This window comes from Amycolatopsis sp. MtRt-6, from assembly GCF_017308975.1.
Lineage (GTDB): Bacteria > Actinomycetota > Actinomycetes > Mycobacteriales > Pseudonocardiaceae > Amycolatopsis.
Genome location: NZ_JADWPD010000013.1, coordinates 172,436 through 227,244 on the forward strand (window position 1 = coordinate 172,436; position 54,809 = coordinate 227,244).

At 72.6% G+C, this 54,809-nt stretch carries 59 protein-coding genes and 1 pseudogene (2 of these 60 running past the window's edge); 26 read left to right on the top strand and 34 right to left on the bottom strand.

Annotated features, from left to right (window positions below; all coding sequences use genetic code 11):
- The 5 genes in view from I4Q55_RS22970 to I4Q55_RS22990 are tightly spaced (at most 14 nt apart) and all read left to right on the top strand, a layout consistent with a single transcriptional unit that may run on beyond the window.
- Window positions 1-1,219: the 3' portion of an amino acid adenylation domain-containing protein gene (locus tag I4Q55_RS22970; protein WP_242546570.1), read on the top strand. It extends 308 nt beyond the left edge of the window; 1,219 of the gene's 1,527 nt are visible here — the last part of the coding sequence; its start codon lies off the left edge, out of view; it ends in the stop codon at window positions 1,217-1,219.
- A complete protein-coding gene (locus I4Q55_RS22975) occupies window positions 1,216-2,463 on the top strand; it encodes a hypothetical protein (protein ID WP_206790417.1) in 1,248 nt (415 codons plus the stop codon). Before I4Q55_RS22970 ends, I4Q55_RS22975 begins: the two co-directional genes overlap by 4 nt.
- An 11-nt stretch (window positions 2,464-2,474) precedes the next feature.
- Entirely contained in the window at window positions 2,475-3,266 is a 792-nt protein-coding gene (locus I4Q55_RS22980; RefSeq protein ID WP_206790418.1) for an enoyl-CoA hydratase/isomerase family protein, read from the top strand.
- Between the two features lie 14 nt (window positions 3,267-3,280).
- Entirely contained in the window at window positions 3,281-3,790 is a 510-nt protein-coding gene (locus I4Q55_RS22985; RefSeq protein WP_307793286.1) for a sigma-70 family RNA polymerase sigma factor, read from the top strand.
- Entirely contained in the window at window positions 3,787-4,224 is a 438-nt protein-coding gene (locus I4Q55_RS22990) for a zf-HC2 domain-containing protein (protein WP_206790419.1), read from the top strand. Before I4Q55_RS22985 ends, I4Q55_RS22990 begins: the two co-directional genes overlap by 4 nt.
- 107 nt (window positions 4,225-4,331) lie before the next feature.
- Here the strand turns inward: I4Q55_RS22990 and I4Q55_RS22995 are convergent, their stop codons facing one another.
- Window positions 4,332-5,546, bottom strand: coding sequence for a winged helix-turn-helix domain-containing protein (locus I4Q55_RS22995; protein ID WP_206790420.1), 1,215 nt, complete (start codon window positions 5,544-5,546; stop codon window positions 4,332-4,334).
- A gap of 61 nt (window positions 5,547-5,607) precedes the next feature.
- Here I4Q55_RS22995 and I4Q55_RS23000 point away from each other — a divergent pair, with 61 nt between their 5' ends.
- Complete coding sequence (locus I4Q55_RS23000; protein ID WP_206790422.1) at window positions 5,608-6,165, top strand: GNAT family N-acetyltransferase; 558 nt, start codon at window positions 5,608-5,610, stop codon at window positions 6,163-6,165.
- 66 nt (window positions 6,166-6,231) lie between these two features.
- Here I4Q55_RS23000 and I4Q55_RS50605 read toward each other — a convergent pair.
- A pseudogene (locus I4Q55_RS50605) lies at window positions 6,232-6,693 on the bottom strand (GtrA family protein); the annotation flags it as partial.
- 92 nt (window positions 6,694-6,785) lie between these two features.
- Here I4Q55_RS50605 and I4Q55_RS23010 point away from each other — a divergent pair.
- Window positions 6,786-7,304, top strand: coding sequence for a hypothetical protein (locus I4Q55_RS23010; RefSeq protein ID WP_206790424.1), 519 nt, complete (start codon window positions 6,786-6,788; stop codon window positions 7,302-7,304).
- A 103-nt stretch (window positions 7,305-7,407) separates the two neighbouring features.
- Here I4Q55_RS23010 and I4Q55_RS23015 read toward each other — a convergent pair whose 3' ends face one another.
- The 9 genes from I4Q55_RS23015 to truB form a co-directional block, all read right to left on the bottom strand.
- On the bottom strand, window positions 7,408-7,854 hold the full coding sequence (locus tag I4Q55_RS23015) for a tetratricopeptide repeat protein (protein WP_206790426.1): 447 nt from the start codon (window positions 7,852-7,854) through the stop codon (window positions 7,408-7,410).
- Entirely contained in the window at window positions 7,851-8,591 is a 741-nt protein-coding gene (dapB, locus tag I4Q55_RS23020) for a 4-hydroxy-tetrahydrodipicolinate reductase (protein WP_206790428.1), read from the bottom strand. The genes I4Q55_RS23015 and dapB overlap by 4 nt, the downstream gene beginning before the upstream one ends.
- Complete coding sequence (locus I4Q55_RS23025) at window positions 8,588-9,952, bottom strand: pitrilysin family protein (protein WP_206790429.1); 1,365 nt, start codon at window positions 9,950-9,952, stop codon at window positions 8,588-8,590. Before I4Q55_RS23025 ends, dapB begins: the two co-directional genes overlap by 4 nt.
- A gap of 80 nt (window positions 9,953-10,032) precedes the next feature.
- Window positions 10,033-12,288, bottom strand: a complete 2,256-nt coding sequence (locus tag I4Q55_RS23030; protein ID WP_206790430.1) for a polyribonucleotide nucleotidyltransferase — start codon at window positions 12,286-12,288, stop codon at window positions 10,033-10,035.
- Between the two features lie 222 nt (window positions 12,289-12,510).
- A complete protein-coding gene (rpsO, locus tag I4Q55_RS23035; RefSeq protein WP_003084034.1) occupies window positions 12,511-12,780 on the bottom strand; it encodes a 30S ribosomal protein S15 in 270 nt (89 codons plus the stop codon).
- 131 nt (window positions 12,781-12,911) lie between these two features.
- Window positions 12,912-13,412 (bottom strand): RNA 2',3'-cyclic phosphodiesterase, encoded by a 501-nt coding sequence (gene thpR / locus I4Q55_RS23040; protein ID WP_206790431.1) that lies wholly within the window; start codon window positions 13,410-13,412, stop codon window positions 12,912-12,914.
- On the bottom strand, window positions 13,412-13,885 hold the full coding sequence (locus I4Q55_RS23045; RefSeq protein ID WP_091315600.1) for a helix-turn-helix transcriptional regulator: 474 nt from the start codon (window positions 13,883-13,885) through the stop codon (window positions 13,412-13,414). The genes thpR and I4Q55_RS23045 overlap by 1 nt, the downstream gene beginning before the upstream one ends.
- A gap of 84 nt (window positions 13,886-13,969) precedes the next feature.
- Window positions 13,970-14,935: a bifunctional riboflavin kinase/FAD synthetase gene (locus I4Q55_RS23050; RefSeq protein WP_206790432.1), complete on the bottom strand. Its 966-nt coding sequence runs from the start codon at window positions 14,933-14,935 to the stop codon at window positions 13,970-13,972.
- A 27-nt stretch (window positions 14,936-14,962) separates the two neighbouring features.
- Complete coding sequence (truB, locus tag I4Q55_RS23055) at window positions 14,963-15,868, bottom strand: tRNA pseudouridine(55) synthase TruB (protein ID WP_206790433.1); 906 nt, start codon at window positions 15,866-15,868, stop codon at window positions 14,963-14,965.
- 66 nt (window positions 15,869-15,934) lie between these two features.
- On the opposite strand from truB, the gene I4Q55_RS23060 reads away from it, so the two are divergent.
- On the top strand, window positions 15,935-16,444 hold the full coding sequence (locus I4Q55_RS23060) for a GNAT family N-acetyltransferase (RefSeq protein ID WP_206790435.1): 510 nt from the start codon (window positions 15,935-15,937) through the stop codon (window positions 16,442-16,444).
- On the opposite strand, the gene I4Q55_RS23065 is transcribed toward I4Q55_RS23060, so the two are convergent.
- The 3 genes from I4Q55_RS23065 to I4Q55_RS23075 all read right to left on the bottom strand — a co-directional run bounded on the left by I4Q55_RS23065 (window position 16,389) and on the right by I4Q55_RS23075 (window position 20,390).
- Entirely contained in the window at window positions 16,389-17,711 is a 1,323-nt protein-coding gene (locus I4Q55_RS23065) for a nitrate/nitrite transporter (protein ID WP_206790437.1), read from the bottom strand. The genes I4Q55_RS23060 and I4Q55_RS23065 overlap by 56 nt on opposite strands.
- A 279-nt stretch (window positions 17,712-17,990) precedes the next feature.
- The gene (locus I4Q55_RS23070) at window positions 17,991-19,310 is read right to left on the bottom strand and encodes an MATE family efflux transporter (protein WP_206790538.1); all 1,320 of its coding nucleotides are present in this window, start codon (window positions 19,308-19,310) and stop codon (window positions 17,991-17,993) included.
- 84 nt (window positions 19,311-19,394) lie between these two features.
- The gene (locus I4Q55_RS23075; protein ID WP_374194483.1) at window positions 19,395-20,390 is read right to left on the bottom strand and encodes a bifunctional oligoribonuclease/PAP phosphatase NrnA; all 996 of its coding nucleotides are present in this window, start codon (window positions 20,388-20,390) and stop codon (window positions 19,395-19,397) included.
- Between the two features lie 25 nt (window positions 20,391-20,415).
- Between I4Q55_RS23075 and I4Q55_RS23080 the strand changes: the two genes are divergently transcribed.
- The 4 genes from I4Q55_RS23080 to I4Q55_RS23095 are packed head-to-tail and all read left to right on the top strand — an operon-like array spanning window position 20,416 to window position 23,747.
- Window positions 20,416-21,447, top strand: coding sequence for a TRM11 family methyltransferase (locus tag I4Q55_RS23080; protein ID WP_206790439.1), 1,032 nt, complete (start codon window positions 20,416-20,418; stop codon window positions 21,445-21,447).
- Window positions 21,448-21,472: 25 nt separating this feature from the next.
- Entirely contained in the window at window positions 21,473-22,015 is a 543-nt protein-coding gene (locus tag I4Q55_RS23085) for a TetR/AcrR family transcriptional regulator (protein WP_206790442.1), read from the top strand.
- Window positions 22,012-22,641, top strand: a complete 630-nt coding sequence (locus I4Q55_RS23090; RefSeq protein ID WP_206790444.1) for a class I SAM-dependent methyltransferase — start codon at window positions 22,012-22,014, stop codon at window positions 22,639-22,641. Before I4Q55_RS23085 ends, I4Q55_RS23090 begins: the two co-directional genes overlap by 4 nt.
- A gap of 14 nt (window positions 22,642-22,655) precedes the next feature.
- Window positions 22,656-23,747, top strand: coding sequence for a hypothetical protein (locus I4Q55_RS23095; RefSeq protein WP_206790447.1), 1,092 nt, complete (start codon window positions 22,656-22,658; stop codon window positions 23,745-23,747).
- A 21-nt stretch (window positions 23,748-23,768) separates the two neighbouring features.
- Here I4Q55_RS23095 and I4Q55_RS23100 read toward each other — a convergent pair whose 3' ends face one another.
- The gene (locus I4Q55_RS23100; RefSeq protein WP_206790449.1) at window positions 23,769-24,359 is read right to left on the bottom strand and encodes a helix-turn-helix domain-containing protein; all 591 of its coding nucleotides are present in this window, start codon (window positions 24,357-24,359) and stop codon (window positions 23,769-23,771) included.
- Window positions 24,360-24,467: 108 nt separating this feature from the next.
- Here I4Q55_RS23100 and I4Q55_RS23105 point away from each other — a divergent pair, with 108 nt between their 5' ends.
- Window positions 24,468-26,033: a DHA2 family efflux MFS transporter permease subunit gene (locus I4Q55_RS23105; RefSeq protein WP_206790451.1), complete on the top strand. Its 1,566-nt coding sequence runs from the start codon at window positions 24,468-24,470 to the stop codon at window positions 26,031-26,033.
- On the opposite strand, the gene I4Q55_RS23110 is transcribed toward I4Q55_RS23105, so the two are convergent.
- The 8 genes from I4Q55_RS23110 to rimP form a co-directional block, all read right to left on the bottom strand.
- A complete protein-coding gene (locus tag I4Q55_RS23110; protein ID WP_206790453.1) occupies window positions 25,996-26,475 on the bottom strand; it encodes a hypothetical protein in 480 nt (159 codons plus the stop codon). The genes I4Q55_RS23105 and I4Q55_RS23110 overlap by 38 nt on opposite strands.
- The gene (locus I4Q55_RS23115; protein WP_206790455.1) at window positions 26,472-27,293 is read right to left on the bottom strand and encodes an alpha/beta hydrolase family protein; all 822 of its coding nucleotides are present in this window, start codon (window positions 27,291-27,293) and stop codon (window positions 26,472-26,474) included. Before I4Q55_RS23115 ends, I4Q55_RS23110 begins: the two co-directional genes overlap by 4 nt.
- A gap of 3 nt (window positions 27,294-27,296) precedes the next feature.
- Window positions 27,297-27,776, bottom strand: coding sequence for a 30S ribosome-binding factor RbfA (gene rbfA, locus I4Q55_RS23120; RefSeq protein ID WP_206790457.1), 480 nt, complete (start codon window positions 27,774-27,776; stop codon window positions 27,297-27,299).
- Between the two features lie 21 nt (window positions 27,777-27,797).
- Complete coding sequence (locus tag I4Q55_RS23125; RefSeq protein ID WP_091315631.1) at window positions 27,798-28,091, bottom strand: DUF503 domain-containing protein; 294 nt, start codon at window positions 28,089-28,091, stop codon at window positions 27,798-27,800.
- A gap of 76 nt (window positions 28,092-28,167) precedes the next feature.
- Entirely contained in the window at window positions 28,168-31,158 is a 2,991-nt protein-coding gene (gene infB / locus I4Q55_RS23130; RefSeq protein WP_206790458.1) for a translation initiation factor IF-2, read from the bottom strand.
- A 78-nt stretch (window positions 31,159-31,236) separates the two neighbouring features.
- A complete protein-coding gene (locus I4Q55_RS23135) occupies window positions 31,237-31,554 on the bottom strand; it encodes a YlxR family protein (RefSeq protein ID WP_206790459.1) in 318 nt (105 codons plus the stop codon).
- A 77-nt stretch (window positions 31,555-31,631) separates the two neighbouring features.
- Window positions 31,632-32,678, bottom strand: a complete 1,047-nt coding sequence (nusA, locus tag I4Q55_RS23140; protein WP_043785288.1) for a transcription termination factor NusA — start codon at window positions 32,676-32,678, stop codon at window positions 31,632-31,634.
- The gene (gene rimP / locus I4Q55_RS23145; RefSeq protein ID WP_206790460.1) at window positions 32,675-33,208 is read right to left on the bottom strand and encodes a ribosome maturation factor RimP; all 534 of its coding nucleotides are present in this window, start codon (window positions 33,206-33,208) and stop codon (window positions 32,675-32,677) included. The genes nusA and rimP overlap by 4 nt, the downstream gene beginning before the upstream one ends.
- Window positions 33,209-33,329: 121 nt before the next feature.
- Here rimP and I4Q55_RS23150 point away from each other — a divergent pair, with 121 nt between their 5' ends.
- Window positions 33,330-34,265, top strand: a complete 936-nt coding sequence (locus I4Q55_RS23150; protein ID WP_206790461.1) for a ferritin-like domain-containing protein — start codon at window positions 33,330-33,332, stop codon at window positions 34,263-34,265.
- A 106-nt stretch (window positions 34,266-34,371) separates the two neighbouring features.
- On the opposite strand, the gene I4Q55_RS23155 is transcribed toward I4Q55_RS23150, so the two are convergent.
- The 5 genes from I4Q55_RS23155 to I4Q55_RS23175 form a co-directional block, all read right to left on the bottom strand.
- Window positions 34,372-34,968 (bottom strand): hypothetical protein, encoded by a 597-nt coding sequence (locus tag I4Q55_RS23155; protein ID WP_206790540.1) that lies wholly within the window; start codon window positions 34,966-34,968, stop codon window positions 34,372-34,374.
- A gap of 112 nt (window positions 34,969-35,080) precedes the next feature.
- Entirely contained in the window at window positions 35,081-36,094 is a 1,014-nt protein-coding gene (locus tag I4Q55_RS23160; protein ID WP_206790462.1) for an aminotransferase class V-fold PLP-dependent enzyme, read from the bottom strand.
- 51 nt (window positions 36,095-36,145) lie between these two features.
- The gene (locus I4Q55_RS23165; RefSeq protein ID WP_206790463.1) at window positions 36,146-36,910 is read right to left on the bottom strand and encodes an isocitrate lyase/phosphoenolpyruvate mutase family protein; all 765 of its coding nucleotides are present in this window, start codon (window positions 36,908-36,910) and stop codon (window positions 36,146-36,148) included.
- Window positions 36,911-36,920: 10 nt separating this feature from the next.
- Window positions 36,921-38,324, bottom strand: a complete 1,404-nt coding sequence (locus I4Q55_RS23170; protein WP_242546525.1) for a PH domain-containing protein — start codon at window positions 38,322-38,324, stop codon at window positions 36,921-36,923.
- A gap of 161 nt (window positions 38,325-38,485) precedes the next feature.
- Complete coding sequence (locus I4Q55_RS23175) at window positions 38,486-38,983, bottom strand: PH domain-containing protein (protein WP_206790468.1); 498 nt, start codon at window positions 38,981-38,983, stop codon at window positions 38,486-38,488.
- Window positions 38,984-39,076: 93 nt separating this feature from the next.
- Here I4Q55_RS23175 and I4Q55_RS23180 point away from each other — a divergent pair, with 93 nt between their 5' ends.
- Window positions 39,077-39,673 carry a TetR/AcrR family transcriptional regulator gene (locus I4Q55_RS23180; RefSeq protein WP_307793285.1) on the top strand — a complete coding sequence of 199 codons (597 nt, stop codon included), beginning with the start codon at window positions 39,077-39,079 and terminating at the stop codon, window positions 39,671-39,673.
- A 2-nt stretch (window positions 39,674-39,675) separates the two neighbouring features.
- On the opposite strand, the gene I4Q55_RS23185 is transcribed toward I4Q55_RS23180, so the two are convergent.
- Window positions 39,676-40,326, bottom strand: coding sequence for a GPP34 family phosphoprotein (locus I4Q55_RS23185; RefSeq protein ID WP_206790472.1), 651 nt, complete (start codon window positions 40,324-40,326; stop codon window positions 39,676-39,678).
- 135 nt (window positions 40,327-40,461) lie between these two features.
- On the opposite strand from I4Q55_RS23185, the gene I4Q55_RS23190 reads away from it, so the two are divergent.
- Both I4Q55_RS23190 and I4Q55_RS23195 read left to right on the top strand, forming a co-directional pair.
- Window positions 40,462-41,697, top strand: coding sequence for a sensor histidine kinase (locus I4Q55_RS23190; RefSeq protein WP_206790473.1), 1,236 nt, complete (start codon window positions 40,462-40,464; stop codon window positions 41,695-41,697).
- Window positions 41,672-42,322, top strand: a complete 651-nt coding sequence (locus I4Q55_RS23195; protein ID WP_206790474.1) for a response regulator transcription factor — start codon at window positions 41,672-41,674, stop codon at window positions 42,320-42,322. The genes I4Q55_RS23190 and I4Q55_RS23195 overlap by 26 nt, the downstream gene beginning before the upstream one ends.
- On the opposite strand, the gene I4Q55_RS23200 is transcribed toward I4Q55_RS23195, so the two are convergent.
- The 4 genes from I4Q55_RS23200 to I4Q55_RS23215 form a co-directional block, all read right to left on the bottom strand.
- Window positions 42,319-43,026 carry a M50 family metallopeptidase gene (locus I4Q55_RS23200; protein WP_206790475.1) on the bottom strand — a complete coding sequence of 236 codons (708 nt, stop codon included), beginning with the start codon at window positions 43,024-43,026 and terminating at the stop codon, window positions 42,319-42,321. The two genes, I4Q55_RS23195 and I4Q55_RS23200, sit on opposite strands and share 4 nt — an antisense overlap.
- A gap of 64 nt (window positions 43,027-43,090) precedes the next feature.
- Window positions 43,091-46,315, bottom strand: a complete 3,225-nt coding sequence (locus I4Q55_RS50610; RefSeq protein ID WP_206790476.1) for a tetratricopeptide repeat protein — start codon at window positions 46,313-46,315, stop codon at window positions 43,091-43,093.
- A gap of 99 nt (window positions 46,316-46,414) precedes the next feature.
- A complete protein-coding gene (locus tag I4Q55_RS23210) occupies window positions 46,415-46,786 on the bottom strand; it encodes a helix-turn-helix domain-containing protein (RefSeq protein WP_206790477.1) in 372 nt (123 codons plus the stop codon).
- 40 nt (window positions 46,787-46,826) lie between these two features.
- Window positions 46,827-47,252, bottom strand: a complete 426-nt coding sequence (locus I4Q55_RS23215; protein WP_206790478.1) for an SRPBCC family protein — start codon at window positions 47,250-47,252, stop codon at window positions 46,827-46,829.
- Between the two features lie 23 nt (window positions 47,253-47,275).
- Between I4Q55_RS23215 and I4Q55_RS23220 the strand changes: the two genes are divergently transcribed.
- The 6 genes from I4Q55_RS23220 to I4Q55_RS23245 all read left to right on the top strand — a co-directional run bounded on the left by I4Q55_RS23220 (window position 47,276) and on the right by I4Q55_RS23245 (window position 52,311).
- Window positions 47,276-47,806: a TetR/AcrR family transcriptional regulator gene (locus I4Q55_RS23220; RefSeq protein ID WP_206790479.1), complete on the top strand. Its 531-nt coding sequence runs from the start codon at window positions 47,276-47,278 to the stop codon at window positions 47,804-47,806.
- A 12-nt stretch (window positions 47,807-47,818) separates the two neighbouring features.
- On the top strand, window positions 47,819-49,579 hold the full coding sequence (locus I4Q55_RS23225; protein ID WP_206790481.1) for a CocE/NonD family hydrolase: 1,761 nt from the start codon (window positions 47,819-47,821) through the stop codon (window positions 49,577-49,579).
- Between the two features lie 67 nt (window positions 49,580-49,646).
- On the top strand, window positions 49,647-50,033 hold the full coding sequence (locus I4Q55_RS23230) for a hypothetical protein (protein ID WP_206790483.1): 387 nt from the start codon (window positions 49,647-49,649) through the stop codon (window positions 50,031-50,033).
- Window positions 50,030-50,212, top strand: a complete 183-nt coding sequence (locus I4Q55_RS23235; RefSeq protein ID WP_206790544.1) for a hypothetical protein — start codon at window positions 50,030-50,032, stop codon at window positions 50,210-50,212. Before I4Q55_RS23230 ends, I4Q55_RS23235 begins: the two co-directional genes overlap by 4 nt.
- A gap of 45 nt (window positions 50,213-50,257) precedes the next feature.
- Entirely contained in the window at window positions 50,258-50,944 is a 687-nt protein-coding gene (locus I4Q55_RS23240) for a response regulator transcription factor (RefSeq protein ID WP_206790484.1), read from the top strand.
- A complete protein-coding gene (locus I4Q55_RS23245; RefSeq protein ID WP_206790485.1) occupies window positions 50,941-52,311 on the top strand; it encodes a HAMP domain-containing sensor histidine kinase in 1,371 nt (456 codons plus the stop codon). The genes I4Q55_RS23240 and I4Q55_RS23245 overlap by 4 nt, the downstream gene beginning before the upstream one ends.
- Here I4Q55_RS23245 and I4Q55_RS23250 read toward each other — a convergent pair.
- Window positions 52,271-52,627: a nuclear transport factor 2 family protein gene (locus tag I4Q55_RS23250; RefSeq protein WP_206790486.1), complete on the bottom strand. Its 357-nt coding sequence runs from the start codon at window positions 52,625-52,627 to the stop codon at window positions 52,271-52,273. The two genes, I4Q55_RS23245 and I4Q55_RS23250, sit on opposite strands and share 41 nt — an antisense overlap.
- A gap of 83 nt (window positions 52,628-52,710) precedes the next feature.
- Between I4Q55_RS23250 and I4Q55_RS50205 the strand changes: the two genes are divergently transcribed.
- The 3 genes from I4Q55_RS50205 to I4Q55_RS23265 form a co-directional block, all read left to right on the top strand.
- Complete coding sequence (locus tag I4Q55_RS50205; protein WP_206790487.1) at window positions 52,711-53,253, top strand: TetR/AcrR family transcriptional regulator; 543 nt, start codon at window positions 52,711-52,713, stop codon at window positions 53,251-53,253.
- Window positions 53,254-53,477: 224 nt separating this feature from the next.
- On the top strand, window positions 53,478-54,383 hold the full coding sequence (locus I4Q55_RS23260) for a LysR family transcriptional regulator (RefSeq protein WP_206790488.1): 906 nt from the start codon (window positions 53,478-53,480) through the stop codon (window positions 54,381-54,383).
- Window positions 54,384-54,499: 116 nt separating this feature from the next.
- A protein-coding gene (locus I4Q55_RS23265) for a CaiB/BaiF CoA-transferase family protein (protein ID WP_206790489.1) crosses the window boundary here: on the top strand, window positions 54,500-54,809 show its start. Its footprint extends 827 nt past the window's final position; only the first 310 of its 1,137 coding nucleotides appear in the window; it begins with the start codon at window positions 54,500-54,502; its stop codon lies beyond the right edge, outside the window.

Here is a 54,809-nt window from a genome sequence, read left to right on the forward strand (position 1 = left end):
CCGCGCGGGTGCGGCGTACGTGCCGCAGGACGTCCGGATCGCCCCCGCGTCACAGCTGCGGCACATCGTGGCGACCGCGGGCATCGACATCGTCCTGACCACGCGGGAACACGCCGCCGCGCTGCCCGCGGGCCTCGGCCGGGTCGTCGCCGTCGACGGCGGGCACCCGGACCACGAAGCTCCCTTCGTGACCGGCGGCGGTACCGCGATGGTGATCTTCACGTCCGGGACGACCGGACGGCCCAACGGCGTGCAGGTCACCCACGCGAACCTCGCCAACGTCCTGCTGACCGCGCCGGGCTCGCTCGGCATCCGGCCCGGCGACCGCGTGGCGCAGCTGCTGAACATCGCCTTCGACATGGCTGCCTGGGAAATCCTCGGCACGCTCGCCCACGGCGGCTGCCTGCTGATCCGCGGCCGGGACATCGAAGAGACCGCCCGCGAGGCCGACGTCGTCATCGCCACCCCGGGCGTACTGTCCACAATAGACCCGGGCGCCTGCCCGCGGGTGCGGACCGTCGCCGTGGCGGGCGAACGGTGCCCGGTCGCGCTGGCCGACGCCTGGTCGCGGCGGGCGCGCTTCCACAACGCCTGCGGCCCCACCGAAGTGACCATCGTCAACACCGTGCAGTGCTACGACCCCCGGCTCGGCAAGCTGACCATCGGCCGCCCGGTGCCGAACACCACGGTGTACGTGCTCGACGACGAGCTGAGACCGTGCCCGATCGGCCACGTCGGGGAGATGTGGGCGGGCGGCGCGTGCGTCACCGCGGGGTACGCCGGCAACGACGTCCTCACCGCCGAGCGCTACCGGCCGGACCCCTTTCTCGGCGGCGCGCACCGGATGTTCCGCACCCGGGACCTCGTCCGGTGGACCGCCGACGGCCAGCTGGAGCACCACGGGCGGACCGACGACCAGGTCAAGGTGCGCGGCTTCCGCGTCGAGCTGGACGCGGTCACCGCGACGCTGGAGCGGGCGCCGGGCTGCGAACGGGCCACCACCCTGCTGTACGAAGGCGGGCTCGTCGGCTTCGTGACGCCCTCGACGGCCGAGCCGGAGCTTATCCGCCGTTCGGCGGAAGCCGCGCTGCCGTACTACAGCGTGCCTGCGATGATCGTGCCGGTGGATCACCTGCCGCTCACCGAGCGGGGCAAGGTCGACCGGCGTGCCCTGCTGTCGCGTTTGGACAGTCGCGAGCCCGCGGAGACGGTGGCATGACCGCGACGCTGCCCGCCACCGCGGAGTCCGTGCGGGCCCGGCTGAAGAAGCGGCCGTGGACCCACCACAACCGGCTGGCCGCCGCCGTGGTCGCCGGCAACGCCGTCGCCGCCACGGCCGGCCCGCTCGACCCCGGCGTCCTGACGTGGCTCGTGCTCGGAAACCTGACCCTGGCCGTGCTGATCCGCCAGCAGCTGGTGATCAACCTGCTGTTCCGGCTGGCCACCGCCGCGCCGCTGCGGCGTTCGCTGCGGCTGCGCTGGACGCTGGGCAAGGTCTACCACTTCGGCGGGCTGCACGTCGGCGGCACGCTCTGCGCCACCGTCTGGTTCTTCGTGCTCACCGGCGTGCTCACCGCCCGCGGCGCGCCGGCGCCGCTGCTGCTGACCACCTGGGCGATCGCGGTGGTCCTCACCGTCGTGATCGTGCTCGCGCTGCCGCCGCTGCGGGCCCGGCGGCACGACCTGTTCGAGCGCTCGCACCGGTTCGGCGGCTGGTCGCTGCTGGTGCTGTTCACCGTCCACTCGGTCCTGCTGGCCGGGCCGGGCTTCGTGGGCTCCGGTCCGTTCTGGGTGCTGCTGGTCGTCGTCACGAGCGTGGCGCTGCCGTGGCTGCGGCTGCGGCGGGTGCCGGTGCGGATCACCCGGCCGTCGCCGCACGTGGCGCTCCTGTCGTTCGACTACGGCGTCACGCCGTTCGCTGGTTCGTCGACGGCGCTGAGCCGGAACCCGTTGCTGGAGTGGCATTCCTTCGCGAACGTGCCCGCGCCCGGGCGCACCGGGTTCCGGCTGACGGTGTCCCGGGCCGGCGACTGGACCGGTGCCCTGATCGACGACCTGCCGTCGCACCTGTGGGTGAAGGGCATCCCGACCGCCGGGGTGGGCAACATCGACAAGCTGTTCCGCCGGGTGGTCTGGGTGGCGACCGGCAGCGGGATCGGCCCGTGCCTGCCGCACCTGCTGTCCGGGGAGACCCCCGCGCGGCTCGTGTGGTCGACCCGCCACCCCCGCCGCACCTACGGCGACGAGCTCGTCGACGAAATCCTCGCCGTCCAGCCGGACGCCGTCGTGTGGGACACCGACAGCGCCGGCAAACCCGATCTGGTCGAACTGGCCCTGAGCGCGCACCGGGACTTCGACGCGGAAGCAGTGATCTGCATTTCGAACAAGAAGACAACGTGGCACGTCGTCGAGGCGCTGGAAGCCCGCGGGATTCCGGCCTTCGGCGCGATCTGGGACTCGTGAGGGAGACAGGCATGGACCGGACCGTCGTAGTCGACCTGCAGGCGCCCGTGGCGACCGTGACCGTGGACCGGCCGCGGGCGCGCAACGCGCTGTCGTCCCAGGTGCTCACCGAGCTGCTCGACGCGTGCTCGTCGCTGGGCGGGAACCCGGCGGTCGCAGGCGTCGTCCTCACCGGCGCGCCGGGGCCGGCGTTCGTCGCGGGGGCCGACATCCGCGAGATGGCGGCGCTGGATCCCGAGGAGGGAGCGCGCTTCGGGGCGCTCGGCCAGGAGGTCACCCGGGCGCTGGAACGGCTGCCGGTGCCGGTGATCGCCTGCGTGGACGGCTACGCGCTCGGCGGCGGCTGCGAACTCGCGCTGGCGTGCGACTTCGTCTACGCGACACCCAAGGCGGTGTTCGGCCAGCCGGAGGTCCTGCTCGGCCTGATCCCTGGGTTCGGGGGCTGCGTCCGGCTGCGCCGCCAGGTGGGTCCCGGCCGGGCCCGCGAGCTGATCTTCACCGGCCGGCACGTGGACGCGGCGGAGGCGCAGCGGATCGGGCTGGTGTCCGAGCTGTTCGACAGCCGCGAAGCCATGCTCGCCGGGGCCCGCGCGACGATCACGGCGGTGTCGCGGAATTCGCGCGACGCGGTGGCGCTGGCCAAGCAGGCGGTGAACGCGAGCCGCGGCCGCACCGTGGACGACGGCCTGGAGCTGGAGCTGTCGGCGTTCCGGTCGGCGTTCACGAGTCCCGACATGCGCGAAGGCACCAGCGCGTTCCTCGGCAAACGAGAACCGGTGTTCGGCAGCAGGACCGCCCGCTGATCGGGTGGTGCGCCATCAACGAGACGCACACGGCGCTGCTCCAGGCGCTGCACGACGAGCACGCACCCGCGCTGTGGCGGTACGCCCTGCGCCTGACCGGCGACGACCAGCTCGCCCAGGACGTCGTCCAGGAATCGTTGCTGCGGCTGTGGAACAGCCCGGAGATCCTGGAGCAGGGCGAGCCGGCGTCGCGCGCGTGGCTGTTCACGGTGGCGCGCAACGTGGTGATCGACGAGCGCCGGAGCGCGCGTTCGCGCCGGGAGGTGCGGTCGCCGGACCTGCCGGACGTGTCGCGTTCGGACCCGATCGATTCGGCGCTGGACGCGTGGGTGATCACGGACGTGCTGACGCAACTGACGGAAGACCACCGGACGGTGATCGTCCGCGCGTACTACATGGGCCAGTCGGTGGCGGAGCTGGCGGTGGAGCTGGAGGTGCCGGAGGGAACGGTGCGCTCCCGGTTGTTCTACGGCCTGCGGGCGTTGCGGCTGGCGTTGCAGGAGAGGGGGTTGACGAGGCGTTGAGGGATCCGTACGGCGAGTGGGACGCGGCGTACGTGCTCGGTGCGTTGTCGCCCGGGGAGCGCCGGGAGTACGAGCAGCACCTGGTGTGCTGCGGGACGTGCGCGGCGGCGGTGGCGTCGTTCGCGGGGATGCCGGGGATCCTTTCGGTGGTGCCGCGCGAGACGACGGTGGAGCTGCTGGGACCGGTCGTGCCGCGGGGTTCGCTGCTGCCAGGGCTGGTCCGGGCGGTGCGGGCGTCACGACGGCGCGGAAGGGCGCGAGTGGCGGCGGCCCTGGCGGGGGCGGCGCTGGCCGGGGCGGTGGCGGGGTCGCGGTTGTTCGCGCCGGGGTGTTCGTCGGATCCCCGGATCGACCGGACCACGCTCGCCCCGGCGTCGACGCCGAGCACCGACCTCGCCCCGGTGGCCGCTCCGTCCGGCCGCGAGAGGCCATGAATGCACCCAAGGTGGCCTTCGGTGCGTCCAACGCACCCAAGGTGGCCTTCGGTGCGTTGAACGCAACCAAGGCCACATTGGGGCGCTTGGGACCGGACCCTCGGATGTCAGCGAACCAGCTTGGCCAGCGGTGCCGCCAGGTCGCCACGGGAACCCACCGCCACGCCCGGCAGCCCCAGCCACTCGGCCATGTGCCGCAGCTCCGCCGCCAGCTCCGGTAGCACCCGGGCCACGTCCGCCCCCTCCTCCGCGAACGCGCCCTGCACCCGCAACACCCCCGCCGCGCGGTCGGACTTCAGGTCCACCCGCGCCACCAGCGACCCGTCCAGCAGGAACGGGAACACGTAATAGCCGTACACCCGCTTCGGCTCCGGGACGTAGATCTCGATCCGGTAGTGGAACCCGAACAACCGCTCCGTCCGGGCCCGCTCCCAGATCAACGGGTCGAACGGGCACAGCAGCGCCCGGCCCGGCACCGACCGCGGCGTCCGGGCCGCCCTGTGCCGATAAGCCACCTGCTTCCACCCTTGGACCGCGACCGGCTCCAGCTCGCCCGACTCCACCAGCTCCGCCACCGCCTGGCGGGCCGGCGCCGGGCCGAGGCGGTAGTAGTCGCGCAGGTCCGTCTCCGTCGCCACCCCCAGTGCCCGGGCCGAGCGCGAGATCAAGCCTCGCGCGCCCTCCTCCGCCGACACCGACGTGGCCAGGATCTCCGCGGGGACCACCCGCTCGGTGAGGTCGTAGAGCCGCTCGAAGGAGCGCCGCGTGCCCGTGGTCAGCTGGCCGGCGCCGAACAGGTACTCGCAGACGCGCTTGACCTCCGACCGCTCCCACCACGAGCCCGGCCCGCGGCGCTGGGCGTCCGCCGCCACGGCCCGCTCGATGCCGCCCGCGCCGATCGGGCCCAGCTCCTTCACCACCGACAGGATCTCGTCGACCAGGCCCGGGGACTTCTCGACCAACGCCCCGTAGTGCCGCCACCAGCCGTCGCGCTTGGCCCCCGACCGGATCAAGGGCCAGTCTTCGATCGGGAGCAGGCTCGCCTCGTGGGCCCACGTCTCCACCAGGAGGCGCGGCCGGCGCGCGGAGTGCGCCCACGCCGCTTCGTCGAGCAACGCCGGGTCGTACGCGCCCAGCCGGGAGAACACCGGCATGTAGTGCGCGCGGACCGCGACGTTCACCGAGTCGAGCTGCAGCAGCTGGACCCGGGACAGTACCCGTTTCAGGTGCTGCCGCGAAGGCACGCCGGACGGACGCTGGTCGGTGAAGCCCTGTGCGGCCAGGAACGTCTTCCGGGCCGTCGAGACGCTGATCGTTTGCATGGTGAGCTCATGGTGCCACCCACCACCGACAAAAACCGGGCCCCCGATATCTTCACCAGTTATGAGCGACGCCGCCGTCCGTCCCGCCGATCTGTCCGACGCCGCGGAGATCGCCCGCATCCAGCGCGAAACCTGGCACGCCGCCTACGAAGACCTGCTCGGCAAGCAGGCCCTCGCGCAGCTGGACGCCACCGACCTCGCCGGCACCTGGACCGAGACCATCGACTACCCCGGCAGCCTCGTCTACGTCGCCACCGAGGGCGAGTTCACCGTCGGCTTCTGCGTGGCCGGCCGCGCGCCCGGAGACGAGGTCGCCCAGGCTGACGGGAGCCTGCCCGAGGACGCCGAGACGACCGGGCTGATCGCCACCCTGCTCGTCGAGCCGCGCTGGGGCCGCCGGGGCCACGCCGGACGGCTACTCGCGACGGCCGCCGCGGGCCTGCGGGCCGACGGGGCGTCCCGCGGCATCGCCTGGGTCGCCCAGGGCGACCACGCCACCCTCGGCTTCTACCGCCGGGCCGGCTGGAACCCCGACGGCACCGTCCGCACCCTCGACACCGGCGAGCGCACCCTCCGCGAGGTCCGGCTCACCGGCACGCTCGACCTCACCCTGACCTGAGTCCCGGAAGATCACCCACCGCATCACGGCGTACATGAACACGCCTTCGCACGCGCCCGCGAGCAGCCGTGCGACGTGGTATTCGACGCCCAGCGCCGTCAGCCCCGCGCCCACACCCAGCAGAAACGCCGCGTAATTGACGGCAATCGCAACTATGTAAAGCGCCAGTTGGATTCCGACGGCCGCGTGGGAATGGAAGTTGAACGTCCGGTTCAGCGCGAAGCTCAGCCCGAACGCGCAGCCGTACGCCAGCGTGATCGCCAGCCACACCGGCCAGCCGAGCAGCCCGTGGAAGGCGGTCAGCAGCGCGAGATCGACACCGAACGTGAACCCGTTGATGAGGCAGAACCCGAGGAACGTCGGCGCCACGATCCGCGACAGCCCCAGTGGCAGCACGCGCACGACGGCCTGGCACAGGGCACCGAATCGGTCAACGGGCGTACGGGGTTGCTCGGCGGCCACTCCGCCAGTGTCCCGGCGGCGGGTGACGGGAAGCCGTCGAGCAGGTGATCTTCTGGTGCGGACCACCCGCCGAAAAGGGGGGTTAACCCCAGTGCGCGCAGATTTCCAGCTGATAACTTGGAAGAACGCGAGCGATTTTCGGGCGAGGGGGTGACACGATGAGCTGGATCCTGCTGACGCTGGGCGTCGCGTTCGGTTCGGCCATCGTGCCGCTGGTCAGCGCCGAAGTGTTCTTGATCGGGTTGTGCGCCAGCCAGCCGGGACTGCACTGGCTGTGGCTCGGGGCGGCGGTGGCCGTCGGGCAGGTCGCCGGGAAGTCGCTGTATTACCTGGCGGCTCGCGGCACGATCAAGCTGCCGAAGCCGCTGCACGACCGGCTGCACCGCGAGCGCCCGATGACGCCCCGGCGGGCGCGCTGGCAGCTGCGGACGAAGCGGCTGCGCGGGTGGCTCGACCGGCTGCGCGAGCGGTGCCACCGGCACCCGCACTGGATGGCCGGCACGTACGGGGTGAGCTCCCTGGTCGGCCTGCCCCCGTTCATGGCGACGAGCGTGCTGGCCGGCGTGGTGCGGATGCGGCCGGTGATGTTCGTGACGACCGGGCTCGCCGGCAGGTGGATCCGCTTCAGCTTGATCGCGGCGTCACCCGCGGTGTTTGCGGGCTGGCTGCACCACTGAGCAGTTGCCACCCCACGGTCCCGACGGCCTGCTCTCCGCTCCACCTCGCCGCCCCCAAACCACCCCAATGTGGCGTTGGGTGCGTTAGTGCCGCGGTCAGCGGTCAGCGGTCGGCGGCTTCCAGCTCCACGGCTTTCTTCATCGTCTCGCGCGCCCGGCGGCGGTCGCCCGCGATGTCGTAGGCGTACGCGAGCCGGTACCAGACCCGCCAGTTGTCCTGGTCGGCCTCGACCTCCGCGCGGCGCTCCTCGAACCACGCGTCGGCCGCCTCGCGGTCCACCCGGCCCGAGGGGCGGCGCGGGAGGTCCGAGACGTCCGGGAGCGCGCCCTCGGCGTCCAGCCGGCGGGACAGGCGCTGGATCTGCAGGCCGTTGCGCCAGGTCACGACGACCACCCAGACACCCAGGACCGGCAGCAGGAGCACGCCCGCGCCGAGCGCGATGCCCACGCCCGTCCCCGTCCTGAACAGGGCGAACGCCCGGTCCGCCAGCAGGAACAGGTAGACGACCAGCGCCGCCGTCAGCAGCAGCGCCACATTGCGCGCCTTCACAGGTCGAGGACGTTTTCCAGGCCGACCGTCAGGCCGGGGCGCTTCAGCACCTCACGCACGCCGAGCAGCACGCCCGGCATGAACGACGTCCGGTCGAGGGAGTCGTGGCGGATGGTCAGGGTCTCCCCCTCGCCGCCGAACAGGATCTCCTCGTGCGCGACCAGGCCCGGCAGCCGGACCGAGTGCACGCGGACTTCCTCGACCAACGCGCCGCGGGCGCCGTCCAGCTCGGCCGTCGTCGCGTCCGGGCCCGGGGTCACGCCCGCTTCGGCGCGCGCGGAAGCGATCATCCGCGCGGTGTGCGCGGCGGTGCCCGAAGGCGCGTCGGCCTTGCGGTTGTGGTGCAGCTCGATGATCTCGGCCGACGCGTAGAACTTCGCCGCCTGGGCCGCGAACCGCATCGCGAGAACCGCGCCGAGCGCGAAGTTCGGCGCGATCAGCACGCCCAGCGACGGCTTCGGCGCCAGCAGCGCGCGCAACGACGCCAGGCGCGAATCGCTGAAGCCCGTGGTGCCGACGACCGCGTGGATGTCGTGCGCGACCAGGTACTCCAGGTTGCCCATGACGGCGTCGGGGTGGGTGAAGTCGACGACCACCTGGGCGTCGGCCAGCGCCGCGAAGTCGTCGCCCGCGTCCAGCGCCGCGACGAGCTTCATGTCCGAAGCGCCTTCGACGGCGTTCACCACCGTCGCACCCATGCGGCCGCGCGCGCCGAGCACACCGACGTTGATGGTCATGAAGCGATCACCTCGTGCAGGTCGTCAGGAAGGTCGTCGGCGTGAGCGTACGGCCCGACGACCGCCGCCGCCGAGACGCCACCGGGCCGCGCGAACAAAGTGCGAGCGAGCGCACACACGTCCTCGGTGGTCACCGCGTCGATGCGCGCGATCGTGTCGTCGACGCCCAGGTAGCGCCCGTAGTTGAGCTCGTTCTTGCCGATCCGCGACATCCGCGACGACGTGTCCTCCAGGCCCAGCACGAGCCCGCCGCGCAGCTGGCCCTTGGCGCGGGCCACCTCGGCTTCGGTCAGGCCGTCGACGCCGACCTTGTCGAGCACCTCGCGGATGACGCCGGCGACGTCGCCGAGCTTCTCCGGCTGGCAGCCCGCGTACACGGCCAGGTGCCCGGTGTCGGCGTAGCTCGCCACCGACGAGTACACCTGGTAGGCCAGCCCGCGCTGCTCGCGGATCTCCTGGAACAGCCGCGACGACATGCCGCCGCCGAGCGCCGCGTTGAGCACCGACAGCGCGAAGCGCCGGTCGTCGTGGCGCGACAGCGAACGCAGGCCGAGCATGACGTGCGCCTGCTCGGTGTCGTCGGTGTGCAGGGCCAGCTTCGGCAGGGTCCTGATCCGGGCGCGGCCTTCGCGCGGCGCGATCGGCGTCGCGGTGCCGGTCAGCCGCTCGCCGAGCGCCTTGCGGACCAGCCGCAGCACCTGGTTGTGGTCGATGTTCCCGGCCACCGAGAGGACCATCCGCGGCAGCGTGTACCGGCGCTTGTAGAAGTTCCGCAGGGCGGCCGGTGACATCTCCACGATCGACTTCTCGGTGCCGAGCACCGGGCGGCCGAGCGGGTGGTCGCCGAGGATGGCCGTCACGAACGTCTCGTGCAGCAGGTCCTCGGGGTCGTCGTCGCGCATCGAAATCTCTTCGAGGACGACGCTGCGCTCCATGTCCATGTCGCGGTCGGTGCACAGGGCGTCGAACACGACGTCGGTGACCAGGTCCATCGCGAGCGGGAGGTCGGCGTCGAGGACCTGCGCGTAGTAGCAGGTGTGTTCCTTCGCCGTGAAGGCGTTGAACTCGCCGCCGACGGCGTCGATCTCTTCGGCGATCTGCGTGGCGTCGCGGTGCTTCGTGCCCTTGAACAGCAGGTGTTCGAGGTAGTGCGCGGCGCCGGCGACGGCGGCCGGCTCGTCGCGGGAGCCGATCCCGACCCACAGCCCGACCGTGGCCGAGCGCGACGCGGGGACGTGCTCGGTGATCACGCGCAGGCCGCCGGGCAGAACACTGCGCTTGACGACCGCACCGTCCGGAGTGGACTCGAGCGTGCGGGTGGTGCCGACGGGCTGCTCGTGCCCGGAAACCTGCCGTGCCATGGGTTCCTTACTCACCTTGCCGTGAAGGCCACCTCGGGACATCCCCGAGGTGGCCTTCACGAACCAGAAACGAGCTGTGCTTACTTGGCGTCGGCCTTGTCGGCGTCGGCCTTCTTCTCGTCACCCTCGGCGGGCTTGGCGGCCTCGTCTTCCTTGACGACGATCAGGCTGATCTTGCCGCGGTTGTCGATGTCGGCGATCTCGACGCGGAGCTTGTCGCCCACGTTGACCACGTCCTCGACCTTGGCGATCCGCTTGCCGTTGCCCAGCTTCGAGATGTGCACCAGGCCGTCCTTGCCCGGCAGCAGCGAGACGAACGCGCCGAACGCGGCCGTCTTCACCACGGTGCCGAGGAAGCGCTCGCCGACCTTGGGCAGCTGCGGGTTGGCGATGGCGTTGATCTTGTCGATCGCCGCCTCCGCCGACGGGCCGTCGGCCGCGCCCACGTAGATCGTGCCGTCGTCCTCGATGGAGATGTCGGCGCCGGTCTCCTCGGTGATCGAGTTGATCATCTTGCCCTTCGGGCCGATGACCTCGCCGATCTTGTCGACCGGGATCTTCACGGAGGTGACGCGCGGCGCGAACGGGCTCATCTCGTCCGGGCCGTCGATCGCCTCGGCGATGACCTCGAGGATGGTGTTGCGGGCGTCCTTCGCCTGCTTCAGCGCGGCCGCGAGGACCTCCGACGGGATGCCGTCGAGCTTCGTGTCGAGCTGCAGCGCGGTGATGATGTCCTTGGTGCCGGCGACCTTGAAGTCCATGTCGCCGAGGGCGTCCTCGGCACCGAGGATGTCGGTCAGCGCGACGTAGCGGGTCTCGCCGTCGACCTCGTCGGAAACCAGGCCCATCGCGATGCCCGCGACCGGCGCCTTCAGCGGCACGCCGGCGTTGTACAGCGCCATGGTGGACGCGCAGACCGAGCCCATCGACGTCGAGCCGTTGGAGCCCAGCGCCTCGGAGACCTGGCGGATCGCGTACGGGAACTCGTCGCGCTTCGGCAGCACCGGCACGAGGGCGCGCTCGGCGAGCATGCCGTGGCCGATCTCGCGGCGCTTCGGCGAACCGACGCGGCCGGTCTCCCCGGTGGAGAAGGGCGGGAAGTTGTAGTGGTGCAGGTAGCGCTTCGTCGTCTCCGGGGAGAGCGAGTCGATCTGCTGCTCCATGCGCAGCATGTTCAGCGTGGTGACGCCCAGGATCTGGGTTTCGCCGCGCTCGAACAGCGCCGAGCCGTGCGCCCGCGGGATCACGGCGACCTCGGCCGCGAGCGACCGGATGTCGGTGAGGCCACGGCCGTCCATCCGGATCTTCTCCGTGAGGACGCGCTGGCGCATGATCTTCTTGGTCAGGGCCTTGAACGCCCCGCCGATCTCCTTGTCGCGGCCCTCGAAGGCCTCGCCCTCGCCCAGGCCGACCTTCTCCAGGACGGCGGCCTTGACCTCGTCGGTCGCGGCGTCGCGGTCCTGCTTGCCGGCGATCTGCAGCGCGCGGGCCAGGTCGTCGGTCGCGATGGCGGCGACGGCGTCGTAGACGTCCGGCTGGTAGGCCGGGTAGACCGGGAACTCGCCGGTCGGCTTGGCGGCGTCGGCGGCCAGGCGCTGCTGCGCCTCGCACAGCACCTTGATGAACGGCTTGGCGGCCTCGAGGCCCTCGGCGACCGAGGTCTCGTCGGGCGCCTTGCCGCCGGCGGCGATCAGGTCGAGCGTGTGCTCGGTGCCCTCGGCCTCGACCATCATGATCGCGACGTCGTCACCGACGATGCGGCCCGCGACGACCATGTTGAAGGTCGCCTTCTCGAGCTGGGTCCAGGTCGGGAACGCGACCCACTGGTCTTCGATCAGGGCGACGCGCACGCCGCCGACCGGGCCCGAGAACGGCAGGCCGGCGATCTGGGTCGACGCCGACGCGGCGTTGATCGCCAGCACGTCGTACGGGTCGTCCGGGTTGAGGCTCTGGACGGTGATGACGACCTGGATCTCGTTGCGGAGACCGTCGGCGAACGACGGGCGCAGCGGCCGGTCGATCAGGCGGGCGGTGAGGATCGCGTCGGTCGACGGGCGGCCCTCGCGGCGGAAGAACGCGCCCGGGATGCGGCCCGCGGCGTACATGCGCTCTTCGACGTCGACGGTCAGCGGGAAGAAGTCGAAGTGCTCCTTCGGGTGCTTCGACGCGGTCGTCGCCGAGAGCAGCATGGTCTCTTCGTCGAGGTACGCGACGACGGCGCCGGCGGCCTGCCGGGCCAGCCGGCCCGTCTCGAAGCGGACGGTGCGGGTGCCGAACCGGCCGTTGTCGATGACGGCTTCGGTCTCGTGCACGGTGACTCCGGTGGAGTCGGTCATAGATGCTTCTCCTCTTTGGTTCCTTCTACTGGCGCGAGTCTCCCACCCTGGGACCCGTTTCGCCTGAGGACGCTCGAGGAATGAGGCCGGTCTTCGATCGAAGCCCCCGGGACGCTTCCCGGAAGCCACTACCGAGGACCGGCGGACGGACCCTCGTGCGCGCTCGCGCCGTGTTCTGTGGCGAGGGGGAGCGACCGCGTGGTCACTCCCCCTCGGGTAAAGCTATCGGCGCAGGCCGAGGCGCTGGATCAGCGCACGGTAACGCTCGATGTCCACCTTCATCACGTAGTTCAGCAGCCGGCGGCGACGGCCGACCAGCAGCAGGAGCCCGCGACGCGAGTGGTGGTCGTGCTTGTGAGCCTTGAGGTGCTCGGTGAGGCCGACGATGCGCTTGGTGAGCAGCGCCACCTGGGCCTCGGGGGATCCGGTGTCCGAGTCGTGCACGCCGTACTCGGCCAGGATCGACTTCTTCTCTTCGGTGGACAGCGCCACTTGTGTTGCTCCTCGAAATAATCAGTGCCGTGCGGCCCCGGACGTGGATACACGCCGGGAAGACGGTCACGGCCGCCACGGACTGCAGCCGGACCCGGTCGTTGAGGTTACCAGCCCGCTGAACAGGCTGTTCAGGCGCGGTCCAGCTCGAAGGCGCGGGCCACCCGGTAGCGGGGACCACCCGGCTCGCGCTCACTGGTCATCAGCGCCACTTCCGTCGCGCGCCAGCGCCGGCTCGTGAAACCGGCGAGCTTCTTGGTCCAACGCGCGGCGAGCCCCGGTTCTTCCCGGGGGAACCGCGCGAGCGTCAGGTGGGCCCGGTAGGGCCTCGGTTCGGCGCCGGCGCCCGCGGCCCGCGCGAGCGGCGTCAGCTCCGGTCCGGCGACAGTCAACCACAGCACCCCGGGGAACGTCGCCGCCTTTTCCAGCCGGACGTCGACGCCCCCGCGCCCGGCCAGCCGCTCCCCCAGCCAGGCGGCGCGGGTTTCGACGTCGTCCGGCCCGTAGTAGGCGAGGGTGACGTGCCAGCGCTCGGGTGGTTCCCAGCGGAGGCTGTCTGTCTCACCGAGGGCCTCGGTGACCGACTGGACGACGTCGTCCGGTGGGAGGAGCGCGCTGAACAGGACCGGCATCAGGCGCCGTTGCCCGCCCGGCGGAGCAGGTCGGCGATGGCCGGGAACTCGTCGTCGAGGCGCTTGGCGGCCTCGCCGAGGTCCTCGTCCTCGGCCAGGTCGCGCAGGTAGGCGAGGACCTTCTGGTCTTCGTTGACCACCGGGATGTTGTCGCGGCCGACGGTGGGGCGGGAGTCGCGGACGTCCTCCATCGCGGCCAGCATCGCTTCGCGGTTGCCGGCGGCGACCTCGGGCACCAGGATCTTGCGTTCGAGCATGATCATCCTGGCCAGCACGACCGGGTTGCCGATCTTCGCCCGCCGCCCGCTCATCACCTGGCTGAGCATGGGGGCGCTGATCCCGAGGACCTCGGCCAGGAAAGCCTGCGAAACGTCGAACGCGACGACGAGCCGGCGCACGCGGTCGCCGAGCGGCTCCCCGTACCACTCGCGCTGCAACGCGATGTTCCGCTGGACGATCTTGTGGTCCTCCACCAGTCCCGCTCCCCTAACCCCGCTTCGCGCACACCGTCCGTGAGCATCTTGCCATCGCTGTCACGGGGATGGACGCGGAATCCCCTATTCGTCCCCGTCGGGGAGTGCCTTGCGGGTGGCGACGACGTCCTCGTCGATCTGCGCGACCAGCCCGGCGGAGTCGGCGAACCGCACCTGGTCGCGCAGCCGCGCCACGAAGTCGATGGCCACGTGCTGGCCGTAGAAGTCCTCGTCGACGTCGAGGACGAAGGCCTCGACGGTCCGCTCGCGCCCGGAGAACGTCGGGTTGGTACCCACCGAGACCGCGGCACGCAGCCGGCGCGTCGGGTCAGCCGAACGGGTGAACCACGCGCTGTAGACGCCGTCGGCCGGGACGGCGGCGAAGCGCGGGGTCGACAGGTTCGCCGTCGGGTAGCCGAGCTCGTGGCCCCGGCCGTCGCCGCGGACGACGATGCCCTCCAGGCGGTGCGGGCGGCCGAGCGCCTCGGCGGCGGCGACCACGTCACCGGCGTCGATGCACGACCGGACGTAGGTGCTGGAGAAGGTGATGGCCGACTGGTCCTCTTCGGACAGTTCCTTGCCCTGCAGCTCGGCGCCGAACGCGGCGAAGCCGAACCGGCGGCCGAGGGTGCGCAGCAGCTCGACGTCGCCGGCCGCCTTGGCGCCGAAGGTGAAGTTGTCGCCGACGATCACCGCGGCCGCGTGCAGCCGGTCGACCAGCACCTCGTGCACGAACTCCTCCGGCAGCAGCCGGGACAGCTCGAGGGTGAACGGCAGCACGCAGAAGACGTCGATGCCGAGGCTCTCGACGATTTCCGCCTTGCGCCGCAACGTCGTCAGCTGTGCCGGGTGGCTGCCCGGGCGCAGCACCTCCGACGGGTGCGGGTCGAACGTCAGCATGACGCTCGGCAGGCCGCGCTCGGCCGCCGCCGCCACCGTCCGGCTGATCAGCTCCTGGTGTCCGCGGTGGACACCGTCGAACACGCCGATGGTGACCACGCACCGGCCCCAGCTGCCGGGAAGATCCCCCAGCCCACGCCACCGAAGCACGTCAGACTCCCGTCTCTCGAGCCCACCCTAGGCGGGCAGCAACACGACAACCGCGCGGGACACGCCCTGTTCGTCGGCGGCCAGGGCGAGCACCCGGCCGTCGGGGCCGAAGAGCCCGTAGGTGCCCTCGACGCCGGCCGCCGGGATGCGCTGGCCGTGGCGGACCGCCTTCGCCGTGGCGGCGTCGAGGTCGCGGCGCGGGAACGCGGCAGCGACGGCGGCGTCGAGGTCGAGGCTCAATTCGGGCTGTTCTTCCAGCTGGTCGAGGGTCCGGGCCCTGGCCAGGGTGAAGGGGCCGACGGTGGTGCGCCGGAGGGCCTTCAGGTGGCCGCCGACGCCGAGGTCCGCGCCCAGGTCGCGGGCCAGCGCGCGAACGTAGGTGCCGGAGGAGCACTCGACGACGGCGTCGACCTCGACGTGGTCCTCTTCGTGCCGGACGGCGAGGACGTCGAAGCGGTAGACGGTGACCGGGCGGGCCGGGATGACGACGTCCTCGCCGGCGCGGACGCGGGCGTAGGCGCGCTTGCCGTCGATCTTGACGGCGCTGACCGCGCTGGGCACCTGCTGGATGTCGCCGGTGAGCTTCTCGACGCCGCTCGCGATGTCCGCGTCCGTGGTCCGGCTCGTGTCCGCCGTGGTGAGGACTTCGCCTTCGGCGTCGTCGGTGGTGGTGCTGCTGCCGAGGCTGAGGGTGGCCAGGTAGGTCTTGCGGTCCAGGGCCAGGTGGCCGAGCAGCTTGGTGGCGCGCTCGATGCCGAGCACGAGCACGCCGGTCGCCATCGGGTCGAGCGTGCCGGCGTGCCCGACCTTGCGGGTGCCCATGATCCGGCGGGCGCGGGCGACGACGTCGTGCGACGTCATGCCGGCGGGCTTGTCGACGATGAGGAGGCCGGGAGGCGGGGCGGGACGGCGGGGCGGTTTCGAGCTCGACACGCGGCAAACCCTAGCGGCCGCTTGTCGTGGATCGATCAGGCCGCCGCGCCGGGCCACGATGGAGGCGTGACGGAGATCGAAGTCCGGGCCGCCCGGCCCGCCGAGCTGGAAGAGGTCGCCGAGCTCCGGTGGCGCTGGGTGGCCGAGCGGGACGGCCTGGCCGACGCGGGCCGCGCGGTGTTCGTGCGGGAGTTCGCCGCCTGGGCACGGGAGAACGCGGCCGGCCACCGCTGCCTCGTCCTGGTGCGCGACGGCCGGGTGCTCGGGATGGCGTTCCTGGCGATCACCCCGCGCGTGCCGACGCCCGCGGCGCCGTCGCGAGCCGCCGGGGACCTGCAGAGCGTGTACGTCGTGCCGGAAGCGCGGGACGGCGGCCTCGGCGGGCGGCTGATCGACGGCGTCCTGCGGCTCGCCGCGGAGCTGGGGCTGGAGCGGGTCACCGTGCACTCGTCGCCGCGGGCCGTGCCCGCCTACGAGCGGCGTGGGTTCGCGGTGGCGCCGGAGCTGCTGCAGGCGCCGGTCAGGCGGCGACGATCGGCGTCTCCGGGAGAGCCGCGTCCCAGCGGCGGCGGGTGATGCGGACCGGCAGCTCCTCGCCGCGGGCTTCGGCGAGGAACAGGTGGGTCCGGGTCCGGCGCCACCACACGAGCATCCGGACCGTGCCGAAGGCCAGCACCGCGACCAGCGCCAGCAGCGACAGCCGGAAGTTCCCGCCGGTCTGCTGCAGGAGGACGCCGACCGCGAGCGCGGCGATCGTCGTCGCCACGAAGCCGCCGACGTTGACCACGCCGGTCGCCGTGCCGACGCGGCTGAGCGGGTTGTAGTCGCGGGCGAGGGCGAAGCCGATCATCGACGCCGGGCCGCCGAGGGCGAGGAAGGCGAACGCGGGCACCAGCACCGGCACGGGCACCTGGCCCGGCCAGCCCAGCAGCACCGCCCAGACCAGCGCGGCCCCGCCGATGTAGCCCCCGACCAGCGGCATCCGCAGCGACGGGCGGCGGCCGATCAGGCCACCGAGGAACGGGCCGCCCGCCATCGAGCCGAAGACGAAGACGGTGAGCAGCGCGCTCGCCGTCGCCTTCGCCTGGCCTTGGCCCTGGACCAGCCAGGGGACGCCCCACAGCAGCGTCAGGGCGTTCGGGGCGAACATCGTGCTGAAGTGGACCCAGAAGCCCAGGCGCGTCCCCGGCGTCCGCCAGGCTTCGGCGACCTGGTGGCCCAGCTCGCGGGGGCGGACCCGCTCGCGGACGGGCGGCTGTTCGCCGGCCGGGACGTCGCGGACCCGCAGGGCCACGACGACGGTGTAGAGGACGGTGACGGCGCCGACCGCGAGGAAGGTGGGCGTCCAGCCGGCGCCGTCGAGGACCAGGGCGAGCGGGACGGTGGCGGCGAGGTTGCCGATGTAGCCGACGGCCGCGGTGAACGACGTCAAAAGCGCGTACTGGCGGCCCGGGAAGTGGGCCGCGACCAGGCGCAGGACGCTGACGAAGGTGAGGGCGTCGCCGAGGCCGAGCACACCGCGCGCGAGCAGGCCGACGCCGTAGGAGCCGGCGACGCCGAGCAGGAGCTGACCGGCGCCGAGGACCAGCACGGCGACGGTGAGGACGCGGCGGGGGCCGTAGCGGTCGACCAGGACGCCGGTCGGGATCTGCATCGCGGCGTACACGCCGACCTGCAGGACGGTGAAGGTGCCGAGCGCGGCCGCGCCGACGCCGAAGCGTTCGGCGGCCTGCAGCCCGGCGACGCCGAAGGACGTCCGGTGGAAGACGGCGAGCAGGTAGACGGTGACGGCGGCGAGCCAGATCAGCCAGGACCGGGCGGTGGCACGGCCGGTGGCGGGCACGAGTTCCTCCAGGGTTGGGCGAGTTCGGGGCACAGGACGCCCACGCTGCCGTCCCTGGTACTTGTATCGCCTAAGCAACCACAAACCATAGCCACGACCCGGGTGGTTTTCCCCACAGGTAACCCCCATCACCCGTGCTCAGCGGGGCTTCACCCGTGATTGAAGGGGCATCAAGCGTGATTGAGCGGGCATCACGCGTGATGGGAGGGGCATCGGGGTGATGCCCGCCGGATCACGGGTGATGCCCCTCCAGACACGCGTGATGCCTTTCGGCGCACGTCAGGCGGGGCGGGTGGCGCCGGTTATCGCCCAGTTTCCGGAGCGCCAGCGGACCAGGACCGCGGCCAGGCGGAGGACCATGAACAGGGAAAGGCCGGTCCAGATGCCCGTGAGACCCCAGCCGAAGCCGAGGGACGCCCAGATCAGCGGGAGGAAGCCGAGGGCCGCGCTGCCGAGGGTCGCGTTGCGGAGGAAGGCCGCGTCGCCCGCGCCCAGCAGGACGCCGTCGAGGGCGAAGACCACGCCGGCGATCGGCTGCAGGGCCACGAAGAACCACCACGCGTGCGGGATCTCCGCCAGCACGCCCGGGTCGGACGTGAACGCGTGCGGCAGCACCCACGACAGCGCCGCGAACAGCACCCCCAGGAAGCAGCCCATCAGCAGCCCGTACCCGGTGATCTGCGACGCGACGCCGCGCGCCTGCCGGGCCGAGTTCGCCCCCAGCGCCGCCCCCACCAGCGACTGGGCCGCGATCGCCACCGAGTCCAGCACCAGCGCGAGGAACGTCCACAGCTGCAGCACCACCTGGTGCGCGCCGACCGCCTCGGTGGACGTCCGGGCCGCGACGGCCGCCGCCGAGATGAAGCACGCCTGGAACGCCAGGCTGCGCAGCACCAGGTCGCGGCCGAGGCCGAGCTGGGCGCGCATCACCTTGAAGTCCGGCCGCAGCCCGACCTTCTCGCGCGCCAGCGCCGCGAAGAACAGCCCCGCCGAGATCACCTGCGCGGCGACGTTCGCGATCGCCGAACCCTCCAGCCCCAGCCCCGCCCAATAGACGAGGACCGGGCACAGCACGGCCGAGATCCCGTTGCCTGCCAGCACGTACCGCAACGGCTTCGCGGCGTCCTGCACCCCGCGCATCCAGCCGTTGCCGGCCATGGTGACCAGGATCAGCGGCGCCCCGAACAACGCGATCCGCAGCCACGAGACAGCGGCCGAAGCGATCTCGTCGCTGCCCGACAGCACCCGCGCGATCGGCCAGGCCAGCAGCTGCCCCGCGGCCAGCACGACGAGCCCGACGAACACCGCCAGCCACGTCGCCTGCACGCCTTCGCGGACGGCGTCGGCCCGGCGGCCGGCGCCGTGCAGCCGCGCGGTGCGGGACGTCGTGCCGTAGGACAGGAACGTCAGCTGGCTCGACACCTGGGCCAGCACGACGCCGCCGAGCGCGAGCCCGGCCAGCGACAGCGCGTCGAGGTGGCCGACCACAGCGGTGTCGACCAGCACGTACAGCGGCTCGGCGGCCAGCACCCCCAGCGCGGGCACGGCCAGGCCCAGCACGCGTTTCGCCGGAACCCGCTCGGTTTCCTCCACGTTCACCACGAACCGGACTCTAACCGCCCCCACCGACAGTTCTGACCGGCGGGAACCGGGGAACTTTCCGGCCCCGCGATCCGACGCCGCTCACAGCAGCGGTGCCCGCTCCAAGGCCTCGCGCAGCCCCGCGACGACGTCCGGAGCGGACCCGGCGATGGTGCACCCCGCCGCCTGCCGGTGCCCACCGCCGCCGAATTCGGCCGCCACTGCCGAGACGTCGATTCCGGTGCTGCGCAACGAGATCTGCCACTGCCCGGGCTGCGTCGGATCCTGTTTGAGCACCGCCGCGACCGCCGCCTCGCGAACCGAGCGGACGACGTCGATGACCGACTCGACCTCCTCGCCCCGCACCGTGCGCGCCGCCTCCAGGCCGACCACCGCGTGCACGAAGCCGCGGCCCTGGGCCGCTTCCGGCTCCAGCCGGGCCTCGCGGAGCACCGCCGAGAGCATCGGGAGCCAGGCGAACGGGCGCTCGTCGACGATCCGGCGGACGATCGCCTCCGGGTCGGCGCCTGCTTCCAGCAGCCGGGCCGCCATCCGGTGCGTTTCCGGGCTCGCGCGGCGGAAGCCGCTCGTGTCGGTGACGATGCCCGCGTACAACCCGCGCGCGATCGGCTCGTCCAGCTCCGCGCCCAGCGCCTCGAGGACGCGGAACACGAGGACCGCGCTGGCCTCGGCGCTCTCGTCGACGACGTGGCAGGTGCCGTAGAACGTGTTCGTCGCGTGGTGGTCGATCACCAGCACCGCGCCGGCCAGTTCGACGCGCCCGGCGAGCCGGCCGAGCCGCTTCGGCGTGGGCGTGTCGACGCAGACGAGCAGCTCCTCGGCGTCCGGCAGCGCGTCCGGGTGGGTGAGCAGGCCGTCCTCGTCGAGCCACCGCAGCGTCTCCGGGGCCTCGTCGGGCTCGCCGAAGGAGACGCGCACGCGGGCGCCGCGCTGCCGCAGCGCCCGCCCGAGGGCCAGCGCGCTGCCCAGCGCGTCCGCGTCCGGCCGCACGTGGCCGAGGATCGTCACGTCCGTGGCCGGCGCGAGCAGTGCCGCCGCGTCCCGGATGTCCTGCACCGAAGCCGAAGTAGAGGTCACAGTGCGTCACGCTACGCTCTGCGGGATGCCTGAGTACGCGATGCTGGTCTACCCCTCGGCCAACCGGGTCTACGCCGCCTCCTCCCCCGCGCTGCTGCGCGCCGAGCTGGCGGTGTTCGGCGCGGGCCTGGCGGCGGAGCTGTCCGCGATCGAGGACGTCGAGCTCGGCGGCGTCGGCTACGTGCGCTTCACCAGCTCGGCGCCCCTGGGCGAGCGCGACCTCGCACTCCTGTCGAACCTGTCGTCGCTGTATGCGCTGTTCGAGCTGGGTGACGGCGTCCTCCGCCCGGTGCCGGTGACGCCGCTGGCGAAGGCCGACTCGGACCTGCTGACCATCCAGAAGTACGCGGGCAAGACGAACGAGCTGTTCACCAAGCTGCTGGTGAACGTGACGCTGATGGCGACCGCCGACCCGTTCTCGGACCGGCCGAAGTACCTGCTCGACCCGCTGTGCGGCCGCGGCACCACGCTGAACCAGGCGATGATGTACGGCCTGCACGCGACCGGCCTGGACGTCGACGCCAAGGACTTCGAGGCCTACGAGGCGTTCATCAAGACGTGGCTGCGGAACAAGCGCGTCAAGCACACCGCGGAGTCGGGCCACCTGCGGCGCAACAAGGTCCGGCTCGGCCGCCGGCTCGACATCGAGTACGCGCTGGACAAGGAAGCGTACAAAGCGGGCGACACGCGCAAGCTGACCTACTTCAACGCCGACACGCTGACCACCGACGAGGTGCTGCGGGCGAGCTCCTGCGACGTGATCGTCACCGACGCGCCCTACGGCGTCCAGCACGGCAGCCACCGCGAGGCGGGCCTGCAGCGCAGCCCGCGCGACCTGCTCGCGGCGGCCGTTCCGGTGTGGACGCGGGTGCTGAAGCCCGGCGGCGCGCTCGGGATCTCGTGGAACACCACCGTGCTGCCGCGCGAAGAGCTGGTCGAGGTGCTCCGGAAGGCCGGGCTCGACGTCCGCGAGGGCGGGCCGTGGGAGGAGTTCGCCCACCGGGTCGACCAGGCCATCCTGCGCGACCTGGTCGTCGCGGCGAAACCGGCTTCCTGAGCGGCCGTCGCTATACTCGCGAACCGTGACCGTCGAGCAACGTCCCCTGCGCGCGGACGCCCGGCGCAACCGGGAAGCACTCGTCGCCGCCGCGCGGGAAGTGTTCGGCGCCAAGGGGGTCGACGCCCCGCTCGACGAGATCGCGCGGCGCGCCGAGGTCGCGATCGGCACCCTCTACAACCGGTTCCCGACGCGGGCGGACCTCGTCGAAGCCGCGTTCCTGCCGGTGCTCGAGGAAGCGCGGGCGGTCACCGAGGAAGCCCTCGCGTGCGAGGACCCGTGGGCGGGATTCGTGCTGTTCGTCGAGCGGTCGGTCCGGATGCAGGTGACCGACCGCGGGTTCACGCAGGTGTGCATGCGGGCGTTCGACCCGGCGTCGGGGCTGGAGAAAGCCAAGCAGGCCAACGCGTCCCGGATCGAGCGGATCATCGCGCGCGCCCAGGAGGCGGGTGCGCTGCGGCCGGACTTCCGCAACGAGGACCTCGCGGTGGTGTTCGCCGGGGCGTCCGCGGCGCCGGACTGGCAGCGCGGGCTCGCCCTGGTGCTCGAGGGGGTGCGGCCGCGATGACCTGGCTCGCGGACACCGCCACCTCGTACGACACGGTGGCCGAAAGCTACGCGGAGTTCGTCTCGGACGCGCTCGAGAAACAGCCGTACCTCAAGGCGGCGCTGACGCTGTTCGCCGCGCAGGTCGACGGGCCGGCGCTGGACGTCGGCTGCGGCCCGGGGCACTTCACGGCGTACCTGGCTTCGCTGGGGGTCGACGCGGCCGGCATCGACCTCTCGCCGGGGATGATCGACCTGGCCCGCCGGTCGCACCCGGAACTGCGGTTCGACGTGGGGTCGATGACGGACCTCGCGCAGCCCGGCGCGTCGGTCGCGGGCGTGCTGGCGTTCTGGTCGCTGATCCACATCCCGGACGAGGCGGTGCCGGTGGCGCTGGGCCACTTCCACCGCGTGCTGCGGCCGGTCGGCCTGCTGGTGATCGGCTACCACGTCGGCGTCGGCACCCGGCTGAAGACCCAGGGCTACGGCGGGCACCCGATGCGGGTCAACGTCCACCTCCGGCAGCCGTGGTGGCTGGCCCGGCGGGTGCGGGAAGCCGGGTTCACCGTGGACGCGGAATGGCTGCTGAGCCCCGGGGCCGAGGTTTCCCAGGGGATTCTCTTCGCTTCGAAACAGCGAAGTTCATGAGTTACGCTCCCGTCATGAAGACGGGGGTTTTCCGCCGGATCGGCGTGTTCGTGACAGTTTTCCTTTCGGCGCTCGCGTCGACGGTGCTGCTCGGCGCGTCCGCCGCGCACGCCGCGACGCCCCTGGGCAAGCAGAACTGGGTGGTCAGCGTCGCCGGGTTCACCGACGCGTCCGGCAGCAACTACCTGCGGCTGGGCTACCTCGTGTTCGACCCGTCGAGCAACGCCGTCCAGCACAACTTCTGGACCTGGAGCCAGCGCGACTACCCCGTTCCGGTGAACAGCGGGGACGTCTACTACTGCGGTGAGTTCCAGCCGGGCACCAACCCGCGGAACAACTGCGCGATCAAGACGGCGCCGGGCTTCACCGGTGACCCGAACGGTCACTTCACCGGCACCTACGTCTACAACTCGACGTCCGGTCAGGTGACGATCACCTGGACGAGCAGCACGATCAACGGCTCGACGACCGCGGTGAACCTCGGCGAGACCTGGGCGGTCTCCGAGCTGCGCCCGGGCCTGGGCCGGATGCAGCTGGCGAGCGACACGTACTCGATCACCGGCGGCTACGCGTACGGCAGCAACGCCTCGCTGGCCCAGACGAGCAAGGCGTCGATGAGCACCGTCCGCGCCACGCAGCGCTCGTACGTGTACGAGGCGCACAGCTGGAACAACAAGAAGATCACCACCGTGGCGCGGGGTTCGGCCGGCAGCTTCACGGTGGGACCGGCCTGGAACGCCTGCACGGACGGTTCGTGCCTCGGCTACGTGCAGAAGAACGCGGGCTGCGACGCGGCGTCCTGCTGCGGGACGACGGCCACCCCCGGGTACGCCGCCTGCGTGCAGAAGCTCGCCGACAGCGGCGACCGCCGGTTCTACTACCTGACCGGCGACTTCGGCGGCCGGCGCAACAGCTACGAGTTCTGGTGCGAGTGCCTGTCGTACGACGGCTGCTACCTGCTCAACAGCCACGTGCGGCCGATGTTGCAGGTGATCGACGACTCGGGGACGTTCGAAGGCTGGGTGGGCGCGGAAGTCAGCCCCGACCGCAGCGGCACCCGCACGATGGACGGCGAGTACTACGGCGCCTTCGCGATGGTGGCCTAGGCGTTCGCGCGGCCCGCGCGATCATCCGGGAGCACCCTGGGCGTCGTCGCCGTTGTCGCTCTGGTGACCACGACGGGCGTCCCGGTCGAAGAGGCCCAGGATCTCGCAGGGGCCGCCCTCGGCGCCGATCGCGTGCGGCAGCATCGTGGGGAACTCGGCGGCCTGGTTGGTCTCGAGGCGGAAGCGGCGGTGGCCGAGCATCAGCGTCGCCGTGCCGGACAGGACGACGAGCCATTCGCGGCCCGGGTGGGCGCGCATGCGGGCCGGGTTCTCGGGCGGTGGTTCGGTCATGCGCTGGCGCACCACGCTCAGCCCCGGGTCGGCCTTGACGGTCCAGCGCATCCGGCCGTGGGTGCCGTCGATCATCGGGCTGGTGACGACGTCGTCGGTGGCGGTCTCCACGAGCTGGTCCAGGGTGGTGTCCAGGGCGCGCGCGAGGGTGACCAGCTGGTCCAGCGCGAGCCGGCGCTGACCGTTCTCGATGCGGCTCAGCGAGGACTGGCTGAGGTGGGCGCGGGAGGCCAGTTCCTCCAGTGACCAGCCCTGCGCCACCCGCAGGGCGCGGATGCGTTTGCGTACGAGGCTGTCCAGGTCGCCATCTTCTTGCGTCATGAGCAAGATCGTATGCCTTCTCGGCAAGACGCGCTTAGCGTCGGCGTGGCCCCAGCCCCTTCACCCGGCGGCGGGGCCTGACTCGGCCTGCCCTTTCGAGAGGAATCCATGAGTACGAACCAGCCCGCCCCCGACGCGCGTCAGCTGCGCTCGATCCTGATCGCCGTCTCGATCGCCCTGATGGCGGTGATCGCCTCGGCGACCGGGCTGAACGTCGCGCAGACCCACCTGGCCGTGGAGTTCGGCGCTTCCCAGAGCACGGTCCTGTGGATCATCAACAGCTACACCCTCGCCCTGGCCGCGCTGCTGCTGCCGCTCGGCGCCCTGGGTGACCGGCTGGGCCGCAAGCCCGTGCTCGTCGCCGGGCTCGGCGTGTTCGGCGTCGCCACCGTGGTCGCCGCCCTGGCTCCGGCAGCGGAAGTGGTTCTCGCCGCGCGCGTGGCCGGCGGTGTCGGCGCCGCGATGATCATGCCGATCACGCTGGCCGTCATCACCTCCACCTTCCCCGAAGAACAGCGCGGCAAGGCGATCGGCGTGTGGACCGGCGTCGCCGGCGGCGGCGGAATCCTGGGGATGTTCCTCGCCGCGCTCCTCGTCGACATCGCCGACTGGCGGTGGCTGTTCACCCTGCCGGTGGTCCTGATCCTCGTGGCCTTGGCCATGACGCTGAAGTCGGTGCCCAACTCCCGCGAGACCTCGGCCCACCGGTTCGACACCGTCGGGGCCCTCGTCTCCGTGATCGCCGTGACCGGCCTCATCTTCGTCCTGCAGGAAGGTCCCGAACGCGGCTGGACCGCGCCCGCGACACTGGTCAGCCTGACCGTCGGCCTCGTCGCCGCCCTCGGCTTCGTGGCCTGGGAGCTGCGCCGCCGCGACGCCGCGCTGCTGGACGTGCGCCTGTTCCGGGAGCGCGGACTGTCGGGTGGCTCGCTCACGCTGCTGGTGGTCTTCGGTGTCCAGGCGGGTATCGGCGTGGTCCTCTTCCCGTTCTTCCAGGCCGTGCTCGGCTGGTCGGGCCTGCTGTCCACGGTCGCGATGATGCCCATGGCCCTCGCGATGATGCTGGCCTCCGGCCTGGCCCCCAAGGTGGCCGCCGGTGTCGGCGCACGCTCGGCCATGGTCGTGGGCATCGCGCTGGCCGGCGCCGGCATGGCGCTCATGGCACTGTTCGTCTCGGTCGGCGGCGGCTACCTCTCCGTCCTGCCCGGCCTGCTCGCCATGGGTGTCGGCATGGGTCTGTCGATGACCCCGTCCACGGAGGCCATCACCGCCTCCCTGCCGCGCGAGCAGCAGGGTGTCGCTTCCGCCCTCAACGACGTCACCCGCGAGTTCGGCACCGCACTCGGCGTCGCCCTGCTCGGCGCGCTCGTGTCCGCCGGCTACCGCGGCGCCATCGACGACCGGCTGGACGGCATCCCCCGGGCAGCCGCGGACACCGCCCGTGAAGGCGTCGCCAACGCCGTCGAGGTGGCGGGCAGCGCCGGCCCGCACGCACCGGACCTGCTCCGCGCGGCCCAACAGTCCTTCGTCGACGGCTGGCAGCAGGCGATGTGGGCGGGCGCCGCCATCATGGGCGCCCTGCTCGCCTCCATCGCCCTCCTCGGCCACAAGGACACCGCCGCCGAGCCGGCCGTCGTCAACACACCTGAGCGAAGGCCTGCTCGGCGAAGCTGAGTCCCCCGCGCTCGGTCATGGTCAGGACCTGCCGGGGAACGTGCTTCGGCGCCGTCCGCAGGTACTGGCGGAAGCCCCGGGCCCGGAACTTCAGGTCGAACTCGTGTCCCTCCAGGTGCCACACCGGGTACGGCTTGTCGTCCGGTGGGGTGAGGCGGTGGAGGTCCGCGATCTCCAAGCCGCCGTACAGGGGGCCGATCTCGCCGGTGATGTCCCAGGCCTCGTCGAACACCAAGGTCGCCGGGGCGATCCAGAACGTGAAGTGCTTCTCGCGCCGGGCCGGCTCGACCCAGCGGACGATGTAGTCCAGGTCCAGCAGCAGCCGGTCCGGCGGGAGGTCGTCGTCGCCCTCGACGAGGGCAGCCGCGTGGATCCGGCAGTCGTGCCAGCCCAGCTGCGGGAAGTCGGCGTCGGTCCAGACGGCCTTGGACACCTCGGTCACGACAGGCGCTCCCCCACGAACTTCACGATCTCCGGCAGTACGCCCCGCCAGTATTCGTCATCGTGGCCGCCCGGGGAGAACCGGGACACTTCGGGCGAAACCGCCTTCACCAGCCGGCGGTCCGCGCCCACGAACGGGTCCGACTCGCCGCACCACACGCCCAAGCCGCCGGGGCGCAGCTCGGCGGTGTGCAGCAGGGGTTCCTCCGCGCGCCAGTTCGCCTCGTCCGCGAACACCTTGCGGCTGCGGGCGTCCGGCCAGCTGACGAACAGCGCCGCGCTCGCCGTCGCCACCGCCTTCAGGTCCGGGTGGGCGCGGGCGAGCCGCAACGCTCCGAAGCCGCCCATCGAAATGCCGAACACCGCCGACGGCGGACGCAGGTCGCGGGCCGCCAGCCAGCCGGGGACCTCGTCGGTGAGCATCCGCTGCGGGTCGTCGGCGCCGCCGGTTTTCACCCAGTAGTGGTCGCCGTCGAGGGCCGCGATGGCGAACGGCGGGGTGCCGGCGCGGACCGCTGCCGTGAGCACAGCGGGGACGCCCAGCGCCAGGAACGTCCGGGCCCGGGCGCCGCGGCCGTGCAGGGCCAGGCACACCGGCAAGCCCGCGGCCGGGACGCCTTCGGGCGTGATGAGCGCCAGGTCGACGTCGGTGCCGCGGGCGGCGGAGTGCATGCGCTGGACCGTCACCGGGTCACGCGGCGCGGCCGGCCGCGCCGGTACCGGCACCGGGGGCGGTCCGGGAGGCGGGGGTTCGGCAGACGAGCAGCCCGCCAGCAGCGCCAGTGCGCTGCCGGCGAGCAGGCGGCGGCGGGAGAGCACGGGTCAGCCCCGGCTCTCCTCCTCCGCGAATTCGTCGTCTTCGGCGTCGGCTTCGCGCGGGGCCTTGTACGGATCGGCGTCGCCCGCGTGCTGGGCGCCGGTCGCGCGGCGCGCCACCTCGGCGTCGGCCTCGCGGGCCTTGGCCAGCAGGTCCTCGATCCGCTTCGACTCCTCGGGAATCGTGTCCGCGACGAAGGTCAGCGTCGGCGTGTAGCGGACACCGGTGCCCTGCCCGACCTTCGTGCGCAGGACGCCGCGCGCCGATTCGAGCGCGGCCGCCGCACCGGCGAAGTCCGGGACGGAGTCCAGCTTCTCGCCGAGGACCGTGTAGTACACCGTGGCGTCGTGCAGGTCGCCGGTGACCTTCGTGTCCGTGATGGTCACGTAGTTCAGCCGGGGGTCCTTGACCTCGTGTTCGATCGCCGACGCGACGATCTGCGAGATCCGCTTGGCGAGCTTGCGAGCTCGAGCAGGATCGGCCATGTCGTTCTCCTAGGAAAAGATCTAATCGTCTGGGCCGAGCAGCCGGCGGCGCGCGGAGAGCAGTTCGAACTCCGGCCGGCTCGCCACGTACCGCTCACACGAGTCGAGCACGTCCCGGACGTGCTCGCCACCTTCGGCGACCACGGCCACCCCGATGAGGGTCCGGCGGTGCAGGTCGGCGTGCCCGGCTTCGGCCACCGACACGGCGAAGCGCTTGCGCACCTCGGCCAGCACCGGACGGACCACGGATCGCTTCTGCTTCAGCGAATGGACGTCGCCGAGCAGGATGTCGAGCTCGAGAGCTCCGACGAACATAGGCAGTTTTGGTGGTGTCGTAGGGATGGGAACCCCGGGTGTGCGGCAGAAAGCCGCACACCCGGGGACACACGCATTACGCTCGCGGCTTCTCGCGCTGCTCGTACGTCTCGATCTGGTCGTCGACCTTGATGTCGCCGTACGAACCGAGCGTCAGACCGCACTCGTAGCCCTCGCGGACCTCGACCACGTCGTCCTTGAACCGCCGCAGCGAGCTGATCGGCAGGTTCTCCGCCACGACGGTGCCGTCGCGGAGCAGACGGGCCCGGGCATTGCGCCGGATCTCGCCGGACATGACCAGGCAACCCGCGATCGTGCCGATCTTGGAGGACTTGAAGACCTCGCGGACCTCCGCGCGGCCCAGCTCGACCTCTTCGTACTCCGGCTTGAGCATGCCCTTGAGGGCCTGCTCGATCTCGTCGATCGCCTGGTAGATGACCGTGTAGTACCGGACGTCGACGCCCTCGCGGGTGGCCCGCTCGGTCGCCTTGCCCTGGGCGCGGACGTTGAACCCGAGGACGATCGCGTCGGACGCGGTCGCCAGGTCGATGTCCGACTCGGTCACGCCACCGACACCGCGGTGGACCACGTTCAGCTCGACCTCGTCGCCGACGTCCAGTTGCAGCAGCGAGGCTTCGAGGGCCTCGACCGTACCCGAGTTGTCACCCTTGATGATCAGGTTGAGGCTGTTCGTCTCCTTCAAGGCGGAGTCGAGGTCCTCGAGGCTGACCCGCTTGCGGCGCGACGCGTTGAGCGCGTTGCGCGTGCGAGCCGACCGGCGCTCGGCGATCTGCCGGGCGACGCGGTCCTCGTCGACCACCAGGAAGGTGTCGCCCGCGCCGGGCACCGACGTGAAGCCGATGACCTGGACCGGACGCGAGGGCAGCGCCTCGGTGACGTCGACGTTGTGCTCGTCGACCATCCGGCGGACGCGGCCGTAGGCGTCACCCGCCACGACCGAGTCACCGACGCGCAGCGTGCCGCGCTGGACCAGGACGGTGGCCACCGGGCCGCGGCCGCGGTCGAGGTGCGCCTCGATCGCGACACCCTGGGCCTCCATGTCCGGGTTGGCCCGGAGGTCCAGAGCGGCGTCCGCGGTCAGCAGGATCGCCTCGAGCAGGCCGTCGATGTTGATGTTCTGCCGCGCGGAGATCTCGACGAACATCGTGTCGCCGCCGTACTCCTCGGCGACCAGGCCGTACTCGGTGAGCTGCTGCCGGATCTTGTCCGGGTTCGCGCCTTCCTTGTCGATCTTGTTGATCGCGACCACGATCGGGGCCTTGGCGGCCTGCGCGTGGTTGATCGCCTCGACCGTCTGCGGCATCACACCGTCGTCGGCCGCCACCACGATCACCGCGATGTCGGTCGAGTTCGCGCCACGGGCACGCATGGCGGTGAACGCCTCGTGACCCGGGGTGTCGATGAAGGTGATCAGGCGCGGGTGACCCTCGAGCTCGGTCTCGATCTGGTACGCACCGATGTGCTGCGTGATGCCGCCGGCCTCGCTCTCGCGGACCTTCGTCTTCCGGATCGTGTCGAGCAGGCGGGTCTTACCGTGGTCGACGTGACCCATGATGGTGACGACCGGGGGCCGGACCTGCAGGTCCGCTTCCTCGCCGGAGTCTTCGCCATACGTGATGTCGAAGGTCTCCAGGAGCTCGCGGTCCTCCTCCTCGGGGCTGACGACCTGAACGTTGTAGTTCATTTCGCCGCCGAGCAGCTCGAGGATGTCGTCCGACACGGACTGCGTCGCGGTGACCATCTCGCCGAGGTGGAAGAGCACCTGCACCAGCGAAGCCGGGTTGGCGTCGATCTTCTCGGCGAAGTCGGTCAGCGAGGCACCGCGCGGCAGCCGGATCGTCTCGCCACTGCCCTTGGGCAGGCGGACGCCGCCGACGCTGGGCGCCTGCATGTTGTCCATGTACTCCTGGCGCTTCTGCCGCTTCGACTTGCGGCCCTTGCGCGAGGGACCACCGGGACGCCCGAAGGCACCCGCGGTACCGCCACGGCCACCGGGGCCGCCACGACCGCCGCCGCCACCGCGGAAGCCACCGCCACCGGCCGGGGCACCGCCGCCCCCACCGGGACCGCCGCCACCCGGGCGGAAGCCGCCGCCACCGCCACCGCCACCGGGGCCGCCGCGGAAGCCACCGCCGCCGCCACCGCCACCGGGACCGCCGCGGAAACCGCCGCCGCCACCGGGACGACCGCCGCCACCGGGGCCGCCACGCGCGCCGCCACCGGGGCCACCGCGGGCGCCGCCACCGGGACCGGCGGGACGCTGCGTGCGGCCCGGCATCATGCCGGGGTTCGGCCGCGGGGGCATGTTGCCCGGGCTCGGCCGGTTGCCACCGGCGCCACCACCCGGCCGCGGGGCCGGACGGTCACCGCCGGCGCCACCGCCGGGACGCGGGGGCCGGTTGTCGCCGCCCTGGCCGCCACCGGGGCGCGGAGCCTGCGGACGCGGGGCCGGGGCGCCGGAACCGACGCCGAACGGGTTGTTGCCGACGCGCGGGGTGCGCGGGCCGGGCTTGGGACCGCCGGGCTTGGGGCCCTGCGGCTTCGGCGGGACGACCGAACCGGTGCCGCCCGCGGGGGGCGTGGCCGGGGTGTCCTGCTTGGGCGCGGCCGGGGTCTCGGCTTTGGCGGCCGGGACCTGCTGCTGGGGTGCGGGCGTGGCCGGACGCGGGCCGGGCCGCGGACCGGGGCGCTGCCCCGGGGTGGCCGGCTTCGCCGCCGCGGGCGCCTGCTGCTGGGGTGCGGCCGGAGCCGGAGCGGGTGCCGCCTGGGCCGCCGGAGCCTGCTGGGCAGGCGCGGGGGGCTTCGGGGCGGCGGGCCCGGGCTTGGCGGCCGGCGGGCCGGGGCGCGCCGACGGACCGGGAGTGGGGGTGGGCTTCTTGGCGCCCTTGGGGGCGTACGCGTCGCGGAGACGGCGGGCGACGGGCGCCTCGACCGTGGACGACGCGGACTTGACGAACTCGCCCTGTTCCTTCAACTTCGCGAGCACGTCCTTGCTGGTGATGCCGAGCTCCTTCGCGAGCTCGTGTACGCGGGCCTTGCCTGGCACAACTCTCCTCATCTAGGGGAGGCCAGGCGGAAAACCCGCTGACCTCGTCCTTATTGTCTGACGCTCATGGCTTCAGCTTCACGGCTGACTCATGACGGGTCGACCTGCTTCCTTGCTTCCTCGCGACCCCGGGGACATCCCGGGTTCGTGGTGCGTGGTGGTGCGCTCGACGTGCTCACGGACCTCGCGGGCGTCGGCCGCCCCGGGAGCCCGCAGGGCCCTCGGGAAGGCTCGCCGCCGTTCGGCCTTGGCCAGGCAGTCCGGGTCGGGGTGCAGCCAAGCCCCCCGGCCCGGCAGCCGCCGACGTTCGTCGACGACCACCCGCCCGGCCACCGCGACCACGCGCAGCAGCTCACCGATCAATGCCCGCCGCTTGCAGCCGACACAAGTCCGCACCGGGGAATTCCGGTGGGGCTGGTGCTCGGCTACCCGCCGCGGGCTTCGAACCACTCCTGAGTCTAGCGCTTCGACCTTCACTCAGCCGAACCGGTTGTCGCGGCGGGCCGCGGCGGACGGGCGTGGTCTTGATCACCCTCGTCGTCCGCCGGTGCGGCGTCGCTGCGGATGTCGATCCGCCAGCCGGTCAGGCGGGCGGCGAGGCGGGCGTTCTGGCCCTCCTTGCCGATCGCCAGCGACAGCTGGAAGTCCGGCACCACGACGCGGGCGGTCTTCGCCCGTTCGTCCACGACTCGTACCGAAACAACCTTCGCGGGCGACAGCGCATTCCCGACGAAGCGAGCGGGATCCTCGGAGTAGTCGATGATGTCGATCTTCTCGCCGGCCAGCTCGCTCATCACGTTGCGCACGCGCGCGCCGACCGGGCCGATGCAGGCGCCCTTGGCGTTGACGCCCGGCACAGTGGACTTGACCGCGATCTTCGTGCGGTGCCCCGGCTCGCGCGCGACGGCGGCGATCTCGACCGTCCCGTCGGCGATCTCCGGCACCTCCAGCGCGAACAGCTTGCGCACCAGGTTCGGGTGCGAGCGCGAGAGCGTGATCTGCGGGCCGCGGTTGCTGCGCGACACCGTGACCACGTACGCCTTGATCCGGCTGCCGTGCTCGTAGGACTCGCCGGCGACCTGCTCGCCGGACGGCAGCACGCCCTCGGTGTCACCCACCTGGACCACGACCATGCCGCGGGCGTTCGCGCGGGCGTCGCGCTGGATGACGCCGGCGACGATCTCGCCCTCCTTGGTGGAGAACTCGCCGAAGGTCTTCTCGTGCTCGGCGTCGCGCAGCCGCTGCAGGATGACCTGGCGCGCGGTGGTGGCGGCGATCCGGCCGAACCCCTCGGGGGTGTCGTCCCACTCCTCGTCGACCTGGCCGTCGTGGGTCAGCGTGTGCGCGAGCACGCGCACCAGGCCCGTCTTGCGGTCGATGTCGATGCGGGCGTGCGGCTGGTGGCCCTCGGTGTGCTTGTACGCGGTGAGCAAGGCCGTTTCGATGGCCTCGATCACCGTTTCGAAGGGGATGTCCTTGTCCCGTTCGATCGCCCGCAGCGCGGCGATGTCGACGTTCACTTCGACCCCTTCTCCGTCTCGGCCGTGATCAAGCCGGACGCGTCGTCTTCGAGCAGTTTCAGGTCCTCGGCGGGCGGCTGCTTGAACTCGATCTCCACGACCGCCTTCGCCACGTCGGCGTAGCGGACGTCGCGGATCTTGCCGCCTTCGAGGACGCGGGCGGCGTGCTCGCCCGCGTGGCCGACCCGGCCGATGAAGGCCTCGCCGTCGGCCGGGGTGACCTTGACCAACCGGAACCGCGCGCGCCGCCAGTGGCGCTGCTGGGTGAGCGGGCGGTCGAGCCCCGGCGAGGTGACCTCCAGCGTGTAGGCGCTCGCCAGCACGTGGTCGTTCTCGTCGAGCGCCGCCGAAACCTTGCGGCTGACCTCGGCGACCTCGTCCAGCCCGACACCGTCGTCGGCGTCGACGACGACCTTGACCAGCTGCCGCCGGCCGGCCTGCTGCACCTCGAACGAGTCGAGGTCGAAACCCGCGGCGGTGACGGCTTCGGCCACTATCGGCTGAAGCCGGCTGGCGAGTTCTCCTGGCACGTGGGGTTCTCCTTGGTTCGGACCGGGGTCGTGCGGGTCGGTGGTGGACCAGCTTATCCGGTCGCCCGCTCACCCCGCGCGAGCGGCGGCGCCGCCCGGGCGCCTGGCAGGATGGGGCGGCGTGACCGGAAGACCGACCGAGCTGACCCGCCGTACCGCCCTCCGCGCGGGGGCGCTGGCCGCACTGGCCGTTCCCCTCGCCGCCTGCGGGCCCGGCTACGACGAAAGCCCCGACCCGCTCCAGCCGCTGCTGGCCGCCGCCCAGGCCGACGCCGACGCCGCGCGGGCGCTGGCCAAGGGCGCGGACGCCGACGCCGCCGGCCAGCTCGCCGACGCGCGCGCGGCACACGCGGCCGCCCTCAAGTCCGAAGTGGACCGGCTGAACCGGCCCACGCCCACGCCGTCGCCGAACCCGCCGGCTCCCGCGGACCTGGGTGCCATGAAGGAGCGCCTGGCCGCCGCGCGCAAGCAGGCCGAAGACCTCGTCGGCGGGCTGCCGCGCTACCGCGCCGGGCTGGTCGCGGCGGTGGCGGCGGGCTGCGCGTCGCTGCAGCGCATCGCCCCGGCGCTGGGCCCGGGCGAGGACGCCCCGAAGGTGGGCGCGACGCCGGCCGGCGCGGTGCCCTCGGAGGCGGTGGACCCGCTGCAGGTGGCGCTGGCGGCCGAGCACGCCGCGGTGTGGGTGTACGGGCTGGTCGGCGCGTTCCTGCCGGGCGACTTCGGCGACGCGGAGAAGGCCGGCGCGGCGGAGCACGCCCTGCGTCGCGACTTCCTCCAGACGGCGCTCTCGGCGGCCGGGGCGACACCGGTGCCACCGGAGGCGGCGTACGTGCCGAAGAACCCGGTGACGGACGCGAAGTCGGCGTCCCAGGTGGTGGCGACGGCCGAGGCGGACTGCGCGTCGGCGTGGCTCGCGGTGATCGACCACACCGACGACGCCGGCCTGCGCACCACGGCCCTGCACGCGCTGGTCGCGGCTTCCCGGCGGGGCACGCCCTGGCGCGCCGAGGCGGGCGAGAAGCCGGTGGCGATCGCGATGCCCGGCCAGTCGAGCTGACCCCGCTCAGGCGCCCCAATGTGGCCTTGGTTGCGTTCAACGCACCCAATGTGGCCTTCGGTGCGTTGAACGCACCGAAGGCCACCTTGGGGCGCTTGGGGGCGGGTCAGCTGTGCAGGTCGGCCGACAGGCGGAGGGCGTCGTCGGCGATGCGCTCGATCAGGGCCTCGTCCTTGTGCTTGGCGTAGAAGTCGGCCAGCACGATCGTCGTGTTCGCGCCGTCGACCTTCGACGAGTACGCCGAGTCCTTGCCGCTCACGCTCGGGGTGCCCGTGCCCGCGAAGGTCTTGTCCTTCACCAGGTCCGTGACGTTGCCGGTGCCGTCCTGCTCGGTCAGCGTCTTGAGCGCCTTCGCCTTCGCCGAGTCCGGCATGCCCACCACCGCCACGGACACCAGCGCCTTCGCGCCACCCGACTCGGTCGTGTACAGCGCGCGGACCAGCGACTGGCACGGGGTGCCCTCGAAGAAGTCCTTCGTCTTGCCGTAGGACTTCTCGACGCAGTCCGCCGTCTTCGCCGGCCCGGAGACCAGCGTGTACTGGAACTGCCCGGTGTTCTGGACCGGCGGCTGCGCGACCGGCTCGTCCGGCGCCGAGTCGTGCCGGATCAGGAACCACAGCAGCCCGGAGACGACGGCGATCGCGACCAGCCCGGCGCCCCTGAGCAGCAGGGACCGGGTGTCGCGGGCCGGTGGGCCCGGCACGGGTGGGCGGGGCTGCGGGGGTACCGCGCCCAGCGGGGCCGTGTCGGACGGGCCTGGGGTGAAATGCGCACCAACCACGGGGACATACGGTAGTTCACCCGCCGGCCGCGGTTCACTCGAATGCGGGTAAGACGCGTTCGACGTCGTCAAGGGTGTTGTAGAGGTGGAAGCCCACCCGCACCCGGCCGCCGCGGACGCTCGACACGATGCCCGCCGCCGCCACCCGCTCCGGGTCCGCGTCGAGCGACACGATCGCGGTGCCGCGCGGCGGCAGGCCGAGCTTCTCCAGGAGCGTGTCGGCCAAGCCCGTGTTGTGCGCCTGGACCTGGGCGAGGTCGAGCCCGCCGAAGTACTCCAGGGCCACCGCCGAACCGACCTGGGCCAGCCACACGGGCGAGAGGTCGAACGCGCGGGCGTCGCCGGCCAGGCGCAGCGGGAGGCCGTAGACCGCGGCCCACGGGTCGTCCCCCGCGTACCAGTTCGCCGCGACCGCGCGCGTGCGCTCCTGCGCGTCCGGCCGCACCGCGAGCCACGCGGTGCCGCGCGGCGAGCAGAGCCACTTGTAGCCCGCGCCGACGACCCAGTCCGCCCAGGCGACGTCCAACGGCAGCCAGCCGACCGCCTGGGTCGCGTCGAGCAGCACCGCCGCCCCGGCGGCCTCGGCCGCGGCCCGCAGCGCGGCGAGGTCGGCGATCCGGCCGTCGGCGGACTGGACGACGCTCACCGCGACGACGTCGTGGCCCTCGACCCGCGACGGCAGCACGTCCAGGGGCACCTCGGTCACCGTGACGCCGGGGTTCGCCGCGAAGGGGAAGGTCACGCTGGTGAAGTCGCCTTCGGCGGCGAGCACGCGGGTGCCGGCGGGCAGCGCCGCGGCGACGTTGGCGATGAGCTGCGAGACCGACGCGCCGCTCGCGACGCGCCCGGGCTCGACGCCGAGCAGCCGGGCGAATCCGGCCCGCGCGCGCGTCACGTACTCGTCGAACTCCCCCGGCCGGGTCGCCCCGGTCCGCCACCGTTCCACCGATTCGGCCACCGCCGCGGCGACCGGCGCGGGCGGGATGCCCACGCTGGGGGTGTTCAGGTATCCGGGTGGGGCGGCGAAGTCGGTTCCGAAGGCGCGCATGGTCCCAGGCAAGCAGATCCGGCCGGGCCGGTTCACCCGATTTCGGCCGGTTCACGGCAGCAGGGCCGTGACGTCGGCATAGGACGGCGGCGTCAGCGGCAGCTCACGGCCGTCCCGCACAGCCGCTGCGGCCGCGGCCGCGGCGGCGAGCGCCATCCGGTACGGCAGTGAGCCCAGGCTGATCCGCGCGACGCCGAGGTCCGCCAGGCCGGCCACGGTGACCTTCCCAGGCAGGAACAGCAGGTTGAGCGGCACGCCGGCGGCGACGATCCGCTCGACGTCCCCGGGCTCGGCGAGGCCGGGCACGAAGACGCCGTCCGCGCCCGCCGCCGCGTACGCCCGCACCCGCCGCTCGGCCTCGGCGAGCGAGCGGCCGCCCACCCAGTGCGTGTCCGTCCGGGCGTTGACGAACAGGCCGGGCACCCGGTCCTTGACCGCGGTGACCAGGGCACATTGGACGTCGACCGGGGCGAGCGAGCCGTCGGCCCGGCCGTCTTCGAGGTTCACGCCGACGGCGCCGGCGCCGGCCAGCTCGGCCGCGAGGTCGGCGACCGCGGCCGGGCCGGCGCCGAAGCCGTCGGCGATGTCGACGCTGACGAGCGCGTCCAGCCGCGCCAGGCGGGTGGCGAGGGCGACGGTCGCGTCGCGCGTCGACGGGGCGCCGTCCGGTTCGCCCGCGGCCGCGGAGACGCCCAGGCTGGTCGTGCCCAGCGCGCGGAAGCCCTGCGCGGCGAGGAAGGCGCCGACACCGAACTCCCACGCGTTGGGGAGCAGCAGCGGGGATCCGGGGACGTGCAGGGCACGGAATTCGTCCATGCCCGGCAATCTAGGTCCGCGACGCTTCGGCGGGTGCCGAAGTCTCGAGGAACGGCGTCAGCACCCCCGGCACGGCGGCCGCCGCGAACTCCAGGCCTTCGCCGGTGTCGGCGTCGAGGATCGCGTAGGCGCCGGCGCCCGCCGCCGTGGTCGCGGTGAACGTGGCGAGGCCGCGCCGGCGCTGGAACACCGACTGCTTCACGGTCCAGCCGATGACGCCGTCCCGCGCCAGCACGGCCGTGCCGCGCCGGACGGTGCCCGCGCGGGTGATCAGGTACCGGCCGTGGCGGCCGTGGCCGAGGCCGCGGTAGGCGTCCAGGGCGAGGAGAACCGCCACCGGGAGCGCGACGACGGCGACGCCACCGGCGACGACCAGCAGGACGTCGGTGAGCAGCAGGCCGAGCACGACCAGGACGAGCAGCGGCACGAGCGCGGTGAGCAGGGCCCACCGCAGCCGCCGTCCGCAGGCCGCCGGCGGGTGCGGGACGAGGCCGGCGGCCTCGACGCGTTCGCCCAGGACCCGCGCCGCGACGTCGAGCGCTGTTTCCCGCGGCGCCGCGGGCAGGAGGGTCTTGGCCTCGGTCTTGTCGTCGTCCTCCTGCCGCATGCCGGTGGCGATGGCGTCGACCCGGGCGGCCCCGGCGAGCCGCGCACCGAGCGGCTCGACCAGTTCGACACCGCGCAGGCGCCGTTCCTCGAGGGTGATCGACCGGGTGGTGAGCAGCCCGCGGCGGACGCGCAGGGTGCCGCCGGGTTCGCGGTCCAACCGGTAGTGCCACCACATCTCGGCGAACACGCCGAGGGCGCCTGCGACGCCGATGACCATCGCCACGGCCAGCAGGAGCAGGATGCTCGTGGTCAGCGGCAGGTCGCCGAAGAGGTCGAGCAGCCACGTCAGCAGCCCACCGCCGGCACCGAACCAGTCGGCGACCTTGAACAACGCGCCGAAGGCGGTCAGGCCGAGCGTCGGCGCGACGAACGAGATGGGCGCGTACCGGATCCAGCGCGGGTCGAGTGTCGCCAGTGGACCGTCTGAAGTGGACGGCTCCGGCAGCCGGTGCAGGAGTTCGGCGCGCAGGGCCTCGGCGTCGGCCCTGGCGAGCGGGGAGAGGGTGAGCCGCTCCTGCTGCCCGGTGCCGACGGACAGCGCCGCGACGCCGAACGCGCGGTGCAGCGGGTTGGCCGTCAGGTCGACGGTGCGGATGCGTTCGCGGGGCAGGGATTTGCGCGTGTGGACGGCGAAGCGGAACTCGGTTTCGAGGCGCTCGGCGGTGCAGCGGAACCGGGTGTACCGCCAGCGGAGGTATTCGGCGAGCACGCCGGCGCCGACGAGCAGCACGGCGGCCGGCAGGAGCCAGAGGGAGCGCGTGCCGATGGCGACGGGGGTACCGGCGGAGACGGCAACACCGGCCATGATGACTGCGGTGACACCGAGGGCACGCCGGTCCAGCCGACGCCAGCCGGCGGGGGTGTCGCCGGAGCCGGGGCGCGGCTCGCCGATTTCTTGTTCGGGAGAGCGGGTTCCGCCGCTCGTGTCATGCCTGGCAGCGCGCGTCCCGCGGCCCTGCTCGCCGCTCATGTCGCGTCCCCGGGCGTGGCGTCCGTGCGCTCCGTCAGCCGCTCGGCCACATCCGCCGCGACCTGGGCGTCGAGGCCGCGGAGGCGGACCGCGCCGCGGGCCGACGCCGTCGTCACCGTGACCGTCGCGAGCCCGAAGCGCTGCTGGAGCGGGCCGCGCAGCGTGTCGACCGTCTGCACTCGCGACAACGGCGCCACCCGCCACTCCTGCCACAGGAACCCCGAGCGCACGTACACCGCGGTGTCGGTCACCTCCCAGCGGTGCAGGCCGAACCACCACCGCGGCAGGACCGCGCACCAGACCGCGCCCAGCACGGCGACCACGACGGCCGGCCCCAGCAGCCAGGCCGCCGCCGGTGGGATCAGCAGGCCGAGGACGGCGAGCACGAGCACCGCGGGCCCGAACGTCAGCGCTCCTTGCGCGCGCCACCAGGCGATCGCGCGGCGGTCGAGTGCGTGACGTGGTGGCCGCAGCCGTAGTTTCCCGGTCTCCACCGGTTACCCCCCGAAGTTGTTTTACAATGCGACCGCATCGTAACGGCGGACCCCCGGTTTTCGCAATGCGATCGCATGACAACGGGAGCGGACGTGCCGAAGCAGGTGGACCACGAGCAGCGCCGGGTGCAGATCGCCGAGGCGCTGCAGCGGCTGACCACGCGTGCCGGGCTGGAAGGCGTCAGCCTGCGCCAGGTCGCGGCCGAAGCCGGCATGTCCATGGGGTCGGTGCAGCACTACTTCAGGACCAAGGACGAAATGCTGCGCTACGCCCTCGAGCACCGCCACAAGCTCCGCAGCGAGCGGATCACCGCGAAGGTGCTGGCCGAGGGACCGCCGACGCCGCGGTCGATCCTGCGCGCCTGCCTGGTGGAAATGCTGCCGCGCGACCCCGACAGCGAAGCCGACTTCCTGATCGGCGTCGCGTACTTCATCCGCGCCGTGGCGGACCCGGCGATGGCGAAGGCCTTCGGCGAGGGCATGCCGGAGCTCCTGCGGTTCTTCGCCGGCCAGGTCCGCGAGGCCCAGCAGGCGGGCGACGTCCCGGCGTCGGCCGACCCCGAAACCGAGGCGTCCCTGCTCTGGGCGATCGCGGACTCCCAGGGCTCGGAAATCCTGATGGGCCACCGCACTCCCGCCCAGGCGATCTCCACAGTGGACTACTACCTCGACCGCCTCTTCACCCCCTGACGTCAGCCGCTGCCGCCCGACGTCGCGGCGACCGTCGCCGAGCGGGCGGCCTGGAGTTCGCGGATCACCTTGCGCAGGGCCGGGACCGCGGCTCCCGACTGCTCCGCCAGCCGGGCCAGCCGGTCGCGGTGACGCCGGCGGGCGGCGCGCGGGAGCACCGCGCCCAGCTCGACCGCCGCGGCCAGCGACGTCAAGGCCGCGACGTCCGCGGACACCGGCGCGTCGCTCCGCACCGCCGCCCGCACCGACTCGTGCAGCGTGGCCGCCGTCGCCGGGTCGCGGACCTCCGCCCTGCGGCGCGGGAACACCCCCAGCACGCGGGACGTCCGCAGCGTGATCACCCCCGCCGCGTCGAGCTGGGCCTCCAGGGACTGCAGCGTCCCGCGAGCCCCGCGGCGCACCCGGGCGCGCCAGGTCCGGTGCGGGTCCGCGGCGAGCTCGGCGAGCAGGTCGTCGAGCACCAGATGGCCGGTGCGGCCGGCGCCGGTCACCACCGGACGGCCGCCGTCGTCGGCGATCCGGCCGCGCAGCACCAGGTCCGTCAGCGCCGCCGCGCGGACCAGCAGCGCCACGCGCTCGCGGTGCGGCAGCCGGTCGCGCCCGGTGTCGCACGCCAGCAGGTACGCCCGGGCGGGCAAGGACAGCTCGTTCATGTCCCCAGTCCACCGCCGGCCCCGGCCCACGCGAAACCGCACGACGAGGGCGATCGCGGCGACGAACGTTGCGCGGCCCGCAACTTTGGTTGCGCGTCCGGGGCGATGCCCCGCGCCGGCGGCTACCGTGACGGCGTGACCAGCACCCGGCGGCCGATGTGGCCCAGCCGCGCCGACGCCTTCTGGCTGTTCCTGCCGGCGGCGGTGTTCGCCGGGCTCAACGTCCTCTACCAGGTCCTCGGCGAGCGGACGACCGGCGCGCTCGGCCCGGCGGCCGGGCTGGTGCTGCAGGTGGCCTGCGACTTCTCGCTGGTGCTCCTGTTCCGGTTCCCGGCGCTGGTGACCGGGTTCGTCACGGCCGCGGCGTTCGCGATGCTGGCCTCCGACCTGTTCGCGCCCGGGCTGCTCGTGCCGGTGCAGCCGATCGCGCTGACGACCGTGCCGACCATCACCCCGGTGCTGCTGGCCCAGGCGGTGCGGGTGCTCGACCGGCGGACCGTGCTGTGGCTGGCCGGAATCCTCGCGGTCGTGGCCATGCGGCCGTGGACGCCGAGCTGGGCGACCACGCCGTTCGGGCTGCTCAGCACCGCGCTGCCGGTCGCGATCACGCTCTACGTCGAGGCCCGCAAGCAGCTGCTGCAGTCCCTGCGCGACCGGGCGGAACGCGCCGAGCGCGAACAGCACCTGCTCGCCGAGCAGGCCCTCGCCGCGGAACGGCGGCGGCTCGCGGGCGAGATGCACGACGTCGTCACGCACCGCCTCAGCCTGATGGTGCTGCACGCCGGCGCGCTCGGCGTGACGTCGGCCGACCCCGCCGTGCGGACGGCGGCCGAGGACATCCGCCGTGAAGGCGCGCTGGCGCTGGACGAGCTGCGCGACCTGGTCGGTGTCCTGCGCAACGGTGCCGAGGCCGGGCCGCGGACGCTCAGCCCGGCCGAGCCCGGCGATCCGGCGCGGCTGGTCGAGGAGTCCCGGTCGGTCGGGGTGGCGACGGAGCTCGTCGTGGACGGCGACCCGGCGCAGGTGTCGCCGACCGTCGCGCGCACCGCGTACCGGCTCGTGCAGGAAGCGCTGACGAACGTGCGCAAGCACGCGCCGGGCGCGTCGGCGACGGTCGGCCTGCGCTACCACCCGGGTGGCCTGGACGTCTCGGTGGCGAGCACGGCGGCCGCGCGGCCACCGGACCCGGCGCTGGCGGGCAGCGGTTCCGGTGCCGGGCTGGCGGGGCTGCGGCAGCGCGTCGAACTGGTCGGCGGGCGGTTCGCCGCGGGCCCGGAACCCGGCGGCGGGTTCCGGGTCGGTGCGATACTGCCCGCCTACGTCCCGACGGCGGAAGGCGCGCGCAGTGATCCCGGTGCTCGTGGTCGATGACGAGCCGATGGTGTGCGCGCACCTGCGCACGATCCTCGGCTCGGCGGCCGACATCGAGGTGGTCGCCCAGGCCGCCGACGGCGCCGAAGCCGTCGAGGCCGTGATCCGGCACCGGCCCCGCGTGGTGCTGATGGACCTGCGGATGCCGGGCGTGGACGGGCTGACGGCGATCGCGCGCATCACGGCGTTGCCGGACCCGCCGGCGGTGGTGGCCCTGACGACGTTCGACGCGGACACGTACGTGATCCGGGCGCTGCGCGCGGGCGCGGCGGGCTTCCTGGTGAAGTCGACGCCGCCGGAGGACCTGATCGGCCTGGTCCGCGTGGCGGCGGACGGGCACACGGTGCTTTCGCCGTCGGCCGCGCGCCGCCTGGTGGCGCTGTCCGCGGACGGCCGCGAACGCGGCGAGGACGCGCGCCGGCGCACCGCGGGTCTCACCGAGCGCGAGCGCGACGTCTTGGCCTGCCTGGGCGAAGGACTGTCCAATGCGGACATCGGCGCGCGGCTGCACCTCGCGGAGGCGACGGTGAAGAGCTACGTCTCGCGGATGCTCGTGAAGCTGGACTGCGCGAACCGGACGCAGGCCGGGCTGCTGGCCCACGAAGCCGGGTTGGTGGCCCGTTAAGGCCACAGCAGCGGAAAGGCCTGCCACACCGCCCAGCCGTTGAACACGAACCACCCGCCGATCCACACCGGCGACGGCAGGGCCGTGCGCCTGGCCAGCGCGGCGGCATCGTCCGTCCGGTCGCGGAACCCGGCGCGCACGCGGTTGACGACGAGGATCCGCACCCCGTCGATCTCGCTGGTCAGCAACAGCCAGGCTTCGGCGTACGCGATGCCGGTGCGCAGCCAGCCCGGGGCGTAGCGCAAGGCGGCGTACACGACCGCCCCCACGACGACGATCACGGCGACGGTGAGCAGGTCCCGGGCGAACAACAGCAGGAACGCCAGCGCGGCGAGGGTCAGGACGAGGACGGCGGGCACGTGGCCGCGGTGCAGCAGCACGGCCACCCCCAGCCCGGCGAGCGGCGGCGTCGCGTACCCGGCGGCGGTGGCCAGCACGGCGGCGAGTGCCGAGCCGTGCTTCTGCTGGGTGAAGCCACCGCCCGGGCTGGTGATGGCGACGCGGGAGACGTCACCACCGGTCAGCAGGCTCACCAGCGCGTGACCGCCTTCGTGGAACAGGGTGCCCAGGACGTTGGCGGTGCGCAGCAGGCTCGGCCGGCCACTGGGCAGCGTGACGACCGAGGTCAGCGACACCGCGAAGGCGAACAACGCGGCGATCCCGGCGACCTCCCAGCCCGGTGCGGGCACGGTCTCGTTGAGCACCGCGACAGTGTCCCCGCGGCCGCGACGGGGCGTACCCCCGTCGGGAGGAACTGTCCAGGAGCTGTCAAGTGCTACGCGGCGAAGAGGGCAGCCGGCCCAGGCGGATCGCCTGAGCGTCCGGACTGTGCAACACGGTGCGGAGGTCCGGGCCGAGGATCCGCATGAAGATCGCCATCACGAGCCGGTGTTCCCGCTCGGCTTCGTCCCGCCGGTCCAGCTTGAGCAGCAAAGCGGCCCGGTTGAGCCGGCAGACCACGGTGTCGCGGGTCGTGGGACCGAGCACCCGCACCCGAGTCTCGATCACGGCGCGGAACTCGTGTTCGGCCTCCGCGAGCCGGCCCAGTTCCAGCAAGGTGGCGATGAGCGCGTCCCGGCTCAGCAGGGTGTCCCGATGATCCGGGCCCAGGACTCGCGAACAAGTCTCCAGTTCGGCACGGTGTTCCCGCTCGGCCTCGTCGACCCGGCCCAGCTTGCCGAGCACCTTGGCGAGGTGGTAGCGGCTGGTCAACGTGCTGCGGTCGGCCGGGCCGAGGGTGCGCTCGCGGAGTTCGAGAACCGCTCGGTGCTCCCGCTCGGCCTCCGCCGGCCGGCCCAGCTCGCTGAGCGCGATCGCCCGGTTGGCGCGGCTGGTCAGCGTGTCGGCGTGGTCCGGCCCGAGGACGCGGGTCCGGGTCTCGAACAGGGTCCGGTACTCCCGCTCGGCCTCCCCCGTCCGGTCCGAGTCGCGGAGGGCGGCGGCGAGCAGGTCACGCTGGAACAGGGCGTCCGGGTGGTCCGGCCCCAGGACGCGGCAGGACACTTCGAGCTCGGCACGGTGTCCGTCCACGGCCTCGTCCCACCGCCCGAGACCGTGGAGGGTCACCGCGTGGTGGCTGCGGCTGCCTCGGGTATCCGGATGCTCGGCGCCGAGGAGCCGGGTACGCGCTTCGAGAACCGTGCGGTGTTCGCGCTCGGCCTCCTCCAGCCGGAGCTGCTTGCCCAGGACGGCCGCCAGGTTGCTCCGGCTCGTCAGCGTGTCGGGGTGTTCGGCGCCCAGAACCCGGGTCCGCGCTTCGAGCGTGGCCCTGCCTTCCTGCTCGGCCTCCTCCAGCCGTTCCAGGTGGTACAGCTCGAGGGCGCGGTTGTTGCGGCTGTACAGGGTGTCGGGGTGCTCCGCGCCCAGAATCCGGACGCGAGCCGCCAAAACGGCCAGGTGTTCGTGTTCGGCCTCGTCATACCGGCCCAAGTAGCTCAACACAGCCGCGAGGTTGTTGCGGCTGGTCAACGTATCGGGATGTTCGGGACCGAGGACCTTGCGACGCGCGTCGAGAGTGACGCGGTCTTCGCGCTCGGCCTCCGCCAGCCGTCTCAACCGGCACAGCGTGAGCCCGAAGTTGCTGCGGCTGGTCAATGTCTCGGGGTGCTCCGCGCCCAGCGTACGTACGCGGGCTTCGAGGACGGCGCGGTGCTCCCGCTCCGCTTCTTCCCAGCGACCCAAGCTGCAGAACACACGCGCGAGATTGTGGCGGTAGGTGAGTGTTTCCGGGCTTTCCGCGCCGAACAGGAGTTTCATTCCGTCGAGCGTGGCGCGGTGTTCGCGCTCGGCCTCCGCCCACCGGCCCTGTCGTTCGCTGACGACGGCGAGGTTGCCCCGGACGGTCAACGTGTACCAGCTCCCGGCGCCGACCAGGCGCAGCAGCACATCGAGCGCGGCCCGGTGCTCGTGCTCGGCCTCGGCCAATCTGCCCAGGTCGCCGAGTACACTGGCGAGATTGTTGCGGCAGGCCAACGTATCCAGGTGTTCCGGCCCCAGCGACCGCGTGCGGATTTCCAGTACCGCGCGGGTTTCCCGCTCGGCCTCCGTGAAGCGCCCCATCTCGTGGCACGCACTGGCCAGCCTGACCCGGCTCGTCAGGGCATCCGGGTGCTCGGGCCCGAGTTCGCTCGTCAGCCGTCGCGTGGCCCGGGAGAAGGCCTCGAGTGCCAGCGCGTAATGCCCCTGCTTGGTGCACGTGACCCCGATGGCCATCGCCTCGGAGCCGTCCGAGATGTCGAGCGCCGCGCGCAGCGTCGGCTCCGTCACGTACCCCTCGGGACCGATGACGCGCTGGGCCTCGTCGACCAGGTAGTCGAACACGTCGTACCCGGTCTTGGCGGACCCCGTCATCAGTGACGTCGTCGCCCGCCGGGCGCGCGACGCCCATTCCCAGGCCGCCGCCGTCGATTCGGGGCGCAGCCGGTCACCGCCGCGCCGGCGCAGGTAGTCGTCGGCCAGGTCTTCCAGCAACCGGCCGGAAAGCGGCGGCTCGAGGCCGGCCCGGCGCACGTCGACCGCGGCGGTCACGAGCGCAGCACCCCGGGGGTTCGCCCCGACGTCCCATCCGTCGTGCCAGGCGCGCAGCAGCTCGGGGCCGGCGGCGAGGTATTCGGCCAGCCCGTACTCCCCGCTGTGGTCCATCGCGTCGGCGATCCGCGGGTCCCACGCCCGGTCGGCGGCGCGCTCGGTCTCCGCGCCGCTCAGCAGCCGCTCAACGCGGACCTCGTCGTCGACGAGGGCCAGCGTCTCGCGCGCCGCGCGGTACATCTCCCGGGTCGCCTCGTCCAAGCCGCCGGAATCGGCGAACCGGGCACGCTCCAGCGCCCGGATCGTGCCCACGACCACGATGTGCCGCGAACCCGCCGGCAGGCGGCCCAGCATCTCGCGGGTGAGACCTGCCGGTCCCAGGTAGTGCTCCACGTCGTCCAGCCAGACCACACAGTTCCCCACCCGCATCGCGCGCTCCAGCGCGGGTTTCACCGCGGCGCGGTCCTTCGGGGCCACCAGCACGTGGTCCGGGACGGTCGCCAGGATCGCCTCGAACGCGGTGCGCGACTTCCCGGCGGTGGAGTCACCGACGAGCAGCACGAATCCCCCGCGGGCGATCCGCGCCCGCACCCGCTCGTCGACGTCGCGCGGGACGTACGCCGGCATCGTCCCCGCGGCGCCTTCCGGCCCGGCGGGATCGAGCTGGGCGGCGGGGTGCACGCCCAGCCGCCGCGGATCGGCGACCTGCCGCACCTTGGGGAAGCTCCCGCGAGCGGTCACCAGGCAGCCGTCGACGACCGACAGCTTGCCGTCGTCACGGCGGGAAACCCGGCTGCGCACGCGGTCGGCGGCCACCTTGACGAACGGCGTCACGAGCACCGCGGCCCCCGCGGCGGCACCGGCCCACCACGAGTTCCCGGCTCCCGCCGCCTTCAGCGCGGCCGGAACCGCGAGGACGGCCGTCCCGGCGAGCAGCGCGAACGCCACCCAGCCCCACCTCTGCACCGGCACCACCACTCACGGCTTCGACGAACCGCACAGTGTTCCGATCCGCGTCCCGGGCGACGCGAGGGCGCGCCGACCGGTCACCCGGATGGACCAGCCCTACGCGGAGGCGGGCGTGTGTTCCGCGTCGTAGGCGTCCCGGGCCTGCTGGACCGAGGACATGTGCTGCCGGGCCCAGCGGTCCAGCATGTCCAGCGGCTCGGACAGGTTGCGCCCCAACGAGGTCAGCTCGTATTCGACCTTCGGCGGGATCGTCGGGTACGCCGTGCGGGCGAGGATGCCGTCGCGGACCAGGCTGCGCAGCGTCTGCGTCAGCACCTTCTGGGAAATGCCGTCCACGCGGCGGCCGATCTCGGTGAACCGCAGCGGGCCGTCCGAGAGCGCGCCGACGATCAGCACCGTCCACTGGTCGCCGATGCGGTCGAGCAGCTGGCGGGTCGGGCAGTTGCGGTCGTACGGATCGGGGCCCACGGCACGCCTCCTCACTCTCCCGGGGAGAGTAACACGCCGGTCAGGCGGTGGCGCGGGCCAAACCCGTGGCCACGCGCTTGATGAAGGAGCCGAGGAACCACCGGTAGAACCAGCCCGTGCCGGGGATCTTCGGCTCGAACGTCGCATGCCAGTGGATGTCGGTGCCGCCGTCGCGCGGCGAAAGGTCGACGTACGCGACGTAGTCCCGCAGCGGCAGGCCACGCTCCAGCGCGTACCCGAACCGGCGGCCCGGCTCCAGCGCGACGATCTTCTCGTACGAGCGGACGCCGCCGGTCGTGAACAGCCGGATCGCGCCCAGGCCTTCCGGCTCGCCCTCCCCCGCGCGGACCAGCTCGAACGACCCCAGCGGCGACCACCGCGGCCAGCTCGCGCCGTCCCGCAGCAAGGCATACACGGCGTCGGCCGGAGCTGCCGTCCGGGCGTGCACCGAAATCCTTTGTACCATTTGGTACGTGTACCATCTGGTACATGATCGGCACAAGCCCGCGCGCCAAGCTGCTCGACGCGGCGATCGACCACATCGCCCACCACGGCGGGGCGGACCGGAGCCTGCGGGCGCTGGCCGCGGACCTCGGCACCAGCCACCGCATGCTGATCTACCACTTCGGCTCGAAGGAAGGCCTGCTCACCGCGGTGGCGCGGGAGGTCGAAGCCCGGCAGCGCGCCGCGCTCGCCGGCCTGGACCCGGCGGAGTTCTGGCGCCGGCTCACCGACGAAAGCCTGCGCGCCAACGAAAAGCTGTTCTTCCAGCTCTACGGCCAGGCCCTGGGCGGCACCCCGGGCACGGCGGAGTTCCTCGACGGCGTGATCGACGACTGGCTCGGCCCGGTCGAAGCGCTGCTGGCCGACCTCGGCGTCCCCGAGGCCGACCGGCCGGCCCACGCCCGGCTCGGGCTCGCCGTCGCCCGCGGGCTGCTGCTCGACCTCGTCACGACCGGCGACCGCGAAGCCGTCGACGCCGCCATGGACAAGTTCCTGGCGCTGTACGAAAAACCGTGATCCCCTGGTCCGATGCGACTGATACTGGGGTGCTTGGCCGCTTTGCTGACGACATCGGCGCTCACGCCCGCCGCTTCCGCGGCGCCTGTGGCGTCCTCGGAGAGCCGGCCGGTCTATTCCTACGCCGACGCGATCCGCGAGACGGCGTGGGTGGAGACCGGCACCGACCACGACCGGGACGGCAAGCCCGACCGCGTCGCCGCCGACGTCATCCGGCCGGACGCTCGCGTGCGCGTCCCGGTGATCCTCGACGTCAGCCCGTACTACGCGTGCTGCGGCCGCGGCAACGAACAAGAGAAGAAGACGTACGCGCCGGACGGCACGCCGCAGCAGTTCCCGCTGTTCTACGACAACTACTTCGTGCCGCGCGGGTACGCCGTCGTGCTGGCCGACGTCGGCGGGACGAGCCGGTCGTCCGGCTGCTTCGACGACGTCGCCTCCGGCAACGCGGTCGTGAACTGGCTGGGCGGCCGGGCGAAGGCCTTCGACACCCCCGACGGCGGCCGTCCGGTCAAGGCCGATTGGGCCACCGGCGACGTCGGCGCGATCGGCAAGTCGCAGGACGGCGCCACCGCGATCGGGATGGCCGCCTCGGGCGTCGCGGGGCTGAAGACGATCGTGCCGATCGAAGGCGTCGCGAACAACTACGCCCAGCTCATCGCGAACGGCGCGCCGCTGGCCACGCCGGAGAACACCGGGTCGGCCTTCACCTACAACGAGCGCGCCGCCGAGCTGTGCAAGCCGTTCGAGGCCGAGCAAAAAGCACTCGCGAGCACGAACGGCGACTACAACGCCTACTGGGAAAGCCGGAACCACGTGCCGCGCGCCGGGCAGGCGAGCGTGCTCATCGCGCAGGGCTTCGGGGACTGGGCCGTGGCGCCGAACCAGTTCGCCGGCTACTGGGAGGCGCTGGGCCGGGCCGGCGTCCCGCGCAAGGCGTGGCTGAGCCAGGCCGGCCACACCGACCCCTTCGACCTGCGGCGCGCGCAGTGGGTCGAGACGCTGCACCGCTGGTTCGACCGCTGGCTGCTCGGCCTGCGCAACGGCGTCGAGCGCGAGCCCGCCGTGCACCTCGAGACCGCGCCGGACCGGTGGACCGACGTCCGGAGCTGGCCGCCCGCCGCGCTCCCGGTGACGCTCCGGCCGTCGGCCGGCGGCACGCTGGGGCTGACCGGGTCCGGCACGGCGAGCGTCGTCGACGACCCCGCCGTCACCCGCGAGGACTGGGCGGCCGGGGTGTCGGCCGCGCGGTTCACCGGGCCGCCCCTGCCCGCGCCGGTGCGGATCGCCGGGTCGCCGTCGGTGACGATCACGGCGTCGTCGGACAAGACCGCCGCCCGGCTCGGCGTCGCGCTCGTCGACTACGGTCCGGCTGAAACGCGCAACACCGCGTTCTACGGCAGCGGGGTGAAGAACCTCGCGACGCGGTCGTGCTGGGGTTCGAGCAGTGCCGTCGACAGCGCGTGCTTCCTCGACACCGTCTCCGACGTGGTGAGCGTCGACCACCGGATCGTCGCCGCCGGCTGGGCGGACCTCGGGCACCACGCGTCGCTGCGGCACGGCGAGCCGCTCGTCCCGGGCCGGGCCTACACGATGACGTTCGACCTCACCGCGCTCGACCACGTCGTCCCGGCGGGCCACCGGCTCGGGCTGCTCCTCGGCGGCACCGACGGGCTGCTGTTCGACCCGGCGCTGCCGAACTTCGGCGACACGCTGACGTTCGACCTCGCGCGGACGTCGGTCACCGTCGGCCTTACAAAGCCCGAACACTAGGCGGACGCCCTTCGAACACGACCCGGCCAGAGTTCTCCTCGTACCCCCGGACGGACGAGGAGAGACGATGCGAGGAACCACCTGGACGCGGCTGGCGCTGGCGGGCGGGGCGAGCGCGGCCTGCCTGCTGGTGGCCGCGCCGCTGGCGTCGGCCCAGACGGCGCCGATCACGCTCAGCCCCGAGGAGTCGCAGCAGGTCTGCGCGGACTGGGTGCCGAAGCTGCAGAAGCGGGCCGCGAACCTGGAGAAGCGGATCAACGGCGGTCCCGAGGTCAAGGGCTCGGTCGCCAACCTCAAGGCGCGGGCGGCCGGCCAGCGGGCCGCCGGGCACACCGCCCGAGCCGACCAGCTGGACCAGCGCGCCACCAAGCGGCAGGGCCGCATCGGCGAGCTGACCACGGCCAAGCAGAAGCTGGACGCGTTCGCGGCCGCGCACTGCCGGCCCGCCAAGTGAAGCGCGCCGGGATCGCCGTGGCCGCGGCGCTCGTCATGCTCGGCTGCTCGGCGTGCCGCGACAACCTGATGGGTTCGGCGCCGCCGCCGCCGTCGTCGTCGCCTTCCGCCGAACTGAGCGGGATCGAGTCGACGCTGAACGGCATCGAGTCCGACATGAACAGCGATGGCTCGCCCTGACCGGCTAGCGTCTCCCCTCTGAACACGGCGGAGACGGGAGCAGGCATGGGGTCACCGGGACGCGGCCTCGTCCTCGTGGTCGAGGACGAGGCCGCGATCGCCGAGCTGGCGGCGCTCTACCTCAGGCGCGACGGCTTCGGCGTGCACGTCGAGGCCGACGGCGGCCGGGCCCTCGAAGCGGTCCGGCGGCTCAAGCCGGTGGCGATCGTGCTCGACATCGGACTGTCCGGAATGGACGGTATCGAGATCTGCAAGGCGTTGCGCGCGACCGGCGACTGGACGCCGGTGCTGTTCGTCACCGCCCGCGACGACGAGCTCGACCGCCTGCTGGGCCTGGAGATCGGCGCGGACGACTACCTCACCAAGCCGTTCAGCCCGCGGGAGCTGGCGGCCCGGGTCCGGACGGTGCTGCGCCGCGCGTCGGGGGCGGCGCCGGCCGCGTCGGTGCTGACCGCCGGCGGCGCGCGGGTGGATCTCACCAGCCGCCGCGCCTGGGCGGGCGACGTCGAGGTCACCCTGACGTCCACCGAGTTCGACCTGCTCACGCACCTGCTCCGGCACCCGGGGCAGGTGCTTTCGCGTGACCAGCTGCTCAGCGCCGTCTGGGGCTACGCCGCGGCGGCGGGGACGCGGACGGTGGACGTCCACGTGGCGCAGCTGCGGGCGAAACTCGGGCCGTCGAGTCCGATTCGGACGGTCCGGGGCATCGGCTACGCGGCGGACCCGGCATGAGAGGCACCCTCGCCGGGCGGATCACGCTGGTGTGCTTGGCGGTCGCGGGGATCGCGGTGATCGTCGCGGGCCTGGTGGCGGCCCGGCTGATCCGGACCACGGCGGACAACGCGCTGCAGTCGTCGCTGGCCGCACAGGCCGACGTCGTGGCGTCACAGCTGGACGAAACGGGCATCGGCAACCGGCTGGGCGTCGGCAAGGTGGCCGACGTCGTGCGCGGGCAGGGCATCTCGGTGGTGGTCCGCCGGGCGGGCGGGCAGGCGCTCGGGGAAGGGGCCGCCGTCCAGGCCGCCGTCAAGGCCGGTCTGGGGGCGGACCACTCGGAACGCGTCATGGTCGCGGGTGCGCAGTACCTGGTCGAGACGCGGGTGGTCGGCACGCGCGGGGCGGCGTTCGCACTGGTCCTGCCCGCGCGCAACGCCCAGGCGACGCAGCGGGCGCTGGTCCGCAACATCCTGCTGGCGCTGGGCATCGGCCTGCTGGTGGCGGCGGTCGCGGGCTTCGTCTCCGGGCGGTTGCTGGGGCGTCCGCTGCGCCGGGCCGCGCTGGCCGCGGGCTCGCTGCGGGCGGGCCGCCGGGACGTGCGGGTGCCGGTGCGGGGGCCGCGCGAGGTGGCCGAGGTGGCCGGGTCGTTGAACTCGCTGGCCGACGCGCTGGCCGTCAGCGAGGCGCGGCAGCGGGAGTTCCTGCTGTCGGTGTCACACGAGCTGCGAACGCCGCTGACGGCGGTGACGGGCTTCGCCGAGGCGATCGCGGACGGCGTGGCCACGGGGCCGGACGCGGTCCGGGCCGGCCAGACGATCCAGCGCGAGGCGGCGCGGCTTTCGCGGCTGGTCGAAGACCTGCTGGAGCTGGCCCGGCTGGGCGCGGACGAGTTCCGGCTGGACATGGCGGTGCTGGACCTGGCCGCGTTGGTGCGCGACTGCGCGGAGGTGTGGCAGCTGCGGTGCGCGCGGGAGGACGTCGCGCTGTCCGCCTTCGTGCCTTCGTCCCCGGTCCCGGTCCTGGCGGACGCCCGCCGGCTGCGTCAGGTGGTCGACGGGCTGGCGGAGAACGCCCTGCGCGTCACGCCCGCGGGGGCGCCGATGGTGTTCTCGCTGACGGTGTCCGATGCGTCGGCTTCGCTGTCGGTCCGGGACGGCGGACCCGGCTTGGCGCCGGAGGACTACCCGGTGGCGTTCGAGCGCGGCGTCCTGAACGCGCGGTACCGCGACCGCCGCCCGGTCGGGTCGGGCATCGGGCTGGCCCTGGTCCACGGGCTGGTCACCCGGATGGGCGGGACGCTGACGGCCGGGCCCGCTCCGGAAGGCGGGGCCGCGTTCACCCTCACGTTCCCCGTGCGCTCAGCTGAGCCGAGCGGGCGGTGACGTCCATGAGTGCCCAGTGCTCGACGACCCGGCCGTCGCGGACCCGGACCATGTCCATGCTGGTCACGGCGTAGCCGGGGCCGGCGCTGGTGTAGCGGTTGACCGAGAATTCGCCGTCGGCGACGTTCTGCTCGATCGTGACGGCGACGTCGGCTTTCTGGTCCCACTTCGCGCGCCAGGCGTCGATGCCGTGGTGGTCGCCTGCGGTGCCGCCGCGGTGGTCGACGACGTCGGGGTCGATGTAGGCGAGGCCTTCTTCGAACCGGCCGGCGGTCCAGAGTTCGACCAGCCGCGCGTGGACTTCGGACGGGGTCATCGTGGCCTCCGTTAAGTGGGGAGTTCCCCGGTTAGTGTGCCGGTAGGCTAACCGGGGAACTCCCCACTTGGCAAGGAGCACCGATGCCCGCACGAGCCCGCCGGTCCGACGCCCGGGACAACCGCGCGCTCCTGCTGGCGGCGGCCCAGGCGGTGTTCGCCGAGGACGGCCCGGACGCCCCGCTCGATCGCATCGCCCGGCGCGCGGGCATCGGCAACGCGACGATGTACCGCCACTTCCCCACTCGCCGCGAGCTGCTCATCGCGGTGTACGCGAGCGAAGTCGCTTCGCTGACTTCGGAGGCGCGTCTCGACGCGGCCGACGCGGGCGCGGCACTGTTCGCGTGGCTCGCGATGTTCGTGGAGCACGTCCGGACCAAGCGCGACCTCGCGTTGTCCCTGACCACCCCGGCCGGCGACCACGAGACGCTGTTCGCCCAGTGGCACACCACGGTGAACACCACCGCGGCCGCCCTCGTCGCCCGCGCGAAGGCCGCCGGCGCGATCGCCCCGGACACCGACCCCCTGGACCTGCTCCTGCTCGCGACGGGCGTCGCCCTCGCCAACGCCCCGGCCCGCACCCCCCACCTCCTGAACCTGGTCCGCCGAGCCGTGTCGACCCCCTGATCACGAGTGATGCCCCGCCAATCACACGTGATGCCCCTCCAGACACGCGAGATGCCCGCCCGATCACACGAGTCGCCCCTCCGGGCACGCAGGTCCGCCAACCCGGTTGCCGGGACTCGCGTGATCCGGGAGGCATCTCGCGTGATTGCGGAGGCATCACTCGTGATTGGCGGGGCATCACTCGTGATTGGAGGGGCATCACGGTGGGTCGTTAGGGTCGGGGTATGGAGATGCTGCACCTGCGCTACTTCGTCGCGGTCGCCGAGGAACTGAACTTCTCCGCGGCCGCGCGGAAGCTGCACATGGCCGCGTCGCCGCTCAGCCAGCGGATCAAGGACCTCGAACACGAACTCGGGCAGCAGCTGTTCGACCGGAGCACCCACCACGTCACCCTCACCGATGCCGGAGCCGCGCTCCTTCCGCTCGCGCGGGACGTGCTCGAGCAGGTCAGTGCCATTCCGTGGAAGCTCAAAGAGGCCACGAAGCCGCAGCGCAGCACCGTCTTCCTCGGCATGCCCGCCGGCGTGCACCCCGATCTGCGGGACCGCGTCAACGCGCTCGCCGAACGCGTCCGGGACAGCTACGAGCTCAAACGGTGGCCCGGCACCACCGCCGACCTCGTGCAGGGCGTGCACGACGGCAAGCTCGCCCTCACCCTCGCGCGGCTGCCCGTCACCGATCCCGCGCTGGAGCAGCTGCCCGTGATGACCGAACGGCTCGGCGCCGTCGTCCCGGCCGACCTCTTCGCCGGGCGGGACTCCGTCAGCCTCGCCGAACTGGCCGATTTCCCGTACGTCGCCTCGCCGGAGGAAATCACGCCCGCCTATTTCGACCAGCTCGACCACCAATTGAACGAGCTCGGCGTCAAAAAGCGCATCCGGCTGACCAACACCGGCTACGGCGGGACGTCGGAAATCATCTCCAGCGGCGAAGCGTTCTCCATTTCCATGCTCGACGCCAGGAGCCCGATGCACGGCTACCGGCTTGACAACGTCATCGTGCTGCCGTTCACCGATTTCCGCCCCCAGCTGGACACCGGCCTGCTCTGGCGGCGCGACCGCACCGACGGTGACCTGCGCGACCTCGTCAATGCCGCAAAAGGGATATTCGCGGAACCCCTCAGCAGCTGAAAATGGTATGACCACCGTGGTCATACCATTGTGCGCATCATGATCATTCCCTTTCCCGCCGACCGCGCCTACGTTCGTAAGTAGAGCAAGACACCAAGGCGCGAAAGGACGGAAAGATGACGACCGGACCTCTGGACGGCGTGCGCGTGATCGACCTCTCGACCGTGGTCATGGGCCCGTACGCGGCGCAGATCCTCGGCGACCTGGGCGCCGACGTGATCAAGATCGAGTCCCCCGCGGACACCGTGCGGGTGGGCGAGTACCGCACCACGCCGGGCATGACCGCGCTGAACCTCAACGTCAACCGCAACAAGCGCAGCGTGGCCCTCAACCTCAAGGACGACGCCGAGCGCGAGCAGGCCCTCAAGCTGATCGACACCGCCGACGTGCTGATCACCAACATGCGCCCCGGCGCGCTGGCCCGCC

Coding starts and splice junctions, on each gene's coding strand:
- I4Q55_RS23010 (WP_206790424.1), top strand. CDS start 6,786: ATGAGCTGGATCCTGCTGACGCTGGGCGTCGCGTTCGGTTCGGCCATC.
- I4Q55_RS23260 (WP_206790488.1), top strand. CDS start 53,478: ATGGAGATGCTGCACCTGCGCTACTTCGTCGCGGTCGCCGAGGAACTG.
- I4Q55_RS23230 (WP_206790483.1), top strand. CDS start 49,647: ATGCGAGGAACCACCTGGACGCGGCTGGCGCTGGCGGGCGGGGCGAGC.
- I4Q55_RS23170 (WP_242546525.1), bottom strand. CDS start 38,324: ATGGCCGGTGTTGCCGTCTCCGCCGGTACCCCCGTCGCCATCGGCACG.
- I4Q55_RS23100 (WP_206790449.1), bottom strand. CDS start 24,359: ATGACGCAAGAAGATGGCGACCTGGACAGCCTCGTACGCAAACGCATC.
- I4Q55_RS50205 (WP_206790487.1), top strand. CDS start 52,711: ATGCCCGCACGAGCCCGCCGGTCCGACGCCCGGGACAACCGCGCGCTC.
- I4Q55_RS23095 (WP_206790447.1), top strand. CDS start 22,656: ATGAAGACGGGGGTTTTCCGCCGGATCGGCGTGTTCGTGACAGTTTTC.
- thpR (WP_206790431.1), bottom strand. CDS start 13,412: ATGCCGGTCCTGTTCAGCGCGCTCCTCCCACCGGACGACGTCGTCCAG.
- rbfA (WP_206790457.1), bottom strand. CDS start 27,776: ATGGCCGATCCTGCTCGAGCTCGCAAGCTCGCCAAGCGGATCTCGCAG.
- dapB (WP_206790428.1), bottom strand. CDS start 8,591: ATGACCATCAACGTCGGTGTGCTCGGCGCGCGCGGCCGCATGGGTGCG.
- I4Q55_RS22975 (WP_206790417.1), top strand. CDS start 1,216: ATGACCGCGACGCTGCCCGCCACCGCGGAGTCCGTGCGGGCCCGGCTG.
- I4Q55_RS22980 (WP_206790418.1), top strand. CDS start 2,475: ATGGACCGGACCGTCGTAGTCGACCTGCAGGCGCCCGTGGCGACCGTG.
- I4Q55_RS23000 (WP_206790422.1), top strand. CDS start 5,608: ATGAGCGACGCCGCCGTCCGTCCCGCCGATCTGTCCGACGCCGCGGAG.
- I4Q55_RS23245 (WP_206790485.1), top strand. CDS start 50,941: ATGAGAGGCACCCTCGCCGGGCGGATCACGCTGGTGTGCTTGGCGGTC.
- I4Q55_RS23250 (WP_206790486.1), bottom strand. CDS start 52,627: ATGACCCCGTCCGAAGTCCACGCGCGGCTGGTCGAACTCTGGACCGCC.
- I4Q55_RS23125 (WP_091315631.1), bottom strand. CDS start 28,091: ATGTTCGTCGGAGCTCTCGAGCTCGACATCCTGCTCGGCGACGTCCAT.
- I4Q55_RS23090 (WP_206790444.1), top strand. CDS start 22,012: ATGACCTGGCTCGCGGACACCGCCACCTCGTACGACACGGTGGCCGAA.
- I4Q55_RS23240 (WP_206790484.1), top strand. CDS start 50,258: ATGGGGTCACCGGGACGCGGCCTCGTCCTCGTGGTCGAGGACGAGGCC.
- I4Q55_RS23105 (WP_206790451.1), top strand. CDS start 24,468: ATGAGTACGAACCAGCCCGCCCCCGACGCGCGTCAGCTGCGCTCGATC.
- I4Q55_RS23030 (WP_206790430.1), bottom strand. CDS start 12,288: ATGACCGACTCCACCGGAGTCACCGTGCACGAGACCGAAGCCGTCATC.
- I4Q55_RS23165 (WP_206790463.1), bottom strand. CDS start 36,910: ATGGACGAATTCCGTGCCCTGCACGTCCCCGGATCCCCGCTGCTGCTC.
- I4Q55_RS23080 (WP_206790439.1), top strand. CDS start 20,416: ATGCCTGAGTACGCGATGCTGGTCTACCCCTCGGCCAACCGGGTCTAC.
- I4Q55_RS23185 (WP_206790472.1), bottom strand. CDS start 40,326: ATGAACGAGCTGTCCTTGCCCGCCCGGGCGTACCTGCTGGCGTGCGAC.
- I4Q55_RS23225 (WP_206790481.1), top strand. CDS start 47,819: ATGCGACTGATACTGGGGTGCTTGGCCGCTTTGCTGACGACATCGGCG.
- I4Q55_RS23215 (WP_206790478.1), bottom strand. CDS start 47,252: ATGGTACAAAGGATTTCGGTGCACGCCCGGACGGCAGCTCCGGCCGAC.
- I4Q55_RS23160 (WP_206790462.1), bottom strand. CDS start 36,094: ATGCGCGCCTTCGGAACCGACTTCGCCGCCCCACCCGGATACCTGAAC.
- I4Q55_RS22995 (WP_206790420.1), bottom strand. CDS start 5,546: ATGCAAACGATCAGCGTCTCGACGGCCCGGAAGACGTTCCTGGCCGCA.
- I4Q55_RS23025 (WP_206790429.1), bottom strand. CDS start 9,952: ATGGCACGGCAGGTTTCCGGGCACGAGCAGCCCGTCGGCACCACCCGC.
- I4Q55_RS23220 (WP_206790479.1), top strand. CDS start 47,276: ATGATCGGCACAAGCCCGCGCGCCAAGCTGCTCGACGCGGCGATCGAC.